Below are 57671 nucleotides of genomic sequence, written 5' to 3'. Positions count from 1 at the left end.
TCATCCGCTTCCGCGGCTACCGCATCCTCCACCGTGGCGGCCGCATCGCCTACGGAGCCACCGTCGGCCTGCCGGAAAATGCACGGCGCACCCGTGCGGCGGGCTCACGGTACTCCCACGACGCCCGCCAGCAGGTGCGGGTTTGGGGCAACACCGTCCGCGAGGACGCCCGCGTCTGGGGGGACAGGGGGCGCGATGTGGCCCGGGCCGTGCGGGAAGGCGACGACGCCGGCGGGATGGGCCCCTTCACCGGCCGGCGCCTGCCCGCCCGTCCGGCACCGGCTCCGCGGCCGGCCGGCTCCTCCGGCAGCCCGGGCCGCGGACGGCCGAACCCGCCGGCACCCACCCCTGCGCCCGGATCCGGCACCCCGCCGCCAGCCCCTCCGGCCCCACCTGCCCCGCCGGCTCCCCCGACGCGGTTCGGCGGTGGTACGCCCCGGCGCCCGGCGGGACCGACCGGGGGCGGGCCCAGGCCGGTCCTGCCGGGAGGCGCAGGCGCCACCAGCAGCACCCGTGGCGAGGCGCGGGCCCGGTTCCAGGAGCTGATGCGCAGGACCCAGGCCGACGCCGACCGGCTTCGCCGCCAGCGTGACCAGCGGCGCGGCGACGGCGGTGAGGGCGAGTGAGATCCAGCCGGCGCCGCCTGGCGCGGTGGGGGTGTGTGGTGGTGCTGTTGCTGTTCACCGCCGTGTGCTGTGCCGTGCCGGTCGGGAACGCGATCAGCGCGTACGTCGCACTGAAGACCGGGCAGCAGGATGACGGCGGGATCGCCGAGGGCGGCAGCGCCGCGGACATCCCTGCCCGGATGCTGACCGCGTACAAGAAGGCGGTCCAGCAGGTCGGGAAGCATGTTCCGAAGTGCCAGGGGATGCGCTGGCCGATCCTGGCCGGGATCGCCAAGGTCGAGTCCAACCATGCCATCGGCCACAGCATCGCCGACAACGGTGACATCCGCCCGCCGATCTACGGAGTGCTCCTCAACGGCTCCGGTGCAGGGGGCAACACGACGGTGGTACCGGACAGCGACGGCGGGAAGTGGGACGGCACCTCACAAGGCGACCGGGCCGTGGGTCCCTTCCAGTTCCTGCCCTCGACCTGGGAGTCCGTCGGCCAGGACGGCAACGGCGATCACACCGCGGACCCGCAGAACGCTGACGACGCCGCGCTCAGCGCAGCGGTCTACCTGTGCGGCAACGGCCGCGACCTGACCCAGCACGCCCAACTCGACGCGGCAATCCTTCAGTACAACCACTCCAGCGAGTACCTCTCGAACGTGCTGGGCTGGATCGACCAGTACACGGCAGCCGCCAAGGACCCGGACCTGAAGAATCTCGCCGGGAAGGTGCGCACCGTGATCGACGCCGCCCTGTCCCAGCGGGGCGTGCCCTACTCGTGGGGCGGCGGCAACGCGAGCGGCCCCTCGTACGGGTCGTGCTGCACCATCAGCGGCAAGAGCGGCACCGGCATCAAGGGCTTCGACTGCTCGGGGCTCACCACCTACGCCTATGCCAAGGCCGGCATCAACCTGCCGCGCACCGCGGCCGAGCAGGCCGGGGCGGGCCGGCGGATCCCCGCCAGCCTCGGCACAAGTGCGCTCAAGGCAGGGGACCTCGTCTTCTACGCCTACGCCCCCGGCCGGGACTCGACGATCTTTCACGTCGGCATCTACCTCGGGGGCGGCCAGATGGTCAATGCCGCCCGCCCCGGCACGGTTGTACGCCTGGACGCGGTGGACGCGATGTCCGGATTTGCGGGAGGTGCCCGGCTGCTATGACAACGCCCACGTGCAGGGCCGCAGATGAAGGCGGCCAGCTGCTGATCTGGAGAGAGGTGAACGAGTGAACTGCGCACGCGTCCTGATGTGGACGCTCACGGTGCTCAGCATGGTCAGCGGCGTGGGCGCGATCGCCGGGCTGAACCTCTTCATCGGGTACCGCCGCATCAACTGGAAGCGAGGCCGTGCAGGGCAACGCCTCGCGATCGGCTGTGGTGCCATCGCTGGCACGTCGGGCTTTGCTCAGCTCTTCGTCGCCGGCTTCCCCGGAGGACCGTGGACACGCTGGATTCCCCCCGCCCTGTTCCTCGCCAGCGCCATCACGCTCGTATGGCTCACGGGACAGTTGCGCGCAGGGCGCGAAGAGCAGCGTCGGTCCCAAGGCTGGACACGCTGATGAGCACCCGCACGGGCAGGTCGGTGGAGGACAGGCCGCGCACGTCGAGCTCCCATCGACCCGACCGGTCAAGAGGGTTGAGCACCTCCGCCTCGCCGCGCTCACCGCGCCTGCTGTTGATCGCCACCGCAATCCTGATCGTTACCGGGGTGGCCCTGCTCGCCCTGCCGACCAGCCCCAGCTCATCGGCGACCTCGTCGGCATCTGTGCCGCACGCCGCGCATGCGGAGCCCTCGTCGCGTTACGCAGGCGAGCACCCTGCGGCAGGCGGCGCGCCCGTTGCAGCGGGGACGTCGGTGACGGTGCCCCGGCCGGCCTCCGCTTCGGCGCTCCCGCCGCACGGCGAGGGCGCGGCCGGTGACCGGGCCATCCAGCAGGCGCTGGAGGCCGCCTGGCCCGCCGACCTTCCCCACACCGACGAGCGGCAATTGGGCACGGCCGGCCGTGCCCTGTTGCGGGCGGACGCCACAGGGATCGGCCGAGCCCGGTGGCCCGGTTACTTCGGCCGTTCCGGGCACGCGGTGGCTCCGGCCTTCGCCGCCGCCCGCTTCCGTATCCAGGCGGCGATCGCGCGCCGCGACGGCGGCCCGGATCGGGCGGTGGTGCACCTGGTGTGGGCGGGATGCGACCGCGGCGGCACCTACACCGACGGCCGCATCACCGACCTGCACTTCACCCGCACCACGCCCATGGACACGACAGAGAAGGGAGGCGGCCTCGCGTGGACGTGGCAGCCCCACATGTAACCGTTCAGGCCGGACAGACAGCAGCCGGTCAGGCGCTCGGCCTGCTCACCGATCTGGTCAGCGCCGCTGACTGGCTCTACGAGCATTGGTACCTGCTCGCCCTGGTCGTCGCCGCGGCCTGGGGTGCGAGCGAGCTGGTCGTACGCCGGCTGGCGGCAAAAGCTTCGGCGCAGCGGATGGCGCTGGAACTCGTCTCCACCCGGCATTTCGACCCGAGTCTGGAGGAGATTTTCCGGCGCGGGGTGCAGCTGGCGCGGGCCTCGACGAGCATGCCCTGGTGGGCGCCTCGCCGGTCGAAAACGGTGCAGATCCGGCTGCGTGCGGACGGCTCGAGCCCGCTGCGCTACCGCATCGAGGGCCCTGCGGGCGGTGAACGGCTGCTGTCGATAACGCCGTTCGGGCCGGACGTCACGGTCAACCGGGCCAGGCCGATCGCCGACAAGCCGCGTGGGCATGTGGTGCGGGCCGAGTTCATCCTCCGGGGCAGGCCCACCTCCCCGCTGCGGGACGTCCCCCTCACGCCCGATCCGCTGCAGCCGCTCGTCGACGCCGTGGCCGACCTGCGCGCCGAGCTCGGTGACCTCGCCGAGCTCCGGCTCGACATACAGCGTGCCCCGAAATGGGCGCTGCGGGCGCGTCGTCTGCAGCTGATGAGCAACGCGCGCCGGTCCGAGCGCCGGGAGGCTCAGCGGGCCGCGCGCTGGCTGCGGCAGGATGCGGCCGGCATCGAGGACTCCGTGGGCTGGCAGTTGCAGCAGCTCCTGAGTGACAGGCCCGGTCCGGGTTCCGGACGCAGGCTGGTGATGCCGCCGGTGCCGCGCCGGGTGGAGCCGGCCGAGGCGCTGGGCAAGCTCGCCGAGGACGACCACCTGGTCAGGGTCCAGCTGCTGGTGATGTGCGCGTCCAACACCGAAGGCCGGGCTCAGGCCCGGCTGGCCCAGCTCCAGGCCGCTCTGGACGTTTTCGGGGGCCGCTCGAGGTGGGCGATGCGCGGCTGGCGTCTGGGGCCGTGGCGGATCGGTGCCGATCACTGGCCGACCCGGCGCGGCTTCGAACGCCGCTGGGAGTTGGGGCACTGCCAGCCGCCCCGCGCGAACTGGGTGCGGCTGGAGGAACTCACCGGCCTACTCAAGCCCCCCACGCGGAACTGTCGTCTGCCGGTGCTCGCCGGTGACCTGCCGACCTTCGAATTCGGCAACCCGGACCTGCTGCTGCAGGGCATCTACCGGGCCCCTGACGGCAGGCAGCGTCTGGTCGCCACCTACGCCAAGGAGACGCTGTTCGAGGTCGGGGTGGGCAAGGCCGGCGGCGGCAAGACCGAGAGAGCCTTGGCGCAGGCGATCGGGTGGGCACACGCGGGCGGCGGACTCGTCTTCGTCGACCCGCACCGTGACTCCTGGCCGCGGGCCACCACGTTCCTCGCCCACGACCACTTGATGCCGCGGATCGCCCTGTTCGACCTCAACGGTCTCGGTCCCAACCCGCGGGTGAGTTCGTGGAATCCACTGGGCATGCACCACGGGCAGGCGGCGCACGAGGTCGTCGAGGCGATCGCCGACGCCTACGCCTCCGCACTGGCCTGGGACGACGCAACCGCCCCGCGCGCCCTCACCATCCTCACCGCAGCACTGACCGTCCTGGTCGCCGTCAACGAGCTGGCATGCCAGGCCCGTCGGCCCCGGGACCAGGCTACCATCTTCCACGTGAGGGCCCTGCTCACCGACGCCGCCTTCCGCAGAGCGGCACTCGCCGCGGTGGCAGGCCGACTGGATCAGGAGACCCGCGCGTGGTGGCAGGCGGTGTTCCCCTCCCTGCCGGCCGACGCGTTCGCTGTCGTCCTCAACCCGATCGCCCGCCTCGCCGCCAACCCCGTCACCCGCGCCTTCCTCGGCCAGCCCGTCGGGGCCTACAACATCCGCGCCGCGATGGACTCACGGATGATCGTGTGGGTGTGCCCGGGCGGCAACGGACCCACCGACCGCCTCCTGACCGCACTCCTCGCCCGCGACCTGCTGCGCGCCGCACGCTCACGCCGTGACACGCCCGAGGACAGGAGGATCCCGTTCCGTCCGTACTTCGACGAGCTGATCACCCTGACCGGCGCGGCCCCCGAGACCATCGCCTCCATGTTCGAGGACCTGCGCAAGTACAAGTGCCACGTCCACGGCATGACACAACTGCTGGCCCGCCTGCCCCAGGCGGTGCGGCTGTCCCTGGTACAGAACGCCTCCACCCTGGCCACCACCGCAGGATCACGGTCGGCGATCGCACCCATCACGGCCGAGTGGGGCGATGACCCCAGCCCCGACCGGGTCGCCACCATGCAACGGTTCGAGCACTACGTCTCCATGAGCGTGCACGGCCGACGCATCGGACCCATCCAGCTGCGCGGACCCCACCTCGACGACGTCTTCACCGACCAGGCCCGTGCACGGGACATCCCCGCGTTGGAGCAGGCCGCCTGCGCGAACGCCGGAGCGCTCCCCCTGCACCAGCTCACCGACCGCGCAGCCCGCCAACTCGCCCGCGTCACCGCATTCCTCACCGAGCACTCCCCCGCCGTCACCACAGCTGTCCGCCTTTCGAAGGAAAACGAATGGACCTGACCACCGCCCAGCCCAAGGACCGTACGGCAGCGGGCGTCACGCCCAGCCCCACCGAGCCCCTCAAGCATCAACTGCTAGCCACGCTCGCCCAGCACCGCATGCTCTCCACCCACCAGTTGCACGTTCTGCCGCGACCCGGCCGCTCCCGCCAGTCGGTCTCGCAACAGCGCAGCAGCCGGGTGCCGGTGGGATGGCACATCCCCGCCCTCCCGTCCCGCGACAGCGAGCCGGAGGAGTGCACCTGGTGCAGCTGCTCGCGGGCGGGCACGGGAATTTCGGCAAGGAGGTGATCTTCATGTGGCCTTTGACGGGAGGGGCTTGAAAGGTGATCTGAGATCTCACTGTCGCGGACCGGAAATGACACAAAACGACAGAGGCAGCCTGGCAGCGTTCAATCACCGACGAGATGAGCAAGTGCACACGACTACAAGTCGACACCCAGTTCCGGAAGTGACCGGATACATCCCCAGTTGGGCGAGTGAACTTGAAAACGAAGCTGGGAAGTTGACTGGCATATGCGTAACCTGACGACTACGCCATGCGCATCAGTGCAGCTTGACCAGGTTCCACAGGCGTATGCCGGGCGGGCGCCCGCTGCCCGCACCAGGCGCGCCGCACGGGGAGGCAACGTGAACCGCCGCACACACCGGATTCCTCATCCTGCCCTTCGCGTTCGAAATGTCGTAGCAGCGTCTCTCTCGCTGAGCGTGCTCGCCCTGTCCGCGTGCAGTTCCTCCAGCGGTGACAGCAAGCCTGCCGCGAAGACGTCGGGCCCCGCCTCGTCGCCGGCAGCGTCGACCTCGGCGAGCCCGGACGCAGCCGAGAAGGAAGCCGTTCTGACGACCTACACCAACATGTGGGCTGCGCAGATGAAGGCGTACCAGAAGGCGGACGCCGCGGGCACCGATCTGACGAAGTACGCGTCGCTCGATGCGCTGGCCAAGTTCCGTCTCGACCTGGCCCATATGAAGCAGTCCGGGACCGTCGGCGGGGGCGAGGTCGGCCACTCCCCCACGGTGTCCTCGATCGACCTCACCGCCAAGCTTCCCAAAGCCTCCGTGACCGACTGCATCGACCTGACCAACTGGAAGGCGAAGCAGGTCAAGACCGGACAGGTCATTCCGCTGCCGGCCAATCAGCCCAAGCGCTACATCGCCACCGCCAAGGCGGAGCGATGGAGCGGCCGGTGGATGATCGTCGACTACACCCCGGATGGGGGGCGGACATGCTGAAACACGTCGCTGCCGCCGGAAGCGCTGCCTTCCTGATCACCGGGTTCGTACCCGCAGTTGCACATGCTGCCGACGGGCCGTCGGCCAACCCGCAGTGCGGCAACTCCCAGATCCTTGTCACGGTGTGCGCGAGCGACACCAACAGCACGCCGGGCTCGTCCGGCAGCCCCGACGACTCCAAGCAGGGTTCCAGTACCGCAAGCTCAAGCAGCAACACCCCGGATGACTGCACCTACACCAAGCTCGTCCCGCAGCCGCCGCCGGACAACCTGGCCATGCAGCAGGGCAAGCGTCAAGGCGGCAAGGGAGCGGCCTACCAGGTCATCTGCCCGTCGACGGGCCGCTTCGGCGTGGTGTGGATCCCTGATGGGCAGAACCAGCCGGCCGCGCCCCAGATCGACCCCGAGGTCCTCGCCCGGCGCGCAGTGGACTCGATGAAGCTGGTCGGCCCGAAGGTGGCCAACCCCAAGGCCGGCGGCAGGTACGTGGTGGGTATGCCTATGTGGATGTGGGTGGACCAGACGCCGACCACATACGGGCCCAACAGCGCCACCGCGGCCGCGGGCGGGGTGAGTGTCACGGCAACCGCGGAGGTCTCCTCGATCAGCTGGAAGATGGGCGACGGCACCGCGGCCGTGGTGTGCAACGGGCCCGGCACCAAGTACACGCCGTCCATGGGCAAGGCCCAGTCCCCGGACTGCGGCCACCTCTACGACAAGGCCTCCAGCGACGAAACGGGTGGGAAGTTCCGCGGTACCGCAACGGCCACCTGGACCGTCAACTGGCAGGTGACCGGGGGGCCCGCAGACGCCGGGCAGTTCACCGAAGTACGCCAGACCCAGTTCGCGGTCGACGTACGCGAGGTGCAGGTCCTCAACTGAAGTCGCGCAACGCGCACGCTCGAACCTCGAAAGGTCCCTGACCGTCATGGAATCCCCAGCGTCGGCTGTACCACGCCCGACCAGCCCGGACCGCTCCGAACTGCCGATCACCACGACGGCGCCCGTCAAGCGGGAACGCCGCTGGTCGGTGGCGGCTTTGTCCATCGTGCTCGCGGTGCTCTGTGCCTTGGGTGCGGTTTGGGCCGTCAACTCCGCCAGCAGCCGTACGAAGGTGCTGGCTGTTGCCCGCGATGTCCCGGCCGGCCAGGTGCTCACGGCATCGGACGTCACGGTTGCCGAGGTCTCCGCCGATGCGGCGCTCTCCCCGATGCCGGCGTCCGAGAAGGCGTCGGTGCTGGGCAGGCGGACCGCGGTCGACCTGCGTCAGGGCGGGCTGCTGCTCGCCTCGCAGCTGGCCGCCGGAACCGGCCTGGGCGACGATCAGCAGCAGGTCGGTGTCCTGGTCAAGCGGGGCCAGGCCCCGGCCGGCACCCTGGCCTCCGGTGACAAGGTCCTCGCCGTCACCGTCCCCGCCCCGGGCACCACGACGGACGTGAAGAACGACACCGCCGATTCGCCGATCGAGGCCGTGGTGGTGTCCGTGTCCCGCCCGGACGCCTCCGGTGCGGTCGTCGTCAACCTCGCCGCCGGCGCGAGCGACGGCCCGGTACTGGCCAGCCGCGCCTCCCAGGGCCGCATCGCCCTGGTGCGGGAACCCCGGAGCAAGTAGCCATGCCGGTCACCGCCCTTGTCTCCGTGAAATCATCCGGCGTCACCGCCTCCTCGCTGGCCCTGACCCTGGCCTCCAAGCGGCCCTCGCTGCTCGCCGAGTGCGACCCGGCCGGCGGCACCATCCGGGCCGGCCTGCTGGCCGGGCAGGCCGACGCCAGCTACGGCCTCTACCACCTGGCCCGCGCCGAACGCACCGGGCTCGAGGCCCTCGCCAACGCTTTCGCCTCGCACCTGTGGCCGCTCGATCCGGGCGGCCACCGCAAGCTGCTGCCCGGCCTCACCGACCCGGCCCAGGCCGCCGCCATGGCCCGCACCTGGGATGCCCTGGCCGACGTGCTGCACATCATGGCCGAACAGGCGGGCTACGACGTCTTCGTCGACGGCGGCCGTCTCGCCCTGGAAGCGGGCCGTCTGCATCCCACCCTCACCCCGGCCGCCTTGCTGTACCGGGCCGACATGGTCCTCCTCGTAGTGCGCGGCACCGAACAGTCCCTGACCCTGGCCCGCCACGTCCTGCCGACGCTGCGCGCCGAACTGCAGGAGCACGGCTCAGGTGCCGACGCGCTGGCCCTGCTCCTGATCGAGGACGGCGACTTCCGCGCCCATCGGGTCGCCGAGGTCCTCGGGGCACCGGTGCTCGCCGCGCTGCCCCACGACCCGGACCCCGCCCACTATCTGACCGCGGGCGGCCGCCAGCCGCGCGGTTACGGGCGCAGTCCTCTGCTGCTGCATGCCCGTACTGCGACCGAGCAGATCGGGGCCGCGGCGGCGCGCCGCCGGATCCACCAGCACTACCCGCGTCCTGCGGCCAGTGACCAGGTGGCCGGGATCCTGCAGCGACTAAATCTGCAGCATCCGCAGCCGGGGGTGAACGATGGCTGACACGCACCAGCGGCCCGGCGCAGGCGGGCACCAGCCGGCCATGGGGCGCGACGACATCGCCGGCCTGCTCGCCGGTCACCTCACCCAGCGCCGATCCCCCCAGGCACCCCCGGTACCGGCGACGCCGGTTCCCGCACCGGTTCCGGCCGCGCGGACCAGTCCGGCCGCGGTGCCGCGGCTGGCTGACCTGCCCGGCGAGCTGCCGGTGCCATGGGAGGTCATCGAGTCTCTGCAGGCCGATGTCTCCAAAGAACTGAGCACACGCGATCCTCAGCGGCTCATGGAGGAGGCGGACCGCCGTGCCCTGGCCCGCTCCCTGGCCACCGCCGCCGCCGCGGACTGGAGCGCCAAGCACGCCGCCGAGGCCACGGTGCCGCTCACCGAGGCCCAGGAACAGGCCGTTGCCAGCGCTGTGTTCAACGCCATGTACCGCGGCGGCCGTCTGCAGACCCTGCTCGACGAGGACGGTGTCGAGGACGTCATGGTCGACGGGGTGCGCGCCGCTGTCGAGTACTTCGACCGGCCGCGCCGCGTCATCGACCGGGTCGCGGACTCGCACGAGGAGCTCATCGCCTGGGTCAACCGGATGGCACGCCTGTCCGGGCACGGCGAGCGGTCTTTGACCCAGGCCACGCCGATGGTGGGCTTCCGGCTGCCCGACGGCTCACGTGTGACGGCGTCCTTGCTCACCAGCCGTCCCTCGGTCGTCATCCGTAAGCACCGACTGCGGGACACAGGCATGGGACAGCTGCAGGCGTGGGGCACCCTCAACCCGATTCTGGACTACTTCCTGCGGGCCTGTATCCAGGCCCGGATGAACGTGCTCGTGGTCGGCGACATGGGCTCGGGCAAGACGTCCATGCTGCGGGCGATGGGCCGGGAAATCCCTGCCGACGAACGGCTCGTCACCCTGGAATCGGACCGCGAGCTCTTCCTCGACGAACCCATGGCCGCCGGGAAACCCGGCCCGGTGACCTTTGCGTTCGAGGCGCGGCAGTCCAACGGCGAGGTCCTCGGCGACCGTATGGCCGGCGAGATCACCATCTCCGACATGTTCCCCGTCGCTCTGCGCTACAACGCCACCCGCGTCGTCGTCGGTGAGGTCCGCTCCACCGAGATTCTGCCCATGCTGCAGGCGATGTCGGCCGGCGGCTCCGGCTCGATGTGCACCATGCACGTGCGCCGTCCGCACGCCATCATCAGCCGTCTGGTGCAGCTGTGCACCGAGGCCGGGATGGCGACTGAGGCGGCCCACCACCTCATCGCCGCCTCGATCGATGTCGTCGTCTACATCGCCTACGACCGCAGCGACCTCAAGTACGGCGGCCACAAGCACCGTTACGTCAGCCACGTCCTGGAGGTCCACGACGTGGTCGGTGAAGGAGGCCGGCCGACCGTCACCGAAATCTTCGGTCCGCACCCGCCAGCGGAGCCGCGTGCGGTGTTCAAGAACATGCCGTCCTTCATCGGCGAGCTGGAGGACATGTCCCGCTTCGACGATCTTGAGGGCAGTCCCTCCTTCCAGCGCCGCTGGCTGACCGACAGGCCGCTCGGCGCGTGGGGCGGGCCCCTTCAGCGAAAGGGCCCCTCATCATGACGCCACACGCCCCTGTCCCTCGGGCACACACCGGGGAGGCACCTTGACCATTTCCGAACTCTCTCTGTTCGCGGCCCTGTTCGCCGTCCTTGCCGCTGTCGCCCTCGTCGGCGTGGTGCGTGAGATCCGCGGCCGAACGCCGGACCCGCTCAAACCGCGACGCCAGGTCGCTGCCCGTATCCAGCGCGCACGGGCCGAACTGCCGGAGAAGTGGCAGGCCCGCTGGCGCTACCTGGTCACCGTAGCCGGTGTCGTCACACTCGGGGTGTGGGCGTACACGGGCTGGCCCGTGCACGGGCTGCTCGCCGGAGCCGCGGTCCTCGGACTGCCGTTCGTCCTCAACCCGGGCGTCTCCGCGCAGGCGCGCATCGAACGTCTCGAGGCGCTCGCCCAGTGGCTCAACGGGCTCGCCGGTGTGCACACCGCCGGGATCGGGCTGCCGGCCACGATCCGTGCCTCGGCGAAGAACGCCCCCGCGCCGATCGCGGCGAACGTCCGCGCCCTGTCCGAGCGGCTGCGGACCGGTATGGAGGCACACGACGCCTACGACCTGTTCGCCTACGAAATGGCCGACGGAGTCTTCGACCACGTGGTACTGCTCTTCCAGTCACATGCCGTCTACAAGGGCCGGGGCCTGGCCGACGCGCTCGAAGCCCTCGCGGTCACCATCCACGAGCAGGCCGCTGACGCCCGCGACGTGGAGGCCGACCGGGCAAAAGTCCGCAAAAGCGCGCGCATGGTGTCCATCGTCGTCCTCGTCGTCGTCCTCGGCTGCATGCTGAACCAGGGCTGGTCGGGCTGGTACGAGACCCCGGCCGGACAGGTCGTCCTCGCCCTCCTGGGCTCCGGTTTCGCCTGGACGCTGGTGCTGCTGCGCCGCATCGCCCGCACCGCACCCGACCCGCGCCTGATCGAGATCGACAAGCACCAGACACGGGAGATCGTTCTCGGCTACGCCTTCGGCGCCGGCGACACCCGTCCGCAGGCCTGGGCCTCGGCGGCCGCCGCACCCGCCCGGAGGGAGGAAGCACGATGATCCCACTGACCGTCATCGCACCCGCAGCAGCAGCCGGCCTCCTGCTCGGAGTCGGCATCCGTGCCGCCTGGCCCGCGAAACCTGATCTCACCAGCGCCCTGGACCGCCTCGACGCGAGCAAGGCGCCCACTCTCTTGCCCACCGAGGCCCCCTCCCGGACCGGATCGCTGCCCGAGCGGGTCGGCAACCGGCTCCCGGCCGACGTCGGTGACCGCATCGCCTTGCCGATGCGTGACCTGAACCTGCTGCGCATCAGCCCAGCCGAACACCTCGGCAAGCGGGTCCTGTTCGCCCTCTACGGGCTGATCATTCCACTACTGCTGCAGGGCATGCTCGCCCTCGGCGGTGCGCCGTTTCCCTACGTCGTCCCGGCGGGCCTCTCCCTTGGTCTGGCGGCGCTGTTCTGGCTGTGGCCGGGCCGCGAGGTCGCCAAGGAGGCCGCCCAGACCCGCCTCGTCGTCCGCCACGCGGCCGCGTCCTATCTTGAGCGCGTGGCGCTGGCCCGGGTCGCCAACTCCGGTGCCGCCCAAGCCCTGACCGAGACCGCCCGGGTCGGCGAGAACTTCATCTTCGAGCGGATGCGGCAGGTCTTCCACCAGGCCGAACTCGCCGGCGTCACCCCGTGGGACGCCCTTCGGCAGCTCGGCGAGGAACTCGACATCCCCGAACTCACACGGCCCGCAGACACCCTCGCCCTGGCCGGAGACGGCGCCCCCGTCTACACCACCTTGCAGGCCCAAGCCCGGCAACTGCGCATCGCCCTGCGGACCGACCAGAAGGCCAAAGCCAACGAGGCCTCCACCGCCATGATCCTGCCGGTGACTTTCGGGGTCATCCTCATGATCACCTTCGTGATGATCCCCCTGACCATCACCATCCTCGGCAGCTGACCCAAAAGGAAGACACGATGGACCTCACCTACCTCACGACCCTGCTGCGGGCCCGCTGGGAGCAGCTGAAGACCGCCGGCGACACCGGCCAGTCCACCACCGAGCTGGCCGTCATGGCAGCCGTCCTGATCGTGGTGGCCGGACTCGTGGTCGCCGCCATCAAGACAAAGGTGATGGAGAAGATCGGCATCATCAACGGAGGCTGAGTACCGGATCCACGACCAGGGAGGGGAGTAACGGTGAAGGCGCACAAGCGCAACGGCCGCTGGCGGGCGCTGGGCGCCCGGCTGCGCGAGGATCGCGGGTACGGCAGCGTGGAGGTCGCCGTCCTGGCTGTGGTGGTGCTGATGCTGGTCTTCACCATCATCCAGGTCGGGTTGTACTACCACGCCCGCAAGGTCGCGCAGTCCGCAGCGCGGCAAGGCGTCGATACCGGGCGCCAGTTCGGCTCCAGCCCGGGCGACGGCGTCGCCCAGGCGCAGGGCTTCCTCGCAAAGTTCGGAGGCAGCGTGCGCGGCGCGTCCGTCTCCTCCGCCGGCAGCACTGCCGAGGAACTCCACATCACCGTCACCGGACACGTCGCGACCCTCGTTCCCGGACTGGAACTGACGGTCACCCAGGACGCCCAAGGCCCCATCGAACGCTGGACGGCGGCGCCATGATCCGCTTCCTTACGTCCGCGCGCCGCGACAAGGGCCGCGACCGGGGCAGCGCCTCACTGGAAGTCGCGGTGATCGCCCCGGCCATCATCGCCCTGCTCGGCCTGATGATCGCCTTCGGCCGTGTCGTCGACGCCTCCGGGTCCGTTGACGCGGCCGCGCACGCCGCGGCCCGGGCCGCCTCCCTCCAGCGGGACGCCGACAGCGCCCAGGCCCAGGCTCGGACAGCTGCCGAGGGTAGCCTCAGCGGCGACGGCGTCACCTGCCAGACCACCGACGTCTCCGTCGACACCTCCGGCTACTCCCTCGACGTCGGCCAGGCGGCCACGGTGACCGCCACGATCTCGTGCACCGCGCGCCTGTCGGACATCGGACTGCCCGGCCTGCCCGGATCCAAGACCCTCACGTCATCATTCACCAGCCCGATTGACACGTACCGAGGGCGCCAGTGATCACCGCCATGCGGAGCCGGCTTGCCCGCTGCCACGCCGAACCGGCCGACCGCGGGTCGATGTCCCTGTTCCTGGCCATGTCCGCACTCGCCATCCTCATGGTCATGGGGCTGCTCGTCGACGGCGGCGGCGCCCTCAACGCGTCCAACCGCGCCACCTCCCTCGCCCAGGAAGCCGCCCGCTCTGCCGGCGAGCAGGTCGACCCCGCCCAGGCGATCCAGGGCACGGCCATCACCATCGATCCCGACGCCGCGCGCGGAGCCGCCCTGGACTATCTCGCTGCCGCGCATGTGCAAGGCGACGTACAAGTCACCGACGGCGGGCAGACCCTGACCGTGACCGTCCACGACAGCTACGCCACGCACTTTGCCGCACTGCTCGGCGTGGGCACGATCCACGTGAGCGGCACGGCGACCGCCCACCTGCAAACTCAAGCCGCTGGAGGGTAACGGGATCCCGGGGCGAAGCCCCGGGCTTTCAGCCGTAGTTGCTGAAAGCCGCCGTTACCAGACCGAGCCATCACCATCAAGGAGGTGACCGACGATGGCTACCTTTCGCGTAGGGGAGAAGACCCACCCACCTGTGCTTCACCAGCAGTTGGCTCTGGAATTCGAGTCAGCAGACACCCCCCGGATCGGGGACGAAACGGGGCTCGAAGACCGCTTCCAGGCGGTGCCCGGCGCGGAAGCTGGTCGAGGTGAGATCCCCGGTGGTTCGTCTGCTGCCGGGGGCGTCACCCCCAACTCTGCGGTTGGGGAGGAGGCACGTGAGTGCCACCCGTTCGTGTTCGTACTCGATAGGCACGGGCATCCATTGCAGCCGTGCACGCCTGCCAGGGCCCGCAAGCTCCTCACGAAGGGACGCGCTGTTGTCCACCGGCACACCCCGTTCGTCATCCGCCTCAAGGACCGCGCCGCATCCGAGTCCGCCGTAGACGGCGTCGAGGTGGGCATCGATCCCGGTAGCAAGCACACCGGCCTCGCAGTGTTCACAGCGGTCGCCGGACAGCGACGCGCCCGGTACGCCCTGCAACTCGGTCACCGGGGCGCCCAGATCCGCAAGAAGCTTCAGCAGCGGGCCGACTACCGCAGGGGGCGGCGGTCCCGGAATCTCCGGTACAGGGCACCGCGTTTCTTCAACCGGCGCCGCCCGGAAGGCTGGCTGGCGCCGTCGCTGCGCCACCGGGTGGAGACCACCGTCTCGTGGGTCGGCCGGATCGCCCGCTGGGCACCGGTCTGTGCCGTCCATGTGGAGCGGGTCGCGTTCGACACCCATGTCATCAGCGCCGGGCGTCCGCTTCAGGGTGCCGAGTACTGCCGCGGTACCCTCCACGGTTACGAGATCCGCGAGTACCTGCTCGCTAAGTGGGGGCGGACGTGCGCCTACTGCGGCTCTAAGGGTGTGCCACTCAACATCGAACACATCCGTCCCCGTTCCCGCGGCGGCTCTGACCGCGTGTCCAACCTGGCCATCGCTTGCATCCGCTGCAACCAGGCGAAGGACAACCAACCGATTGAGGATTTCCTCAAAGGCAAGCCGAAACTGCTGGCCAGGATCCTCGCCCAGGCAAAGGCACCAATGCGGGACGCGGCCGCCGTCCAGTCCACCCGCTGGGCTCTGTGGCGCTCCCTTAGCGCGATGCTGCCCACCTATACCGCGTCGGGTGGCCGCACCAAGTGGAACCGGACCCGCAACAAACTACCCAAGTCCCATACCCTCGACGCCCTGGCCGTGGGCAAGCTCGACACCATCACCGAGACCGTCACCACGGTCCTGGTGGCCGCCTGCACCGGGCGTGGTGTGCATCAGCGCACCAGCCCGGACAAGCATGGCTTCCCCCGCCGAACCAGCCCACGAACCAAACGTGTGCACGGCTTCGCCACTGGCGACCTCGTGACGGCTACGGTGCCAGCCGGCAAGTACGCGGGCACCCACACCGGCCGCGTCATGGTCCGCACCAGCGGACTCTTCGACATCCGCACCCCCCACGGCCTCGCCGCCGCCGTCAAACACACCCATGTGCGGCTCATTCAGCGCAGCGACGGCTACGCCTACACCCGCCATCCAGAAAGTCCGCAGCCCGAAGTGACGCTGCGGCGCTCCGCGCCGCGGGACCAAAGGATCCGCTCCTTCCCAGGGCTGACGCCCTGGGGTTCCGGGAAATGAGAAAGCTGAACGCCATGGCCCCCCGAACCCCGAAACCACTGCGCGCCGCCGGCGCACTGCTGCGTGCCCTGACCGGTCTGATCCTCCTGGTTGCCCTGGTCGGCGGTGTCCCGCTGGCGCTGCTCACGATCGGCCACCAGCCCACCGAGTTGTCCGGCGGCCCTGGCCTGCTGCTCCAGCAGGACGACGGCACCCTGTGGCTGGTCGTGCTCACCCTGATCGGCTGGGCCGCCTGGGCCGCGTTCACTCTCAGTGTCGTCGTCGAGGTCGTCGCCGTCGCCCGCCGCCGCTCCGCACCCCGCATCCGCGGCCTGGGCAGCATGCAGTCCCTGGCCAGCTTCCTGGTCGGCGGCATCGTACTGCTGGCCCCGACCGCCGCATCGGCCGCCACCACCACACCCGCCATCGCCGTCACCCAGACCGTGAACGGCCACACCGCGGGAGCCACCGCCACACCCCGCGCAACGCCCACCACCAAGGCCAGCTACCCCACCCATACCGTCACGTCGGCTACCGAGACCCCGTGGGACCTCGCCGAGACCTACCTCGGCAACGGGCAGCGGTGGAAAGACATCGCCGCTCTCAATCCCGACGTGCCCGGACTGGCCTCTGGTGACCAGTACCTGCCGAAGGCAGCGGTCATCAAGCTGCCTCTCGACGCCCGGACCTCTACTCCCGCCAGCGGCGATGCCGCAGCAGGCGACACCTCTGAGACCACTGCTTCAGCAGGCACGCGCGCACAGCTGAGTGACAGGGCACCAACCGCTGCCGGGACAAGCGCACATGAGGACACCGCGAGGGAGGGCGACTCCCTTTCGCGGATCGCGCAGAAGGAATACGGGGACGGCAACGCGTGGCCGAGGCTTTTCGAGGCCAGCCGCGGCAAGTCCCAACCACACGGCCTGCCCGAGATCACCAACCCGGATGTGATCTACCCGGGGCAGCAGATCACCGTGCCCGGCGCCCCGTCCGAGCGGCACGATCCGGCCCAGGACACAGGCCGCAACGGCGATAGGAACGCCGCCGACTCCGACAGCCGCCCGCACACGCTCCCGGCCACCCCCACTCCTCACCATCAGCAGGACCAAGACCAGGGGCACGGCGAGGGGACAAAGCCGGCACCCGCACCGAGTCAGAGTCAGTCGAGCGCACCCACGTCGGCGGCTCCCAGCGCGCGGCCCGGCCAGCAGCAAGGAGTGCCGCCTGCGGCGTCCCGGCCCCCTGCCAGTGCCTCCCCGACAGCGTCCGCCGCCGCGTCCGCACCCAGCTCCTCCTCCCCTGCTGCTACCGGCTCCCACGCGCCGACAGCGTCGGCGAGCAATCCACTGCAGCTACGCACGGTCCTGGGCGCCGGTGCGCTGCTGGCAGCCGCCATCACCGGGGCACTTGCTGTGCGCAGGCTGCTGCAGCGCCGCCGCCGCACGCCCGGCGAGAGAATCGCGATGGCTCCGGAGATCTCTCCCGCGGAGGCGCAGCTCGCGGCAGCGGCCGAGCTGGCTGGTGCCACCCGCCTGCACCTGGCTGTGCACACCCTCGCGCACCTCGCCGGTCAGGACGGTGCAGAGGTGCCCGTGCTGCGGGCCGCGCGGATCGGTGCCCGCACGGTGGACGTCCTGCCGGAGGACCTCGGCCAGGAGCCCCGGGCGCCGTTCACGGCGGGCGAGGGCGGATGGTGGCGCCTGGCCGCCGACGCCGACCTCCTGGACGAGGACGCGACACGCGAGATGCCGGCCCCGTATCCGGGCCTGGTCACCATCGGCAGCACGGATTCTGGTGAGCTCGTGCTGGTCAACCTCGGGCGTGTGCCTGCCGTGCTGCTGGACGGCGAGGCGTTGCACATCGCGGAGGTGTGCACGTCGCTGGCGCTGGAACTGGGGATGAGCCCGTGGGCGACCGAGATTGAGGTGGTGACCGTGGGGTTCGGCGAGGATCTGCCGCAGTTGCTGCCGACCTGCCGGATCGCGCACATGCGGCAGCCTGCCCATGCGCTGCGGGATCTGTCCGAGCGTCTGCTGGAGGCTCACCAGATGCCCGGCAGCAGCCACCAGCCCTATCTGCTGCTGTGCGCGGCCGAGCTGGACGCCGATACCGCTTGGCAGTTCGCCGACGTGATCGACAGGGCCGGCGGCGTTCCCGTCACGCTCATTGCCCCGGCCGGCTCCGCTGGGGCGCACTTCCCCGAGGCGGAAACCGTCAACGCGTCCCTCAGCACGCCGCAACCCCTCGGCTCCATCGGCTTGGACATCATCGTGCAGCGCCTGGAGCGCGCGGCGTACGAACAGATCGCCACGGCGCTTGCCCTCTCCGGGCAGCCCGCCGAACCTGCCCAGGGCCCGTGGCGGGCCGTTCCCGACGAGCCGGACCTCGCAAGGCAATCCGATCTCGCCGTGGCGGAGGAGTTCGACGGCCTCGGCAGCGGTCCTGGCCGGGACTGCGGCAGCGAGGCCCCCGCGGCGGAACCGGTGTCGGGGAACCTGACCGACAGCGACGTGTTCCCGGCCCTGCTGGCCGCCTCTACCGATCCGGCCGGTCTGCGACTGCTGCCGGCCACGTCGGACGACGGGCAGGACTCACCCCGGCCAGAGCTCGCCGAAGGCCCGGCAGAGAACGAAGAACCGGACGTTCCAGCCTCTGCGATTCCGGAACCGGACAGCGGCGGGGGCACAGCGGACAGCGAAGCGCACGATCTGCATGCGCCGGAGATCCGCGTCCTGGGACCTGTCGAAGTGGAGGGCGTGGCCAGCTCCGGTCACGGCCCGCGCATCGCCCAGCTCGCGACACTGATGTATTTCCGCCCCAACCGCAGCGCCGACGCGCTGTGCTCCGACATGGACCCACTCACCCCCTGGGGAGCAAGCACCCTCAACGCCCGCCTGCGGGGCCTGCGCAGCGCACTCGGCAACGACCCGGCCGGCAACCCGTACGTGCCGCGCCGCCGCACCGGCGAGGACCCCTACCGCCTCTCCCCCGCCGTACGGTGCGACTGGACAAGGTTCCTCCAACTCGCCGAACGCGCGCTGCCCCAGGGCCCTGCCGGCCTGCCGGACCTGGAAAAGGCCCTCGGCCTGGTGCGAGGAAGGCCGTTCGGCTCGCGGCCACTGCCCTGGGCCGAACCGTTCCAGCAGGAGATGATCACGAGGATCATCGATGTCGCGCACACCGTGGCCACCTACCGCACCCCGGCGGGCCCCCACCACAGCCTCAGCGCGGCCCGGCAGGCCATCGCAACCGGCCTCGACGTCGACGACAGCTCCGAACTGCTGTACCGGGCATGGATGAGGGTAGAAAACGCCGCGGGGAACCGCTCCGGACTGCACACCGCCATCGCCCGCATCCAACAGGTCAACAGATCCCTGGAAGCGTCGATGGAAATGGAGACGGAACAGCTGATCAACGAACTCCTCCACGGCCGCGGCCCGGCCATGCCCAAGGCCCTGTAGAAGGCCGGTGCGCAGGATGCGCGGTACGCGCTACCGGCCGGAGGCCACGTCCCGAGCCGCATAGGCAAGGAGTTCGCTGACGGCCGCCTCGCTCGAGGCGGGCGGCCGGGCCTTCCATGCCTTCAGTGTTTGCCGCACGGTCTGCGTCACCGTGCGGGCGTGCTCGGCAAGATCGTCGTCCAGTGCGGCCGCTTCCCCGTCCGACGTGCGGCCCGTGATGACCACGGTTCCGTGCAGTGGGCACTGGGTCATGCGGCGCCAGGCGCTCGCGAGCGCCCATACGGCGAAGGGGACCTGACCCCGCACGCCGTACACGCTCGCCACGCTGGAGGAGTTCAAGCAGGCCACCACCGAGTTCGGTCAGCGCGTGGACCAGGAGGCCCAGCAGTTCGACAGGGGCAGTTCCCGCACCTATAAGAAGACGGCGGGCGGATGGCCGCCGAGGCCCTCACTTGGACCACATTCCACCGCGACGCGCTCCAGTCGCTCGCAGCAAACTCCTACGCCGACTTTCGACGCCGCTCCGAGGAAGCCGAGCGGATGGAAAGCCAGTTCTAGCGCGGCGTGCGAGAAGCAGCGCGCCGCGAAGTGCCGCTGCTGGCCGCAGGAAACATGACCACGAAGCAGGCTGCGAAGAGCCTTGCGGACCGGCTAGCCACCAAGCACGAGCTGACACACGTCATCTACCGCAACGGTGCGCGTGTCCCTTTGCGCGCGTGGGCCGAAACAGCCACGCTCGCGAAGTCGCCCGATACACAATCACCTGGCGACCACTGTGGCGGGTGCCTCCCAACCTGGAGGAGACAGCACGCGCCACAGTGCAAGCCGCAGCGACCGCGACGGCGGCGCGTCTGCGAGCCTCAGACGTGCCCGCCGCCCAGGACGCTGTCAACGCCGCCCTCGGCTGTCTGCCTCGCCATTCCCCGAACTACTGCCTGGTGGACGTCAAGGCGACCCTCGGCCTGCCCAGCGCAGCACAGGAGCTGCTGGCGCAGCGGGCAGCGGACGAGCAACGCGTCCGTCGCCTACGCTTCTTGAAGGAGAACCTCTACGACCACCCGGACCTCGTCGTCCTGGACCAACTCGAACACCACGCTCCCGGCGACCTGGGCGACGAGCACGCGGCCGAACTCCAGCGCCTTGCTCGCCTGATCTGCTCCTGCGACCGGTGGTGGTTCCCGCTGCTGCACAGCAATGGGAGCAGGTCGGCCAAGGGTTCACGAACATCGAGAAGCGGCAGCAAGCCATGGTCGTGCTGTCCGACTCCCTCAAGGCACTGAACGGCGGCAGCCTGCCCAGCAGTATCGAGCCGGTGGACATGCCCGGGCTCGACCGATCGCCTCGCATGGCGGCACGCGACGCGCCCGCAGCACGCGGCTCGGGCCCCAGCCGGATTCGGCCAGGGCCCGAGCGGTTATGGCTGGTTGGCGGTCAGACCTTCACGAGGTCGTAGGTGCCGGTGCCGTCCGGCCTTCCGCTGCTGTACTGGCGCAAGAACTCGCCGTCGGCGTAGCGGTCATGGCCGATCATGTAGCCGGTGTACTTGTTCTGGAGGCCGATCTTCCCGGAGCCGGGGACGTCACGGTAGATGTAGAACCGCTGGAGGTCGTCCTCCGTACAGGGGGCCGTCGTCAGGGCCGCCCCTTCGTCGGCAGCGTTCTGCTCGGCGATGGTCGCGCACCCGCCGTTGCCCCAGTTCCACAGGGACGCCTCGAGGACCCCGTTGTTCTCCGTCACGTTGCAAAGCCGCCAGTTGTCCAGGTGAGCGCTGGTGAAGTTGGATTCGCGCAGACGGATGCCGTCGGTGGCCAGGAGCGGTGCGCTCCAGTTCAGGGGCTTGTCGGGTACGGCGATCTTGTAGGCGTCGGTGCCACAGGTGAGAGCGGCCTGTGCGGTGGACGTGGTGACGCTCTTCGCGTTCTTGGTGGCGTTGGCGGCGCTCCCGGCGGCGTGCCGGGCTGCGGTGGCCTTTGCCGAGGGGACCGGGCCCGCCGCGTGCTTGGCGGTGGCGGTGGCGCTGCCGCAGTCCAGCAGGCCCTGTGCCTTGGCCATGATGCTGTTGGCGGGGACCTTGTCCTCGCAGCGCACCGCGCCTTCTTCGACGGTGGTGTAGGTGGTGTAGCTGCCGGTGTCGGGGCCCTCGACCCACTTCAACGCGTAGCTGCCGTCGCCTTGTTGGACGCGGTTGCAGTTGAGACTGCCGTAGGTGCCGGTGACCTTCTTGGTGCCCTTGTAGAGCCCGTAGTAGCCGGGCTGGAAGAAGTTCCAGGTGATGGAGTTCGACACGCTGCTGGTGGAGGTGTAGTTGACCTGCACATTCAGGCCCAGGCTCGCGCCGACCATGCCGAGAGCGTCGACGGCAAAGCTGCCCTGCACGTTGCCATTGACGCCGACGGAGACCGAGATGGTGGTCTGGGTGTTGGTGGAGATGGTCTGGGAGCCGGTCGTGCCCTCGGTGACGTACCAGCCCTTGAAGTGGGTGATCACCGGGGCGACTTCGGTGCTCTTGATGACCGGGTGCCGCTTGCCGAGATCGGCTGCGGTACAGGTCTGTCCGGGCTCGGCCGTCTGCTGGGCGGCGGCGGGCGCGGCCGGTGCGGCGGCGGCCGGGGTGGCGGCCAGGCCCACGGCCGCCGTCGCGGTGGCTAAGAGCGCCCCGAGCCCTCTGCCAAGGCGGGTTCTTGTGCGGCGCATCGTTGTTTCCCCCCTGCTGTGCGTGGTCTGTGAGGTGAGCGTGAGCGAAAATAGCGCCGCCGGGGGCGGCAGGACGATGCCACAACTGGCCAAATACGATCAAGAACTGTCCCGTTCTCGGTTGGCAGGAACGGGAGTTGCCCGGTTCCATGCCATCGGTGTGCCCGCAAAGGGGCCACCGAAGGAAGGGACCACCTCTTGAAACACCTCAGACGCGGGCTGGCAGCGGTAGCCTCGCTCGCCTTCACCGCAGCCCTGTGCGCCGCGGGCACCTCAACAGCCGCCGCCGCACCGCCCACGAGCCGGACAACCCCCCAGCACCACGGCACCTGCACGCGCACCGCCCCTGGCTCCGCGCTCCAACACCAGGGCGCGGCCTGGACCTGCCTCAGGGCAGAACCCGCCCCCGCCCCTGCCTCCGTCCGCGCCGGCAACCCGGGGGCGGACCTCTGCACCAACGACTCCAGCGACCCTGTCGTCTCCACCCGCAAGGCCTACTGCACACGGCACTTAGTCCTCTACGAGCTCCTCGACGACAAGCAGGCGGTGATCGGCCACGCCGATGTCATGGTCGTGGCCGCGTCATCCATGGCCTCCCTGTCCGGCGCGCGATGGTCGGAAGACGTCAGCGCCTACGTCACCGAGATGACGCCCAACGTCACCGGCGTGACGCTGTCGCTGAGCTCCACCTGCAGCGGCCAGTGCACTGCCGGGCCACCGGCATGGGGCGGTGCACCCGTGCTCCTACACAGTGGCCAGGGCAAGGACGGCGGCACCCTCACCTACACCTCAACCGTCGGCAAGGGGTTCCACTCACAGATCCAGCCCACCTACCGCGTGGACGGGACCATCCTCGGCGCGGCGCCCCGGACTACCCACACCGAGTGGCTCGGCCCCGAGGTGCGCTGTGACGACGAGATCGGCAACAGCCCCGGCTGCATCGTCATGGGCCACCTGGCCAACGTGACCTTCTCGAAATCGGTCTACCACGGGGCGGCCGTCGCCTACGAGTGGGCGCAGAAGAACCTCTCGGGCAAATTCGGCGACGCCGACCACCCACTGGAGCGGTTTGTCGACCCCCTCGACCCGGACAACAGAAACAGGCGTGCCACGACCTGCGACCGCGGGCCATTGCGCTTCGTGCGGGGCGCCACCGGTGTCCCCAACGATTCCTGTGACGAGTACCCCTTCGCAAGTTCCTACCAGGGCGGGAATGACGGTGCCCTGTGTGTGGACATCACCCCACGCCAGATCAGCGGCGTATGGGACGTCACGGGCGTCACCGTCAACCGGGGCAGCCCGCCCAACGCGCCCTGCATACGGGCTCATGTCGACAATGACGACAACAAAGCTGCGGGTGGCGAGCTGGGGCGCGCGGTGCAGTCCGACCGCATCCTCGACAGCGAGTGGTATCAGGTGATCATCGTTGCATGAGGCCCAAAGGAGCCCTCTGTGCTGACGGGGCTGACGGGGCTGACGAACTGAACCTCGCGCTCATCGACAACCTGTATAAACAGGCCGTCGAGCGCCCCGGCCTCCATGGCCACCGCGGTCCCTCCCCGTGCCAGAAGCCCCAGCCCGGCGGAGCCGTCACGGGCATGTCCACCTCCCCACCAGGCCAGGCTCAGCGCAAGGATGTCACCATGCCTTCCCATCCAACTTCCCTTACTTCACTGAAGACTTCGCAGCACATCGACTTGCTCGGTCACTAGACAGCACCAGATAACGATGAGTGGCGGGAGAGTTCAGGCGCTCATCCGCTCATGTCGTGTTCGGCGAGGCAGCTGATGCCGGCGGCGCCCGGCCTGCCAGAGGCCCGGGAGAAGAAGGCCCGTTTCCGAGGTGCCCCGGCTGCGGGAGGAGATCGAGCGGTTCACGACCGCGCTCAGCACGGCCGAAATGCAGCTGGAGCGGCTCGGCCAGGCCCGTGAGACCTCACCGAAGTGCTGGCCGATCCGGATGTCGAGACTACGGAACAGGCCGGGGCCGCTGCGGTGCCGGGGAGGAAGGTGCCGTATCGCGCCGGAGTACCAGCGGATCCTGTCGGTCCTAGCGGCGCCGAAGGCCGACGGCGGAATGCGGGCGACGCAGCTCATTCCACCCCGCAAGGCCGGATGGACTGTCCAATCACCGTGTCGTCCCTGACGCACGCTTCGCCGTATATAGCCGAGGATCCCCGGTGAGCAAAACCCGGGATCCTGCAGACCGTTGCCCTTCCACCGCCGCCCGCGACGCTCGTGGAAGGACTCCCGATATACCCCAAGACACCTGCTCGCCATGCGTGGCAGGCGTCACATAGAGCGGCCACCGATGGCATCCCGCTCAGACGTTCTACTAGTGATCCGCACCCACGAGCAGAGCTCATCGAGCGCGGAAAACGCCATCACTGCAGGAGCCAGTACTCGCGACACTGCGGTCCCTACACGCACGGCCCAGCAGGGGATGCAGGGTGCGCAGTACGAGCTACCGGCCGGAGGTCACGTCCCGAGCCGCGAAGGCGAGCAGTTCACTGACGGCCGTCTCGGTCGAGGCCGGCGGCCGCGACTCCCATGCCTTCTGTGTTTTCCGCACGGTCAGCACAGCCGTGCGGGCATGCTCGGCAGATCGTCGTCCAGGGCGGCCGCTTCCACGTCCGGCGTGCGGCCCGTGATGACAACAGGTCCATGCAACGGGTACAGGGTCATGCGGCGCCAGGCGCTCGCGAGCGCGCATGCGGCGAGGTTCTGGCCGAGCCCGATCCCTGGCCCTCGCCGTGCACATGCAGGAGGGCACGGTGGTGGTACACGGCCTGGTCGACGGCTCCCAATGTTCCGACGTGCTAACGGATCACGGACAGCGCATCAGCTTCGGGGAGGGCGCGTTCCATGACGGTGGTGTCCGAGGCGATGCGCAGAGCTCTCATGGCAATCCTCTTGGCCGGTCAGGGTCCGGTACGCAAGCCTGCGCAATGATCACTGTGGCTACGCATTGGGCAGCTGATCGGGAGTTTTACCGATTGCGCATCGCTGAGCCCTTGATACGCAACGGGTGTGCGGCACGGTCTACTGCTGGGCGTCGGCGTGATAGCGGGTGAGGGCACGCCAGCGCCGCTCGAAATCGCCAGCCTGCTCGGTGACCTGTGCAGGGGTGATGGGCTTGTTGTACTGGGCAGTGAAGCCGCGGGCTGCGCAATCCTGCGCAACGGCGTCCGCCGCAGGGTTCTCGGTGCGCACGCGGTGTTCGGCCCAGACGTTGTAGATACGGAACCAGAGCGGGTAGCGGCGCAGCGTGGATGGGCTGACCGGTTTCCCTCCCCGGCCGTGCATGCCCTTCTCCGCGAGGTAGGTCGACAGCTGCTCGGCGCCGGGTTCGTCGCCGTGCTCGGCCTGGTAGTCCATCCAGGCCAGGAAGTAGCGGTCCACGACGGTGAGGTCGCCTCCCGCCGGGTCGAGGGGGGCGGGTTGTTCGTCGATGGGCGCGTTGACGCTCGGCCCACGCTGCTCCTTGGCAGCGTGCGCACCCGCACTGGCAGTCTCCTGCTGAGTCTCCGGTGCTGGGTGGGGTGCGGTGGCCTGCTGCTCGCCGGGATCGGCGTCCGCCGCTTCATCCTCGACGGCCGGCTCGGGTGCCGGTGCGCTGGTGCCGTACTCGCGTTCCTGGAATGCGGCGACGAAGTTCTCCACGTCGGCTCCGGTGACCGGCCGTCCGTCGGCGCCCGTGATGCCGTCGCGCTGGTGCACGTACTGGGCGAGCGCGTCGGCGTCGGGGTACGCGCCGTACTGCTGCGCGTACATGAGCCAAGAGTTATAGAAGTAGTCACTCCAACCGTCGTCCGCGTCGTGCGAGGTTTGGGGTTGCGTCTCCTCCTCGGCTGGTGGGGTGTGGCGCTGCTTGAGGAGTCGCAGGAGAGGTTCGAGTTGCTCGTCGGACAGTGGCTCGCCGGCCGCGGTGGCCGCGCCGTACTGGTCTTGGAGCCACAGGGCGAACTGCGCCCTGGTGGGCTCGTGTCCGAAGGCTGCCATCCAGTCCTGATAGGCATCGGCGAGGTGCTGAGCGTTCCCTTCGTCTTCTATGTCGTGCGGCTGCTCCAGGTGTGCAGTTCGTACTTGCTCCACCGGCTGGGGTTCCGCGCCGCTGGCTTGCGCCAGTTCTTCTTCCTGGTCGACGGCGGCCTTGAGTTCGGGGCTCTGCCGCTGCGCCGGAACCGGGGTCCGCTCGACGATGAACTGAATCGGCGGCTCATCAATGCCTGCGGCGGCCAGTCCGGCCGGGGCCGTCTGAGCCAAGGGGACGCCGTAGCGGGCCAGGCGGAGCGGCATCAGCGACTCCACCGGGGCCTTCCTGCGCCATGCGCGGCCGAAGCGGGAACGCAAGCTCGCCTGATAGACGAGGCGTTCCTGCTCCAGCTTGATCACCTGGTCGTAGGAGCGCAGCTCCCACAGCTTCATGCGGCGCCAGAGGAGGAACGTCGGGGCCGGGGAGAGCAGCCAGCGGGTGATGCGGACGTCCTCCATGTGCTTGTCGGCCGTGATGTCCGCGATCCGGCCGACCGCGTGCCGGGCCGCCTCGACCGCGACCACGAACAGGATCGGGATCACCGCGTGCATCCCCACGCCCAGCGGATCCGGCCAGGCGGCCGCGCCGTTGAACGCGATCGTCGCCGCCGTCAGCAGCCACGCCGTCTGCCGCAGCAGCGGGAAGGGGATGCGTATCCAGGTCAGCAGCAGATCCAGGGCCAGCAGGACACAGATACCCGCGTCGATGCCGACCGGGAACACGTACGAGAAGTTCCCGAAGCCCTTCTTGACGGCCAGCTCACGGACCGCCGCGTACGAGCCGGCGAAACCGATACCGGCGACGACCAATGCGCCGACCACAACCACGCCGATGAGGGCCCGATGCGCCCGGGTCAGCTGGGGTATCTGAAGCTTCCCCGCAGCCACGTCCCACTCCCCTGTCTACGCCTCACAACTGAGCAACTCTCACACTCCCACGAAGTGGATCGGGTTGTGGCCCTTCGGGATCGGCTCAGCGGGGATCGTCTGCGAAAAGTCGCACCAGCCCTCAGCGTGTTCTTGACGCTCCGTGGCCCTCATACGGCGCAGTCGGAGCTTCGAAGCGAAGGCGCGACTGACTGGTGCCCTGTCGCCGAGCGGCTCGGGCCCGTAGGCTCGGTCCCTCAGCCTGTCCTGCCCGTGCACCCGCGGCGTGCGGAGCCGGTCGTCGTCCACCTGTTGCCCCACGAGGTGTGGCATCCCACCCGGGCAGCCGGACAGCAGTCACAGGCGCCTGGCCCGCCCCAGACACCGGACTGCCCCAGCTCTGTCCGGCCACTGCCTTCACCGGGCCGACGGCATCACGAGCGTCATAAGGGGATTCCCGGATCCCGATTCTGCAGCTCAGAGACCGCGAATGAGCCGGGCCGAGCCCGTAGGAACCACCTTGCGCGGCTAACCCCAGCACGAGGCATCTTGTCCTGGCACCACCCAGAACAGTCCGTTCCACCCACACCGCCCCTGTACTTCGGAGCCCCGTTGATCACGCCCCGCCTCACCGAGTCCTTCATCAACCTGGCGCCCAGCGCATTGACCGCGCTGACCGGCGCTCCCTGGTGGGGCATCGTCTTGCTCATGGTGGTCCACCCAGTCATCCAGAACTTTCCCCAGCACACCCTCACCCTGGTCCAGGCATGCAACGAAGCACGCCGAGGACGCCAGGAAGACCGCCTCCTGGGCCAGATCCCCAGACGGCACGCTTTCCAGGCCCTGGCACACATCGGGCCAGTCCCGATCCGACAATGCGCCTGGTACACCGCCGGAGTCGGCCGACCCGCCGGCCCAGCAGCAGCCGGACACCGGGGCACCAGCAACGCCGACCTGAGCATCGCCTGCGCCGGCCCCCTCGAGTCCCCCACGCTGGCGGCTGCTCGTGCCAGCCCCCAGTCCCGGGGCAGCAGCGTGTTGGCGAAGATCGCTGCCCCGGGGGCCGGCTGGCCGCGGACGGGTCAGGGGCGCCGCCCGCAGCACGCCCGTGACGGCTGTCACCTCCGGCAGCCGTCCCGGGCGCAAGCGCCACGCAGATGCGGATGCTGTCCTCGGTGACGGCGCGCTCAGCGCCGGTTTCTTGCCTCCGCCTGCTGTGCGTCGTTGTACAGGTCGAAGACTGCGTCCGCCAGATCGGGCAAGTCGCTCAGCTCGATGTTCCGGACATTCGCGGCATAGCCGATCAGGCCCAGGAGGCGGTGCACGATGTCGGCTTCCTGCTGCCGGCGCTGCCAGTCGGCATCATTCAGGCCGTCGTCGACAAGGGGCGGCGGCATCCTGCGGAACCGCTCGTCCTCGGCGACGCACTCCCTCAGCGCCTTCGGCCATACGAGCGACTCTGGCTGGGCCTGCTGCGGCGGCGATTCATCGCCATGACGGAGGGCACGGATGATCCGGGCCTCATGGGAACTGTCCACCCGTTCCTGGAGGTCGCTGACAGCAGCCAACTGCGCAGCCACCCGGCGGATCCGCGTGGCGTGGTCCAGGGCCCACTGGCGTTCGGCGCGCCGACGGCGAAGCCCGCGGGCGTACTCGACTCGTTCATGCTGTGTGGCGGGTGCGGTGCCGTCGGGACGAGTTGAGGCGCGTTGCAGCTGCAGATGTCGCCGCTCGGAGGCCTGACGGCCGCTGAGTTCCTGCCACTGCGCGATGCGCGCCCAGGTGATCTTCTTGGTGCGCGCCAGCGTGGTGAGTTTCAACTCGTCGTGCTCGAGCTTTTCCCGGAGCATGCGGATGCCCAGCAGTGCGGCCAGGACCTCGGCCTCCGTGGCGTCGGGATGCAGAAGGCCCTCGGCCCGCCGGCAGATGCGGTCGTAGTTGCGGGCGACGTCCATCAATCGGCCCGGGGAGTCGCTGTCGGGCTGAGGGAGCCGCTGGATTCCCGGTGGGTTCTCGGTCAGGAGGGCCCACGCCTGTGCACGGTTGTGCCGGCGCACGGCGTCGGGAGCGCGGTCTAAGTTCTGTGTCATCTTCAGGACGACACTTTCTGTCGTCCGTCGGACGACGTCCCTTGGTCGTGCGCCGGCACGGTCGCGGTGAGGCTCGGGTTGGGCGGAGCTTGCTGGGCTTGCTCGATATGTGCTCGGTCACGGCGCTGGTTCCTGCGCCGCCAGACTGACCGCCCGGCGCCGGCGGCGAGCACGGTGAGCGCGAAGAGTACGGAAGCCAGGTACTGGGCGCTGACGTCATGGATGAAAGATGGCGACATCGTGGTGTCTGCGCACAACGTTCGTGCGCGGTGCCTCCTTCTTACGTGGCTGGTGCAGGGGCGAGTCCCGCCCGGGCCGGCCTTGCGACGTCACGCAGGTCCGCGGCCGGACAGGGCAGGTAGGACAGCTGTGCTGCGCCGTCCGGTACGGAAGTGTGCCGGGCGTACGCGGTCCGCATATGCACTCTCGCTTCTTCCGCCCGAAGCGCCACCTTGCGCCACCCCTGCGTAAGAGGAGAGAAGGAACAAAACGGCACAGTTGATCATAAGAAGAGTGTCGTCGTCCGGATGCGCACAGGGTGTCCCAGGTGAGGGCAGCTGAAGGTGGGGCAGTCCGTGACGGCCTCCTGGGAGCCCAGGGCCCTCCCTGACGGCGAGGGAATGGGCGGCCCCTGTCCAGGGCGCGGTTCACGGGGCCGCCCGGCCCTGCGGTCCTGTCATGCGCAAGGCACTACCACGCTAAAGCCCAGGATGGAGCCGCGCCCGCCCGGTCCGTCGGTCGCGTGAGCGCCGACGACGTGGTTCTTCTACGCGCTGGCCAGCTCTGGCTCCGGGCGACGGGCCTCGGCCCGTACAGCTGCCTCCACGTCGCAGCAGGGCGTGCCCTCCTTCGAGGCATGCGTGGTGATGGCTTCCTGGACCTTTCGGTCAGGCCCCGCCAGTTCTGCCAGGCCGCCTCGTAGGCTTGGTCCTGCTGTGGCGACCGGTGTCGTCGTGGGCGGGCCGTAGGTGTCCCGCAGCTCCAGTACCCGGCCGCGCGCCTTGTCAGCCGACTTCTGCATCTCCACCAATTCATCGAATATGTGTGCCACGTCGACGGATCCCATGCCTTCCGTGGCGGGACCCCCGGTGCGTGCCGGGCGTCCACTGCTTCACCTCCCGATCACGCCCTCCGCAGGCAGGCCGAAGGCATCTGTCCGCCCCGGGGACCTCGCACGACCGCCCATTCGCTCCCGCCCCCGCAGTCACGGTAGGCATGCTCTCCGTCGCGGCCCACGGCGAGGGAACACGAGATGATGTGATCGCCGGCGTGCAGGTAGCGGACTACCGGACTGTGCACCGTCGCCACGACCTCGTCCGCCGTAGGCCTGCGAAGGGCGACGGTCGCGGTGACCCGCCAGTGGGCCGTGCACGGCTGCCGAGTGGGCACAGCTGAGGCGTGTGGGACGGGCAGGACGGTGATGACGGCGGCCGTAGCCGCCAGGGTCAGTCGCTTCATGGTCGGGCAACTCTCCGCGTGTTGGCGGGCGTTACGGCGTGGAGGTGGAGTTCACCCGCCCGTGACGGCTGATCGGCATTTGCGGCCTGCCAGCAACTCACCTCAGCGGTCATTTCCCGGTTCATGTCTTCGTCTGTCGGCCACGCGCCCTGGGCGGTGGCTGCGGGGATTGCGGTTGTGCGCCCACTGCCTTGGTCAGGTGGCGAAGGCGACGTAGGTGGCGATGGTGAGCCCGGAGAAGGTGAGGAGCTGGCGGGGTTTGAGGCAGGTGAAGGCCACGTGCATAGTGATGCCAGCGGCGACCGCGTACGGCGTCGACTGCGGGATGAGCAGAGCGGGCGGCAGCGCGCTCTCCGCTGTGATGACGGTGACCGCGACCAAGCGCCAGAGGCGAACGTCCCGCTCGGTGAGGTTGCCCGCATGGCGGAGGACGATGCCGGGGACGGCGAATTGGCGACGGTAGGACAGATGTTCCCTGACCTGGCTGTAGGTATGGATCCACTGCGCGAGATAGAGCCCGCTGCGGAACTGAGGCGAGCGGAGCTTCTGCCAGGCGCTGTTCCAGTAGATGTCTGTAGTGATCAGCACGAGGAGGCACTGGGCCCAGGTGTTCGCCGTGCTCAGGCTGTGCTCGATGCGCAGGCCCTGGCCGAGGTCGCCGGCGAGCAGGAGGCACGTGCCGGTCAGCAGGGTGTATCTGATGGCGTTGGGGCTCTTGAGGTACAGCAGTTCCATCGCGGCACCGGCCAAAACCACCAGCAGCGTGACGCGGGGGACGAAGCCGAGCGCCAGGGCGAGGGCGGCGGCCGCACGGACGATCAGCACGGGCCGGTAGACGCCGATCAGGAGGCGGGCACGGGCCGGGCCGAGGCGCTGCTCGGCAAGGTGGGCGCTGAGCGAGCCGGGGCTGAGGCGGTCCCAGCCGCCCTGGCCGAAAGCGAGAGCGAACCGCGCGGTGAGTACGGTGCCGAAGATGATCCGGAACCACTGGAGACATCCAGGGTCGGTGGGCTGCTGGAAGCCGGAGGCGAGGGCGTCAAAGAACCACACGGCTGCCCCTGACTTCCACCCTCTGCTCGCCGCGAGCGGACAGGACGCGGCCGTGTCCGTCGATCCGGTCGTACCGGCCGCTGCCGGTGAGGTGGTCGAGGACTGTCTGGAGCTGCGGCGGGCCGAGGATGAAGGAACCCGGAGAGAGGTAGTTGTAGACGTTCACAGGCGCGGTGCGGCCGTCCTTGGTGCCGGTGAGCGAGGTGATCGTGAAGGTGGCGCGGCAGAACATCTTCCAGCGCAGCCAACGGCCGGGCAGCGGGGTGAAACCGGTGATCATCCACGCCACCAGGGCAACAGTGGCGATGATCTGGACAGCGGACAGCATGGGCAGTGACCTCCGGGCAGGGAGGGTGAAGTAATCGGGGTGCGCCCGCTGACGGGGCGCTGGGGGTCAGCGCTCAGGCTTGGGGGGCCGCTGCATCAGCGCGGCCGCGGCCTGGGTGAGAGTGACCTTCTCGTGCAGCAGGGCGGAGACCACAGACGTGATCGGCATCTCGACGTCGTGAGCGTGAGCCAGGGCGAGGACCGCCTCCGCACTCTTGACACCCTCGGTGGTCTGCCGAGTGGCAGCCGTCGCCTCGTGGACGCTCAAACCCCGGCCGAGGTGGGTGCCGAAAGTGCGGTTCCGAGACAGCGGCGAGGAGCAGGTGGCCACCAGGTCACCGAGGCCGGCCAGACCGGCGAGGGTGGCCGGGTGGGCGCCCATCGCCACACCCAGCCGGGTGGTCTCCGCCAGCCCGCGGGTGATGAGCATGGCCGTCGCGTTGTCGCCCAGGCCCATGCCGGAGGCGATGCCGACGGCGAGGGCGATGACGTTCTTCACCGCGCCGCCCAGCTCGCAACCGGTCACATCGATGCTGGTGTAGGGCCGGAAGTACGGGGTATGGCAGGCCTGTTGGAAACGGCGGGCGGCGTCCTCGTCCGGGCAAGCGACGGTGGCAGCGGCGGGCCGACCGTCCATGATCTCGCGTGCCAGGTTCGGGCCGGACAGCACCGCGACCTGGTCCGCGCTCACGCCGGTCACGTCGGTGATGATCTGACTCGCCCGCAGATGGCTGCTCTGCTCGATGCCTTTCATCAGCGACACGATCACGGTGCCGTCTGCGATGTGCGGCGCCCACGCGGCGAGGTTGGTCCGCAGATTCTGCGCGGGGATGGACAGCACCAGGAAGTCCGCGCCGTTCAGTGCGACGGACGGGTCGGTGGTCGCGGTCAGCGAGGCGGGCAGCTCGATGTCCGGGAAGTAGCCGACGTTGCGATGCAACGTGTTGATGCCGTCGGCAATCTCGTCCCGGCGGGCGTGCACGACCACGCTGGTGCCGGCGTCGGCCAGGATCTTGGCGACGGCCGTGCCCCAGGACCCGGCCGAGAACACCGCCGCACGGGCGAGGTGGCTCTGGGTCACTCCGGGGTCCTCTCCGTGGACGGGGATCCACCGCCGTGGGGGCGGCTGGGCTGGGCCATCGTATCGGCCGCATCAGGCATGGCTGGTGATGTGCCGGCGCGCCGCAGGGCCAGCAGGACCGCGCGACGGCCGGGCAGGACAGGGAGCATCCGGTGCGCCTCGGCCAGCATGTTCCGTGCCGGGAAGTCGCCCAAGTCGCGGCGCAGCTCGTCGGCGTGGTCGATCCACAGCCGGTAGAGGCGCTCCCACATGGCGGGCTCGGTGGGACGCTCGTGCACGCACTCCAGGATGAGTCCGGCGGCGCGCGCCTGTTCCTCCCATGCCGGTGTCACGCCGGGTCTCAGGCCGCGGGTGAGAAGGAGTCGGCCGCCGGGTGCCAGGAGACGGCCGAGTTCGCGCAGTGCGGATGCCCGGTCGTCGGCGCGTCCGAAGGCGTCGACGCACACCGCGCCGTGGACGCAGCTGTCGGGCAGGCCGGTGGCTTCCATGCGGGCGATGTGGAAGGCCGCTTGGCCGGCGGGGACGAAGTCGGTAATGCGGGCGGTGGCTTGTGCGACGGCGTTGGGAGAGATGTCGAAGCCGATCAGGCGGACGGCCAGGGCGCGGGCCAGCCACAGCCCGATGCCGCCGTTGCCGCAGCCGGCGTCCATCAGGAGCTGCCCGGGCCGCATCCGTAGCCGGGCAGTCATCAGCCCCAGCAGGGGCCAGTCGCATGAGCTGGAGGCGTTGACCTCGATGGGATAGTCCTCGCCCATGGCCTCGGCGTACAGGCGGGCAACCAGCGAGGTGCGTGCCCGGGCGGCGTGCAGCGCGTCGTACTGGGAGGCGAGTCGCCGGGGCTGTGGGCCGGCTGGGGTGACGGGGTGGAGTGTCATCGCGGCATCGCCGTCCTGATCCGTGATCGGGTACCGGGGCAGATGACCTGGACCGCGCAGACGGGAGCTCCGGCGTCCGAAAGGTCCAGGGCCATCGGCTCATATCCGGTGATGAGTTCGACCCGCCGCGCAACGTCACGTACCTGGTCGGCGAAGCCGCCCGAGCCTGAGGTGAACTGGGCGGTTGCCTGCGGCCACACGGCAAGCCCTGTGCGCTGGGCCGGGCCAAGGGGCAGAGTGTCGGACCACGCGAGATCGCTCGGGAGGTCATCGCGCGTTCCGGCGATGGCCGTCAGCCGGGATTGCGCGGCCTCGGTCACCGCCCGGGTCAGGGCGATAGCCGAGCAGCTGTGGCACCCGCCGCCGGCGAAGACGACCGGGACGTCCTCGGACCACAGGTAGGCCAGGCACACCGGGATCCCGTACGGGCCGTCCACGAGGGACAGTTCCAACGCCATCCCGGCCCCACGCACCCGGTCGATCACCTCCCGGCCGTAGGGATCATCGACCGTCGCCGGGTCGATCAGCGTGCGCTGCCGGCCACTGCACTGTGCGTCGTGGAAGAGCACGTCCCGTTCAACGACCTCGAACAAGGCGTGCAGCAGCGCCTCGTCGCGGGTGTTCCCGCACGCCAGGCCGGTGCTGGTCGCACGCAGCAGATCCGGGCTCCACTCAGGCCGCTGAGCCCGGCGGCGGACCAGGTCGACCGGCACGAGCACCTTCTGGCCGCTCATCAGGCCGGTGCCCGTGGTCCACTCCCACACCACCCGGGCAAGGGTGTCCTCGGGATACGGGACAGTGAGCGGCAGCGCGGAGACGGGAAAGTCAGGGACGACCTCCACGGCCGACCCACGCGCCGCGATCGGCAGCGGCTGCTCAACATGCCACAGTTCGATCGCCTCCATCACCGCCGACAGCTTCGCCAACAGGGCGGTGACGCCCTTGCCCTGGGACGTGCTCAGAGTCCGCGACGTGGGCCGGATCGCCGTGAAGACCGGCAGCCCGATACAGTCCAGGCCCCTCAGGTCGGCAACCCGGGTGATCCCGAAGTCCTCCTCGAGGCGGCCGGCCACCGCCTCCCACGTCTCCTCCGGCGTCCTGGCCCGTACCGTGCCCGGCAGCGCCACCAGGCTGTCACCGCGAAACACCTTCCGCCTCCTTCCGCTCACGCGTCTCGTTCCTCTCCTGCAGCAGCCCAGGGAGGAGCCGCTTGGCCGCGGCGACGGCGCGTGCCCCGCAAACCAGCCCGCGCGCGGACGCCTGAGCGTCGAACTCCGTCTCAGGGCACTTCCACACCCGCATCAGGAGCCGGCGGGTCAGGTCGTCGCGTACTGCCGCGACCGTGAAACCCGGCCGGGTGCGGCGCTCGGCCGCGAGAGCGTCGGCGTACCGGGCGACCGCCTGGCGGTCCTGCTCGCTCTCCCCTGCCAGCAGCACGGCCACTGCCTGCTCGTCCCGCAGGTCGACCGGCGGGTGGAACACGCGGTCGGCGGGCAGATCGCCACCGGTGACCTGGGCCAGCCGCTTCGCCAGCGGCAGGCCCGGCCCTCCGCCGGCGGGGTGGAGGGAGCGGTGTTCAAGGTAGGCGGCCCACGTCATGGCGAACTCCGGGTCGAACACCTGCTGGTAGACGAGGCGGTCCTCGGTGGACAGATCCAGTCCGTCCATACGCGCGCGTGCGAAGGCGTTGGACCAGCGGCGGAAGTACGTCGTCTCCCACATCGCAGGAGGCAGCAGGACGTTGGCCTGTGGCGCTTCGCTGCCGTTCAGCGCGATGCGTATGGCCGCAAGGGCATCGGCGCGCTTGAGGTCGCCGAAGTGCTGATCCTGTTCGAGCTGTTCAGCCAGCCAGTCGGCGAACTTCGTCTCGCCCTGGCAGCGGCAGACGACTCGTACGGCGGCCCAGGTGCGGTGCGGGTAGTAGACCGCGCGCCACGCCTCCAGAAGCCTGGCGGCCCGATCACCGTTGAGGACCCCGGCCCACTTGGCGAGCTGGAGGACGTGCCGGAGATTGACCACTGGCCAGGTCAGCGCGCCGCACTCCCCATCCGGAGCCTGCCCGACAGCCACCTCGTCATCGCCGTCGATCTCCCCGCGGGCGTAGGAGGCGTAGATGTGGCCGACGCCGAGCATCCCGTACGGCGACAGTTCGGCGGCCCGCAGCGCGCCGATGCTCGCCGCGCCGATCAACCGGACGCCTTGGCCCATACAGGCCAGGATCTCCTTGTGGCGCAGCGCCGGAGCCTGGTGGTAGACCCCGTCGATGATCACGACCGTGTCGCCGCTGCCGATTTCGGCGGCGAACAGGTCCCCATGCTGTACCGGCGGCCAGACCTGAACCCCCGGCACATCAAGTAACGGTTCGGACCGGCTCAGCGTCGGCCCGACGAACACGTGAATCACTGGCACCTCATCTGTGTGGAGGAGGGATGTCCCTCCCCGGACCGGTGTGGCCGGTATGAAGGGAAGGGACACCCCACTTACAGGACGGTCAGGTCACGACGGATTCGGGTCGTCGCCCTTGACACCGAAGGCGACCACGAGGTCGTCGGAGAGCTGGGCCTCGGGCCTACTCCTCGTCCTCGACGTCGACGGCGATCACGACGGCCCCGGTGATCTCCTCGGTCTGCTCCGCCGGGGTACTGGTGGCGGCGATCTGGGACTTCGACTCCATGAGTTCTCCCTATTTCCTGCTGTTTTGTAGGGCGGGCGCGAGCGGGTACCTGCGCCCGGTGGTGCCGCGGGTCCGGCACCAGCCGGACCCGTCCGCCCGTCCCTGCAGACGGGAGGTCTTGGTGTGCCGCTGCCCGCCAATGCCGGAAAGTCCGGTGCTGGGCAGCGGGGGACTCGTGGATCCGTGATCCGTCGGCGCCTGGCGGGTCGGCGAGTGGGGGCGCGCGTCGTGTGGCTTCATCGGGCGCTCTCCCCTATCAGGGCCAGGACTTCGCCTAAATCCGTGGAGTCGGCCGTCATCGTGTGTTGCTCCCCTCTACCTCAGTGAGTCCGAAGCATGTGGACCAGTGCGACCCCGAAGGCGAGGACCGCGAGGCCGGCCAGCAGAATCGTGATGACCGCCTCCGTGATCCGCGTCCGCAACGGCGGCTTCGGTGAGGTCATGGGAGGCCGCCTCTTTGGTCGCTGGTGACGAAGCCGGCGGTGTGGCGCGGCTGCCGGGGCACGACGGGGGCCGTGGTGATCGCCAGGTCCCCCGTCACGAGGAGCGTCGGATCGACGCTCCTCGTGATCAGGGCGGAGAGTTCAGGGAGACGATGGGGACGCCGTTGCATCAGGGCGTAGCGCTGTCCCTGGGCGTTACAAGTGACGCGGACCTGATGCCAGCCCAGTTCCTCACGGACGTACCGCGCCAGCCGGTTGTCCGGGACAGAGCAACGCACCCACTCAAGTTCGGGACTGGTGCGCCGGGCGGTGTAGTCAAGCACCCACAGGGTCATCAAGTTGGCCAGTCTCGCGCCGTGCTGATCGGGATGGGTGTGCATCATGGACAGGCTCATGGACGGCTCGGCGCGCTCGCTGGCGGTCCATGTCCACCCCGGTGTGGTGGCGTAGAGGACGAAGCAGCCCACGACGGTGTTGTCCTCCGTGAGCAGCATCAGCGCCATGTCGTCGCCGGTGCCTCCGATCAGCAGACGCAGGGCGATGCTCTCTGGTGGTAACTGGCCAAGCCGGCGGGCCCAGTCGTTGCGTGCTCGGAGGAGCCCGTGGACCACCGGGCCGTCCTCGTTAGTGGCCGGGCGCATCTCGTACACCAAGTTCTCGCTTCTTGTGAGGGCCAGTCGGTGCCAGGTCTCGGGCCAGCCTCGGCCGGTATGCCGCTCCCCAACGCGTCCTGCCGACCGTGACTTCACCATCCCCAAGCCGGGCGGGTGTCTGGGCGGGTTAGGTCACTAGGTGGGTCACGACGGTGACGGCGAGGCTGCCGGCCACCAGTGCGTAGGCGGTGGTGACGGCCCACATCAGGCGCGGGTGCCGGTGGCGCAGCATCTGCCAGGCTTCCCGGCCTGTCCGGCCATGGGCCTGTGCCCGGATACCAACTCCGGTGAAGGCGATCGACACGTACTGAGCACGCTCGGGCGGTTCCATCAGGCTCCTCGTCAAGATGATGGGCGTGGTGGGGGGTTCGTGGTCGCGTACGGTGACCGAAGGCCCGCCCTCGAACGAGCGGTGCGCGAGGTGCACCAAGGCCTTGCGTTCGATCGCGGTCAGGCATGGTTCACACAGGCGGAACGGGGCGTGCTCGCCGTCCCACTGGACCGGGCCCACCCACGTCACGGGCACGCCCTGGGCATCGCAGCGCCAGCACTCGTCAGCGATCCACTCGACCAGCAACTGGGCTCCTTGAATCGGCGAGACGGGTAGCGTCCGCAGCGGCCCGGACCGCCGCCAGGTAGGGCCGGTGCAGGCTGCTGCCGCAGGGCAGCCCCTCCCCCGGCGGGCTGCTCACCCCGCGGTGGGCGGGACGTATGAGCCAACCGCGGGCGGCCACCGTCTGCGGCAGCAGGACGGTCGGGGGCGGCAGGAGAGCCAGGGCACCGTGCCGGAGAAGCAGGGAGTCCGGCGCGCACCAGCCGGGTGCGGAGCCCAGGGCGACGATGAACTCCGCTCCCGACGGGCCGAGGATGACCGGGCCGGGCTGGATGCCCACCGCTGCCATGCGAGCGACGACGTCTCGGGCCAGTGCGCCGGGTATGAGCAGGGCGTCGAAGGTGAGGCCCACGGGGACCTCGGCGAGTTGTCCACGGTCCCACGCGGTCAGCACCTGGTCTCGGCGCCCGGTGGGCGAGAGCCAGTTGTAGGGCACCGGCCCGACGGCGGCCGCCGTCAGCTCGCGGCACAGGGCACGGCGCAGCCTCGGGACCGCCGGCACGTCCATCACCGCGCGGGTGGTCATCGGGTGGTCCCTTCCGTCACACCGGTGTGGTGTTGGCTCTGGTCGCTACGGACGATGCCGAACACCAGCACGCCCATCACCACCAACAGCGCGAGGAGATAGAGGGCCTGCGCATGGTGGGTGCGCACTATGCGCACCTCATCGGGCTGCCGCTGCGGCTGATCCTCCTCAGATGGCTCGGGCGCTCGCAGATCGGCCCAGACGCGCTTTCCCCAAGGAAGGGGGTCGGTCCCCCACTGCTGCGAGAGGGCATCGACCAGAGCAAGGCCTCGGCCGGTGATGTCTTCAGCGCTCGCTGACCTCGGCGTCGGTGGTGTCCGGCTCTTGTCCGTCACAGATACCCGTACGCCCCTGTCGGCGCGACGCCGGAGGGTGAGTCTGAGCGTTCCATGGCGCGCGTGTCTGACTGCATTCGAGGCCAGTTCGGATGTCACGAGCTCGGCCGCGTCCGCGAGGTCCGGCAGGTCCCAGTCCGCCAGGGCCTCGCGGACCAGCTGCCGGGCAACAGGTACCGATGCGTCTGCTCGGGGCAGGGAGATGGACAGCACGGGCTCCCCGTCCTCGGCCACCAGCACGCGCCATCGCGGGTACGTGTCCTGGAGCAACGCGTCAGTCACGGCCTCGCCTCTCGCCTTGTCCACGCTGCCCTTTCGTAGATCCCGCTGAGCGCCCGGCAGGACAGCGCCAGATCTTCGGCCTGCTCGGCGGCTTTCCGAGGGCTGGAGGGCGGCTCGGACAGCAGCAGCTGTCGCACCCGGCCGAGAAGCCATCGCGCCGTTGGCCGGATAGCGGGGTCCTCCTCGTCGAGTGCCGGCTCGACCGAGCGGACCAGGTCCTCGAGGTAGTCCCGCATCGTCGCGATCGACGGGTCCATTTGGGCTCGTGACGGCACCGTGGCCGGCAGATCTCGCGTGAGGTGGAGAATGTGGTCCCACAGTCGGCGTGCCCCGGCCAGGTCGACGCGCGCCGACTCGACCGGCGTGTGCGGCGGGTCCACGGCCATCTGCGCGAGCCGTCGCCGGCCGTGGGAGATGAGCCTGGACAGTGTCGCGCCGTTGCCCACGACGCCCGGCCCGGACATGGGCACCGCCCAGTAGGCGCCGGTGCCGCCTGGGTGCCGGACGATGTCGGGGTGTGGCACGCCCAGTTGGTGGCCATCGCCGAGGTACTCCGTGCCCGGCGCGGTCCAGGCGGTGACGGTGCTCGGTTCGCACAGCACGAACAGCCACTTGCCGAGTTGGCTCCGTATGACCGGCGCGCCGGGAAGCGCCCCGGAGAGGTAGGCGTCCACCTCTGCGGGAACGGCGCACCCAGCGGCGGCCTCAGCCACGTCCACCGGCACACGGATCGCGCAGAACCGGCCGCCGCATCGCAGGAGGGCCATGCCTTGCGCGTCCCACGCGCTGCGGGCCTGGTCTGTGCCGAACGCCGCAGCTGCCAGCAGCCAGCACTCGACAGCGAGCCTCCGCTCGGCAGTTGTCACCACGCGCTGCCCTAGCGGGCTATTCGGAAGATCAGGGAATGTCGTCATTTCACTGGCCATCGTCGCGCCTCAATCGGGGGTGGATGGTGAGCGGACCGGGGGGGAGCCGGAGCAACAACCGCCGTGAGCCACAGAGGGGTTGGTGCTGACACCCAGTCAACGATCACTGTGCGCTGTGAGACCATCACGCATGCGGCACCCGCATACGGATATGCACTCAGCGGGTACAGGCAGGCGCCGGATGCCGTGTGGACTCGTACCGTGGGGGTAGCCGTGGACTGGCAGTCGGGACCGATCCGGGACGCCTCCCGGGAAGGCGACTACGGGCGGGTTGTCGCGCTTGCCCGCGAGGACCAGCGAATGACCCAGACCCAGCTAGGCGAGTCGATCGGACTGTCTCAGTCCGCCGTCTCCCGTCTGGAAAAACGCGGCTCAGGTACCTACAGCACGGACGTCCTGGCTGCGGCGGCTGCACATCTTCGGATCCCGCCAGCACTGGTGGGTCTCGCAGATGGGCGCATGCCGCAGGCACAGGCGAGAGACGACGATCCCATGCACCGACGAACCATCCTCGGCGGCGCAGTCGCCGCAATGGCAGCCCCCATCCTGGCCGCCGCGCCCGACCCACACGACCCGACCGGCGGCCAGGCCGCCGCGCTGCGACTGAGCACGTCGGCATACAGGCGGCTGGACGGCTCGACGCCGTCCCGGGACCTGTCCGAGCCCGTTCACACCCACCTGCGGCTGATCCAGACCATCACCCACCACGCCTCGGAAAGCGACCGACCACGCCTCGCCGCAGTGGCAAGCGAGGCCGCGAGCCTCGCCGGATGGCTCTCATGGGACATGGACGACAACGGCTCCGCCCGCACCTGGTACGGAACAGCGATCAAAGCGGCCCGTTCCGCCGGTGACCCGCTACTCACCGCCTACCAGGCCGGAAGTCTCGCCCAGTTCGAGGCCTACTCTGGGAATGGTGTCCAGGCCCTCAACCTGACAACCCGGGCACGGCGAGCACTCGGCGACCGGCGCCCCGCTGTCGCCAACGCGTGGCTGTCCAGTGTGGAGGCCCTTGCCCATGCGGCAGCCGGTGACCGGCGCCGCGCCGACCACGCCCTGACCGCATCACGTGCGGCTGTAGCCACCCGCCCCACCGAGGAACCACCGCCGTGGCCGTGGGTGTTCACCTTCACCGAAGCCAAGGTCTCCGCCGCCCGCGTCGCCTGCGGCGCGCGCTTGGGCCTGCCCGACTGGGTACTCAGCGAGGACACGGAAGCCCTGACCACCGGACATGCGAAACAGCGTGCGCTGATCGTCCTGGACATCGCGGCCGGACACCTTGCCGGCGGACGGGTAGAAGCGGCGTTCGCACACGCCAGTCGCGCTCTGGATACCGGACTCAAGTACCGGTCGGGGCGGATCGTGGAGCGCGCCCGGCAAGTGCGCCGTACCCTCACCACGAACACGCCGCCCAAGGTGGTGCGGGACTTTGACGAGCGCCTACACGGCGTCTACCTGTAGGAGGACAAACATGCGGGTGGGTATCACCGGTCACCGCGGGCTCAGCACGGAGGTCGAAGAACGCGTCCGCACCTTGCTCGACGAGGCCGTAAGCAGCTTCAACGCCACCGAGCTGGTCGCCGTGTCGTGCATCGCTGACGGCCCCGACTCCTGGTTCGCCGAAGCCGTCTTGAAGCGCGGCGGCCGTCTTGAAGTGGTCATCCCGGCAGCCAAGTACCGCGAAAGCCTGCCAGACTGGCACCACCCTACCTACGACAAGCTTCTGTCCCACGCCTCTGACATCCATGAGACGGGCATGACCGAGTCGACATCAGAGGCACACCAGGCGGGGAGCGAAATCCTCGTGGGCCTGGCGGAAGAGCTACTAGCCGTGTGGGACGGCAAACCGGCATGGGGCTACGGCGGAACGGCGGACGTCGTCGCGTACGCAGAACGCACGGGCATCCCGGTACGGGTGCTATGGCCGAAGAATGCCAGCCGCTGACCGCCTCCGGGCGGGCACGCTCGACCCCGAGAGGTCCGCTACGCTCGTGATCCCCAGAGACAGAACAGAACTGACGCCAGCGCGCCGCCTGGGAACGCGGGGCGCCCCGCCCCCGGATCGTTGAGGAGCAGGGCGCAATGCTGTGTGCGGGTCCCCGACACCAGCGCGCGGCTCTGTGCCGCGGCAAGCGGCTCAGTCGCAGGTGCTGAGCATCTCGACGAGCTTGTGCTTCTCAGCGGCCGTGATGCTCAGCCCGTACCCGTACTTCACGTCCGTCCAGGCCCGCGAGTACGTGCACCAGTAGTCCTTGTTCGGCGGCGCCCACTGATCCGGGCTCTGGTCCCCCTTGGACCGGTTCGAACCGGCCGAGACGGCAATCAGCTGCGAGTGGTCGAGGTCGTTCGCGAACGCCCGCCGCTTCTCGGTGGTCCAGGTGTCCGCGCCGGAGCGCCAGGCGTTGGCCAACGGGACCATGTGGTCAATGTCGATCTTGGAGGCGGAATCGAGCGTCTTGTCGTCGTACGGGCTGTACCAGGTGCCGGAGACGGCCCGGCACATCGAGTCCTGCGTGACGCCCTTTCCGTCGCGGGCGAGGACGACCTCGCGGGTGTCGCACTCCCCGTACTGCTTGATCCAGTGGGGGAACTTGGCGCGGCTGTAGCCGGCCATCGAGTGGGGGGCCTCGACGACGAGTTCGTCGAGTTCTTTGCGGGTGACGTCGGCGCCCGGCGGCTCGGGAAGGTCGCGCCGCACGACCTGCGCGGCCGCTGTGGTTGCGGAATTGGCGGCTGCAGCGGGGACGGCGCTGACTGTGACGAGGAGGGACAGACACGTCACGGCGAGGGTGGCGGCGCGGCGCCGCACAGAAGAGATGATCACGGAGGTACCAACTAGCGGACCGGCCGCCACGGTGCTGCTTCGTCCCTCGAACGCAGTGTGCCGCTTTGGCGAGTTGACGCAGTGGGCCGTCCTGCTGCCCGTGCCGCTGTCCCGCGACTGGGTGACGTGGCGCTGGATATGCCCAGGTGGTCAGCCTCGGGTGGCTAGGCTTTGCGAGCGCACGATCACTGGTTTGAGGGAAGCGGCTGTACTCCATGACCTGGACCCCGCAGCAACTGGTCGACGATGTGAAGGCCGGGCCGGGTGGCGCCATGACCGACGACGTCGGCGTCATCACCGGCGACCTCACCGTCCGCACCGTCCTCGGCGCCGACGGGCGCACCGCACACGTCACCGTCCAGTACACCGGGGCCGAGGAGTGGTACGCCCTCACCGGCAGCCCCGCCCTCCTCCCTGACGGGGACCTCACGGCCTACCACCAGGCCCTGCTCGACCGCATCCGCCACGGCCAGGCTGCGCAGGCCTGTTTGTAAGCACTTCTTTGGGCTCCATGGCACGGATCGGAAGTGGCCCCACGACGTACGAAGTTGATCTGGCTCCACCCGGCAGTCGGAGAGCCGTGAAAGGGTCGACGGATGGACTACGTGTTCGATGCCCCTCCCGTTGATCGGGAGCTTCTGGACTTCGCCGTTCGCCTGGCCGCTCGTGCCGGGCAGATGTCCGCGCAAGGCTTCTTCAGCAATGACTGGCACAGCCGTCTCAAGGAGGACGGCACCGAGGTCACCGAGATCGACGTGGCGGTTGAAGAGCTGATCAGGGATGAGCTGAGCCGACGGGTGCCGGATGACGGGATCTTCGGAGAGGAGGGAGGTGCGACCGGCGGGTCATCGGGACGGCGTTGGATCATCGACCCGATCAACGGCACGAAGTACTTCACGCACCGGGTGCCGCTGTTCGCGAACGATCTCGCCTACGAGGACGAGCACGGGCCTGCTATCGGCGTGATCAACATGCCTATGAGCCAGCAGATGATTGTGGCGGGTCGCGGTCTGGGCTGCTGGGTGCTGCCTGGCCCGGAGCCGGACTTGCAGTCGGGCCGCCGTGCCCGGGTCACGGAGCGGACCGCTCTGGGAGGCGCGAGGACGCTGATGCACAATCCGGCCGGATGGCCGGAGGAACTCCTCTGCGCTCTTCACCGCCGGGTCCTCCTGGTGCCCTCAACAGGCATGATCGTGGCCCTGGTGACGGGCCGGGCCGATGCCGGCGTCATCGCCGGTCCGCCGATGGGCTACGAGGACGTCGCTTCGATGCCGGTCATCGTCACCGAGGCGGGTGGCCGGGTGACCGACCTGAGCGGAACGTCCGTACTGGAAGGTGACATGTCGGTGCTGGTCACCAACGGTCGGCTGCATGAGGGGTTCTTGCAGTTGGTGAAGGGCTTGCCGCGCAGTCGCGACTATCGGGCCCTCGACGAGAGTGAGTAGTTCGGCGGACCGCGCGACAGGCTGGCGACGTTCGCGCGAGTAGGCCGACATGCAGGTCCGCGACGTGCCCTCTTTGGAGTGAATGCACTGGTCCGTCCGCCCGGCGACGGCAGGGTTTGTGCGTCGATCACGGTCCTGTCGGAGGCCGTGTTGCTTGATCACGGTCCTGTCGGGAGGCCGGGATGGGTTTGTCGCGGGCGGAACTATTCGCTGCGATCCGGAGAGACAAGCGTCTCGATCCGGAACTGTCGCAGCGGGCTCTGGCGGAGAAGTACGGAGTGCACCGCCGGACGGTGCGGCAGGCTTTGCTGTCTGCGGTTCCGCCGCCGCGGAAGAAACCGGCGCCGCGGGCCACGGTCCTCGATCCGGCCAAGCCGTGGATCGACGACATGCTGCGGGAAGACGCGAGTGCGCCGCGCAAGCAGAAGCACACCGCGCGCCGGATCCATCAGCGTCTCGCCCAGGAGTACGACTTCGACCTGGTGTCGTACTCCACGGTCTGCGACTACGTGCTGGCCAGGCGCCCGCAGATCGAGGCCGAGGTGCTGGAAGGCCGTCGGCACCTGACGGGCATGGTCCCGCAGGTCCACCTGCCCGGTGAGGAAGCCGAGGTCGATTTCGCCGACGTCTGGGTCCGCCTGGCGGGCCAGGTCGTCAAGTGCCACCTGTTCACGCTGCGACTGTCGTACTCCGGCAAGGCTGTCCACCGACCCGTTGACCGCACTATCGGCGTGTCCTCCTCGGTGATGGCTGGGTAGGCGAGAAGTCTCCGTCCGGAACGCTGCCGAGTGGACGGAGATGTGATGGATCAGGATGCTCCCCGACCGGGAGAGCTCTCGGCCGGCCTCGTGGTGGCCCGGATCGGAAGGGTGGCGTCGACCGGTGACACCTCGCTGCCCTGGAAAGTGCTTGATGGCTCCGGCCTTCCGGTTGAGCCGGTGAGTGAGTTCCTGCGTGAGCTTGTGGCGTGTGGGAACACAGCGGCCTCGTGCCGCTCCTACGCCTACGACCTGCTGCGCTGGTTCCGGTTTCTGGACGCGATTCAGGTGCCCTGGAGCCGGGTCGTGTCCCGCTTCGTGGTGTAAGCGACCTTGCTCGACGAGTTCCGGTAACCGCGCGTCGGGCACCCCATGAGGCACGGCTCCCGGGTCGCGCAGCGGCTGTCCTGCCGTCAGCGCCATGCGCGGCCCCGAACCACGCCGATGCGGCGAAGACCTGCCGATTCCGGCGCCTTGATCCGTTACACCACCTGGCGGGACGCCACCTGGAGCCGCGCCCAACGTGCCGACGTGCGCGACTTCGTGTTGTGGCTGCGCGCCAGCCACAACCCGGCTCGCGACCGGCGTCGCGAGGGTGGGCCTGCCCCGGGGTCGGTGAACTCGCGCACGGGCAAGCCCTATCTGCGGGAGGGGTACGCTCCGGCGACGGTCAACCATGCGCTGTCGGTGATCTCTGCGTTCTATGACCACCACCTGCACACAGGGCAGGGGCCGGTCGTTTCGCCGGTGCCTCCGCAAGGGCGCCGTGGTCAGCGAGTTGAGGCTCATCACAACCCGCTGGAGCCGTTTCGGCTGCACCGCCGGGGTGCCTATCGCCAAAAGCAGAGCGTCCCGGAGCCCCGGGCCGTCCCGGAGGACGTGATCGACGACCTTTTCCGGGCATTGGGCTGCAACCGGGACCGCGCCCTGTTCTCGATGTTCTTGTCCAGCGGGGCGAGGGCAGCGGAGATGCTGGGGATGACGATCGACGACGTTCACCCCGGTGAGGGGCGGATCTACGTGCAGTCCAAGGGGCTGGGCGGAGTCAAGCAGGCATGCCCGGCTTCGCCGGAGGCTTTCTCCTGGCTGACCCTCTACCTGGGTGAGCTGGCCCAGGAAGGTCACCGGCCCGAGCCGGACGAGCCGGTGTGGTGGACCCGGCGTGGACCGTTGCGCCCGCTGACCTACACCGCGCTGCGGGCGGTCCTGAACCGGATCAACGCCCGGATCGGGGCGAATGTCTGCCTGCACGACTTGCGGCACACCCTGTGTCTGCGGCTGGTCGACGACCCCGGCCTGAGCCTGGCCGATGCCCAGCAGGTGATGCGGCATCGGCGGATCACCACCACCAGCGGCTACCTACGGCCCCGAATCGACGAGGTCGTCGCGAAGGTGCACGAGCACTACACGCGGCCCAAGCCGCAGCCGCGCCCGTTGGCGGGCTGGAACTACGACCCGGACGACCTCGCCGATGTTTTCGGGACCGCGTGATGGCCGCCCGCCACGGACGCACCGCCCGCACTCCCGCCAGCGTCCGCGATCCTGCGGTCCTGGTCGGCCCGCGCCCGTCCGAACAGCTCGGCGGGAGGCCAACTCCGGGCCGGGAGAAGGCATCCCGGGCCGCACTGGTCGAGCTCGCCCGCGGGCTGCTGGTGGAGCCAACTGCCCAGCAGCGGTCCCGCCAGGACCGGGCGATGACCCGCGTTCTGGACTGGCTCGGCGAGCTTCCCGGCGAGGACTGGCAGGACCGCTGGCTGCTGAGCGGCTCGGATACCCTCGGCAAGCAGTGGGGCCCACCGGGGCTCAGCCCGTCCCAGCGGTGCCGGCTCACCGCCGGGCTCGGCGTGTTGATCGTGCTTCGCGCGGTCCGGCCGTCCTACGCCTGGCTGTGCGGCAGCCGTCTGCTCGGGGTCTACGACGCCTACCGACGGCACAACCAGGCCGAGGTGTTCGCCCAGCTGCAGGATCGGGCCGACGGGCGGGAAGGTTGCGACGAGCACGCCGCCGAGGCGCTCAACCTGCTCACACGCATGGTCATCGTGACCGGCAAAGACCTGCTGGACCTGCAGGTCGAGGACTTCGAAGAGTACGCGGCGGCCCGCCGGGCCTCAGGCCGCACGGTGGCCTCGCTGCCGTTTGCCTACGAGATCCTGCACGCCGTCGGCGGCCTGAAGGACGCGCCGCCGACCCTGCGGCATGCTCGTGCCCCGGGGCAGCTCACCCCCGCCGAGCTTATCGACCGTTACCCGATCGCCCATCGCGAGATCCGCGATGTCCTGGTGCACTACGTTGCCGAGCGGGCTGCGGTCCTCGACTACGGTTCCCTGGTCAACCAGGCCCACACGCTCGCCGGGCTGTTCTGGACCGACCTGGAACGCCACCACCGCGGTATTTCCTCGCTCCACCTGCCCGACACGGTCGCCCAGGCATGGAAACAGCGTGCCCGCGTGCTGCCCGACGGTCGCCCTCGCCGCAACAGCCACAACGTGTTCCTGACCGTCCGCTCCTTCTACCTGGATCTGCTGCAGTGGTCATTGGAGGACCCGGCCCGCTGGTCTCGCTGGGCTGCCCCTTGCCCGATCAGCGAGGCGGATATCCGCGGCTACCTCAAGGAGACCCGGCACCGCCAGGCCCGCATGCAGCAGCGCACGCGCACCCTGATCCCCGTCGTCCCGCGATTGGTAGCCGCCGCCGAGGAACGTCTGCGACACGCCGAACTCATCCTGGTCGCCGCGCGGGCGACCCCGCCCGGGCAGGAGTTCACCGCCGATGGCCTGCAGTATCGCCGCACTGGACGGGCACGCAGTCACTGGCGCCCCACCGCGTTGTTCGTCACCCCGGCCGCGGAGCCGGAGACGCGCTTCGATGCCGAGTGCGAGGAGTCCAACGCCTTCTGGACCTGGGCCGTGATCGAGGTGCTGCGGCGGACCGGGGCCCGCGTCGAAGAGCTCCTGGAGCTGACGCATTTGAGTCTGCGTCAATATCAAGCGCCGACAGGTGAGCTGGTGCCGCTGCTGCAGATCAGTCCATCCAAGACTGACCGGGAGCCGGTCATTCCCGCTGACCCGGACCTGGTGGCCGTCCTCGCCCGGATCATTCGCCGGATCAAGGGTGCTGACGGACGGGTGCCGTTGCTGAGTCGGTACGACGGCTACGAGCGGGTCTTCGGCCCGCCGCTGCCCCACCTGTTTCAACGCATCTCCCAGCACCGTCTCCAGGTGATCTCGCCCAACCGGGTACGGGAGATGCTCACCGAACTCGCGGAACGGGCCGACATCGTCGATGTCGACGGCACCGGGTTGCGATTCACCCCGCATGACTTCCGAAGAATCTTCTCGACGGAGACGGTGAACGGCGGCCTGCCGATCCACATCGCCGCCAAGGTGCTCGGGCACCTCGATTTGAACACCACTCAGGGGTATGTGGCGGTCTATCCAGAGGAAGTCATCCGCCACTACCGGCACTTCGTCGACCAGCGGCGAACCACGCGTCCCAGCGAGGAGTACCGGGATCCGACCGCCGCCGAGTGGGCGGACTTCCGCGACCACTTCGGCCTCCGCAAGGTCGCCCTGGGCACCTGCGACCGACCTTACGGCACCCCGTGTCAGCACGAGCACGCCTGTGTCCGCTGCCCGATGCTCCGCCTCGACCTCGCCCAGGTCCCCCGGCTGCTGGAGATCGAGGCCAACACCAGCGAACGGCTCGAAGAGGCCCATCGCATGGAGTGGCTGGGCGAGGTCGCCGCCCTGAAGGAGAGCCTGCGGCACATCGCCGAGAAGAAGAAGCAGGCCGACCGCTTGCGCTGGCAAGCCGAACAGGGCGAGGGAGGGGCCGGCGCCCTCAGCTGAGACAGGCGATCAGGATCCTTGCGCGCTCTACAGTTGAATAAGTAGAGTCTACTTCATCAAGACAAGCGGGAGTCGAGACGGACACCGGGGCCAACCAACGCCGTCTCGACTCCCTCCACAGAAGGATTCTCCCATGTCGCAGGGCTACAACGCAGCCCCGCGAGAGCTGATCACGGTCGACGTGACCGGCTACTCGCCGCACCAGAAACAGGTCATTCTTCAGGCGATCTCGGAAGCTCAGGCCAACCTCGACGCGGCCATTCCCGAGGATGTCGAGGCAAGCGGGTGGACAAAGAACGCTTATGACCAAGCCATTGTCATGATGGCCGGCAGCAGGGCCGAGGTGCAGATCAAGGTCGTGAAACGCGCCATCGCAAACGGTGGCTCCATCACGCGTTCCGAGGTCTACGAACTCGGCGGCTATCCGGCTGACCGGCAACTGAAGGGGTTCACGCGCCCGGCCAACCGCGCCACGCAGACACTTCGCGACCGCGGTGAACTCCCTGATGAGGCAGACGAGTTGCTTGAGCCGATCTACGACATGGCCATCAAGGGCTACCAGCCCGCCAAAGGCTTCCGGGTTCCGGAAGAGCTTGTGACGCTCGGGGTCGAGTAGGAGCCCGGCGAGATGACCGCCCGCACCGGGCGGTCATCTCGCCGGGGAAGAGTCTGCACGCCGACACCTACGTCCGCGATCTCCTTGTCCGCTGGCGATGCGAGTAGTGCAGAGAAGCGTCTATGCCTCGCAAGCCCAGGAGTCCTTCATGGAAGGGCACGTCGAGGCGTTCAACGTCCTGGGCGGAGTGCCGACCAAGCACATCCGCTACGACAATCTGAAACCAGCGGTCAATCGCATCTGCACCGGCCGCAGCCGCATCGAGTCCGAGCGATGGGTGTCCTTCCGGGCCCACTATGTCCATGTTTCCGTGAGTTCCCTGAGCCTCCCGACCTCGGCGATGGCCTCGGCAGCTGCCTGATCTGGTGCTTCCCCTCGTCTGACCACGATCGGGTGATTACTGCTCGTTCCTCGGAAATCCCGAAGTCTCCTCGGCTGTCATGGCGGAGTCGCCCGATAGCTGAAGGGGAGGAACGGCATGGCTCTGGCTGTCGTGCGGGATCTGCGGCCGGAGCTTCGGCTGGAGACCGCCGAGGAGATCGCCGCCTTCGAGCAGGACCTGCTGGCAGAGTTTGTCCTCGCCCGCGCTTCGGCCGGTGTCCTCGATGACACGATCCGCGGCGACGTCGGGCCCGTGATGGCCCTGCGCGAGTGGTTCGGCCGACCGTTGTGGGAGATGGAGCCTCAGGACCTCGACCGGTACTTCGGCCGATACCGCCGCGACTCGGCTGCGGGCACCAAGGTCCGCCAGGCCATCGCCTTCTCGGTGTTCTTCGAGTTCCTCGAACTGCGGCACAAGGCCGCCATTCACGCGGCCACCGGATTCGTCGTCGAGTCCCCGCTGGACGAGGTGAACCGGCCCCGCGGTGGCACCTCCGCGAGGCTGCGGATCCCGCCGCCGGAAGGTGAGATCGCCGCGCTGTTCGGCGGCTGGCGGTGCGACATGGAGGAGGCCCGCAAGTACGCTCCGGCCGCCCGGAACTACACCGCCTCGCGGCTGACCAGCCTGATCGGACCCCGGATCTCGGAGTTGTGCCTGTTACGGATCGGGGACGTCCGCTGGGACCTGGGCCGGTTCGGCAAGGTATTGCTGAAGGGCAAGGGCAGCCAGGGCCGCGGCAAGAAGGAACGGCTCGTCCCGCTGATCAATGGCTCGCGCGACCTGCTGGAATGGTGGGTCACTGGGCCTCGCTGGGAGTTCGATGACCGTGTCAACGACCCACGGGCCCCGCTGTTTCCCTCCGAACGCCGACACAGTGACGGCTCCAGTCGGCCAGTGACCGATGACGCCCTGCGGACCGGGCTGGCCGAGGCGGTCGCACGGCATCTGCCGCACCAGGCCGGACAGTTGACCCCGCACGTGTTGCGGCACTTCGCCGCCTCAGACCTTTACCGCAACGGCATGGACGTCGTTGCCATCCAGGAAATCCTCGGACATGAATGGCTCAACACGACCATGATCTACGTGCATGTCGAGAAGTCCCACGTCGAAGACGCCTGGATCCGCGCGGGACAGCGGGCGGCAGCTCGATTCGGAGGGGCCCGCTGATGAAGTGGAACCTGCGGATGGTCGCCGCCCAGCGTGACGTCTGGAAAGCGTCTGAACTGCAACGGATGCTCGCGGATGCCGGACTGGTGATCTCTGCGGGCAAGATGTCTCACCTGTGGTCGGGCCGTCCGCTGACCGTTCGTCTCGACGACCTCGACATCATCTGCGAGGTGCTGGACTGCACACCTGCCGACCTGCTCGTCCCGGAGAAGCGGGCCGATCGTCAGCCCACCCCGGCGATGGAGACGGAGAAGCAGGTCGTCGGTGGAACCCCGATCAGTCACCAGCGGCGGACCGGCCGCTCGGGGCCGCCGCTATGAGACGGCCTGTTCGACGCTTACGGCCGTGGGCCACCCGCAGCTGCCGGGACTGCCTGGGATGGGGCTGGTTCGACCGCCCCCGCTGCAAGGCATGCTGGGGCTTCGTCGCGAAGGCGACGAGCCAGCACTGCGACATCTGCCACCGCGACGTCGCGGCCATCGAAGGCGTCTGCCGGCTCTGCCGCCGACAGGCCGGTCTGATCGCCGGCCCGCACAACAAGACGAGCGTCGACCTGACGGCCGCCGCCCGCACGGGGCACCAGCTGTTCATCATCGGCACCCTGCGGCCTCGCGGCGGACCTCCGCCCCGGCAGGACCCGCCGGAGCCGACCAGGGTGACTTTGCACTCCGTCCCGCCCCGCTGGACGGAGCTCATGCTGTTCGACATGCCCCGCAACCTGCGCGGTGTCAGTAGCAAACAGCCACTGCTGGACCCGGAGTTGGCCGCCTTCTTGACCATCCGTGCCGCACGGATTGCGGAACTGCGGGGCTGGCCGTCTCGCACCGTCGGCTCGGTGGGACGCGGCATCCGCATCCTCTGCGCGGTCCACCGACCAGGCGAGCGAATCAGGGCCTCGACCATCTCCCAGCTCACCCACACCGCAGTGCCCGCCAATCACGTCTTGGAGGTGTTCGAGGACCTGGAGATCTTCCTCGACGACCGGCCCGACTCGCTCGACCGGTGGTGCCAGAAGCACTTCGCCTTCCTGGCCCCGGACATCCGGGCGGAACTGGACACGTGGATCGGGCTCCTGCGGCACGGGACTTCCCGCCGCAGGCCACGGGCCCGATCCACGGTCGTCACTCTGCTCAGGCTCGTCCTGCCGTTCCTCACCGAGTACGGCGGAAAGTACGCAACCCTGAGGCAGGTTAAGCGAGATGACCTCGCTACCTGGCTGACCAATCGGCCGCACCGGGCCTATGAGGCCAGTGCCCTGCGGTCGCTGTTCGGGACGCTCAAGGCCGAGCGGCTGATCTTCAGCAACCCGATGCGCGGCATCAAGGGCGGCAGGCTCACCACCACGATTCCCGCGTCGCTCACCACGGAGGAGGTGGAGTCGGTCGCTCAGGCTGCCCAGCGGGATCCGGCTTTGAGAGTGGTCGTCGCCCTGTCCGGGATCCATGCATTGGCGGCTCACCAGATCCGCACGCTGCTGCTGGACCAGGTGGACCTGGCCGGGTGCCGTCTGGACCCTGAAAACCTCAACCGTCCCCTGGACGAGTACACCGCCGAGGCGATCACCGACTACCTCGACTACCGGCGCGGCCGTTGGCCGAACAGCACCAACCCCTACCTGCTGATCAGCCGGAACACGGCCACCACCACGACAGCAGTCGGCACATTCTGGATGGACAAGCTCGTCCGGCCGCTGCCCGTGGGCCTCGACCGGCTGCGGCAGGACCGCATCCTGGAAGAAGCCCTCGCCAGCGGCGCGGACCCCCTCCACCTCGCACACGTCTTCTCCCTCGGCGCCAAGACCAGCCTCCGCTACACGACCGCGGTCGCCGTCTCGGCTGCCGAACACGAGTCGCGCACCTGCTGAGCTGGAACTTTACGGGCGGCGTGCCCAGAACAGGGCATGTCCGCCGTCGCCCTCAGGGACGAACTCCTCCCGTTCGACCGTCAAGCCGGCCTGTTCGATCCACTCACGGTTGGTGGCAGCATCCGCATGGCTCCACCACATCGGGGCGCCGCCCCCAAGCCAGTTCTCCTCGGTTCCGGTCCACTCGCCGTGTCCCGTGGTGGCCACGAAACAGCCTCCCGGGCGGAGCCACCCAGCAATCTTCCGCAGCAGGGGCGGCTGCTCAGACAGTGGAATATGGATCAGGGCGAAGAAGGAGACGATGGCGTCGAAAGACGCGGCGCCGAAGGAGACAGCCGTGGCATCAGCGTGGATGAACTCTGCCTGAGGCACCCGCTCGCGGGCCCGGCGGATCTGCACCTCGCTGATGTCTATGCCGATGACCCGGTAGCCGGCGGCGGCCAGAGTGCGTGCGACCGGCACCCCGCTGCCGCAGCCCAGGTCCAGCACTGTCCCACCGGCCGGGATCCGCTGGCAGAGGTCGCCAAGCAGTGACTGGTACTTCGTCTCGGCGCCGTACGCCTCGTCGTAACGCAAGGAGACGGCGTCATACCCACGTCGGACCAGGTCCTTCGGATCTGTGATGTCCACGGTCGAGACGTTAGCCAGTGGTCCCAGCCAAGGCGAACAAATATCTCGACACAAGCTGAACCGAAGTGCCCATACACGCCGCCTGCCAGCCTGGACCCGTGGGTTCGCCACGAAGACCTCTCAGAATTCGCGAACTCGCGGAGGTTCGGCTTCGACGCCTTCTACTGCATTCCTGGCGAGGACGGCGCCCACGAGAAGGGCGGGGTCGAGCACGAGGGCGGCCGCTTTCGTCGCACCCACCTGGTCCCGGTTCCCGAGGTCACCACGCTGGAAGAGCTGAACACGAAGATCGCCGAGATCGACGCGGGCGAGGACGAACGGATCCTCGCGGGCAGGCTCACCACCGTCGGCTTCAATTTCTACACCGAGGCGGACCAGCTGGCGCCGCTGCCGCTGGAGGAGTTCGAGTGCGGCATCACCATGACGCCGAAGGTCGACCGCAGCAGCCGGATCACCGTTCGGCAGTGCCACTACTCGGTGCCGGCCCGCTTCATCGGCCAGAACGTGCGGGTGCTGCTGCGGGGCAATGAACTCCTCGTCTTCGAACGGCGAGAGGTCGTCGCCCGGCACCCGCGGCTGACCCGCCGGGGCGACTTCCGGGACGAACTCGACCACTACCTGGAGATCCTGCTGGTCAAGCCCGGGGCGATGGCCGGCTCGACCGCGCTGGTCACCGCCCGCCAGAACGGCTCGTTCACCGAGGTCCACGAAGCGTTCTGGGCCGCCGCCCGGGCCGCCCACGGCGACGCGGCCGGGACGAGGGCACTGATCGAGGTCCTGCTGCTGCACCGGCGGATGCCCGCGCCGGCCGTCGAGCAGGGCATGGCCGCCGCGATCCGAGCGGGCGCCATCACCGCCGACGTGGTGGCCGTCGAGGCCCGCAGAGCCGCCGCGGCTGCCCCGCCACCGCCTGAGGACCTGGACGACGAGGGCGAGCCGCCGCCCTGGGCCGAACCCAGCGGGGTGGTCTCTCTCACTGCCCGCCGGGCCCAGCTGCCCGAGGACAACCGACCTCTGCCGACCGTCGCCCACTACGACCAGCTCCTGACACGTCGACCGAAAGGCACCGCATGAGCACGACCGACACCACGGCCACCCAGATCCCTTCACCCCGCCGGGACATGGGGCCGGAGGAGGCCGTGGACACTGCCATCGACGAGGCCTGCCGGGCCCTGCACCTGCCCACGATCCGCAGCAGGGTCCAGGAGATGGCCGCCGACGCCATGCGGCAACGGTCCAGCTACAAAGACTTCCTCGCCGACCTGCTGGAAGCCGAGTGCGGCGAGCGGGAGGAACGGCGCAAGCAACGGCTGGTCAGGGACGCCAACTTCCCCCGGCCCAAACGGCTGGAGGACTTCGACTACACGGAGAACCCCAACGTCACCCCCGAGATCGTCGGCACTCTGTCGGACCCGTCCTGGGTCAAGGCCGGTCAGCCGCTCTGCCTGATCGGCGACTCCGGAACCGGCAAGTCCCACCTGCTGATCGGGATCGGCACGGCCATGGCCGAGGCCGGTCTCCGCGTCCGCTACACGACCACGGTCAACCTGGTCAACGAACTCGCAGAAGATGCGGACGAGAAGAAACTGACCCGCACCATCGCCCGCTACGGACGCGTCGACCTGCTCTGCCTGGACGAATTCGGCTACCTCGACCTGGACAAGGCCGGAGCCAAACTGCTGTTCCAGATCTTCACCGAGCGGGAGGAACGGCGGGCCATCGCGATCGCTTCCAACGCCCCGTTCTCGGAGTGGAAGCAGACCTTCACCGATCCCCGTCTCTGCACGGCGATCGTCGACCGCGTCACCTTCAACGCGCACATCGTTGAGACCGGCACCCAGTCCTACCGGTTCGCGCAGAGCCAGAAGAAGCGCCGTCGCTGACCTGCACCGACAACCGCGGCCGACCTCCCTTACGGGAGGCCGGCCGCAGCCGTTTCGGGCCCGGCCGTCGTGTCCCAGTGCCGGCCGCACCATCGCCCGTTCTCGTCCAGTCGCCGCGGTCACTGGGCGGTCCGCGACCTGAGTCGAGCCGGGTCGGCAACCCTCCACGCACCTGTCGGGGGCGCGCTGACGGAGGTCCACCGAGGCTTCAAAACTACCGTCAACACCCCCCACCCCGGCCAGCGGAACCACCCGATCGAAGTGGGGCCAAATCACCTTGCTACAGGGGCGTGAATCACACCGTCACACGCCCCCTGCGAACCGCCACTGGGGCCAAAACAACTCCGTGCACTGGAGCCAAAACAAGTGCTTACAGACAGCAGGCCACCTGACGGCTGCGGGTGCCTGTGCCACAACCCGCGTTGGGGCACAGGCACCCGCAGCCCCACTGCGCTACAGGCGCCGACCAGTCCTCCTGCACCAAGGGGAATTTTCGATGATCCGGGCCGAATCGTTCCTCGGCCCCCTCGTCAGGGCCCTCGCCGCCGAACGGCTCGACCACACCGGGCCACGAGCCTGGCCTCACGCGACGCTTCATCGACGCCCTCGCCTGCCATCCGCACTGCCCCTCCCCCTGAAGTGCAGGACCCTGCACCGCAAAGGCGCTCCGTAGCTCTGTGCCCGGGCCTGCACACGGTCGGCACCGCCTCTCAACGGCCGCTCCAGGCACCCGGCGCTCGGCACAGCCAAAACCCGCACTACCCGGCTGACGGTCCGACAACGATGCCTGCACATGGGCCCTTCGAAGACCACGATCACGGGGCCCGTTCACAGACGATGCGACTTTCGGGTTCTTCCGCCGCCCGACCATGAGCGCAATACATCGATTTATGCGTAATTGCTAATAAATTCCCTGAAAATGTGAAAAGTCGATCTACCGTAGATCGCATCCGCTCACTCCACGGAGATGACATGCGCAAGCTTCGCAACGTTGCCGTCCTGGTCGCTGCACTCGGCAGCATCGGCCTCGTGAACGGCACCGCCTACGCCGGCGAGGGCGGCGGTCACGGGGACAACTTCAACATCACGCAGAGCGCACGGTGCAAGTCGCACGACCTGAACCTCGACGTCCTCGGTGAAGTCGGTCTGCTCAACGGCCTGCTGGGCAACGCCCTGAACGGCGAGGGCAACCCGGGCGCCCAGGCCACGCGCATGGGCTCGACCATGGGCTGCAACAGCAAAGCATTCTGAGACTTCACCCGGCGCTGAGCCGCCGGTGAGGTAGATGGTCCCGGCACCGGCCCCCAGGCCAAGTACCGGGACCATATGTGCGCGCCGGCGGATCTCCGACGCTGCGAACAGCATTCGGTCCCGGCTCACCATCACGCAGAGCAGCACTTGCAGGTCACACCACGACGCCCGGTCGACAGGGAAGGGGGCAGGTAAGAGGACCGGCAGCAGGAGTCACTCAGGGCATATCGGCAAGCCGTGGGCGGTCGCCCACGACAACACCCCGCATCCCGCCCTGCGGCAGCTGTACATGACGGCCACGCCAAGGCTGTGGCAGCTGGACGACGAACCAGGAGCCCGGCAGGCCCCGTGAGCCGGCGGCGTCGACGCAGGACGATCCGGACGCACCGTTCAGGACGCGCTGTTACACGCTACGTCTACCACCTCAACATCACCGAACCGGAGAAGAACGAGCTGTTCGAGATGCTCGAGAATGCGACGCATGACCGGCTGGCGTTGTGATGATGTTCCAGGACTACTTCCTTGCCGCCTTGTCATCAGGATTCGCCTGTCTTAGAGCTTGTCTCACGTGGCGTGAGATGGATG

The 57671-nt window shown here is 69.1% G+C and carries 57 protein-coding genes and 1 pseudogene (1 of these 58 running past the window's edge); 38 read left to right on the top strand and 20 right to left on the bottom strand.

All coding sequences use genetic code 11. From position 1 onward, the window contains the following. From BIV25_RS37335 to BIV25_RS37245, 19 genes are all read left to right on the top strand, one after another. Positions 1-626, top strand: the final stretch of a protein-coding gene (locus BIV25_RS37335) for a hypothetical protein (protein ID WP_071376977.1). Its footprint begins 2137 nt before the window's first position; the window shows 626 of its 2763 coding nt (coding positions 2138-2763); its start codon lies off the left edge, out of view; its stop codon occupies positions 624-626. 35 nt (positions 627-661) lie between these two features. After that, complete coding sequence (locus tag BIV25_RS37330; RefSeq protein ID WP_256257062.1) at positions 662-1774, top strand: bifunctional lytic transglycosylase/C40 family peptidase; 1113 nt, start codon at positions 662-664, stop codon at positions 1772-1774. 64 nt (positions 1775-1838) lie between these two features. After that, entirely contained in the window at positions 1839-2171 is a 333-nt protein-coding gene (locus tag BIV25_RS37325; protein ID WP_143076767.1) for a hypothetical protein, read from the top strand. A gap of 296 nt (positions 2172-2467) precedes the next feature. After that, the gene (locus BIV25_RS49800) at positions 2468-2917 is read left to right on the top strand and encodes a hypothetical protein (protein ID WP_256257060.1); all 450 of its coding nucleotides are present in this window, start codon (positions 2468-2470) and stop codon (positions 2915-2917) included. Then, positions 2893-5523: an ATP/GTP-binding protein gene (locus BIV25_RS37315; protein ID WP_071376974.1), complete on the top strand. Its 2631-nt coding sequence runs from the start codon at positions 2893-2895 to the stop codon at positions 5521-5523. Before BIV25_RS49800 ends, BIV25_RS37315 begins: the two co-directional genes overlap by 25 nt. Continuing rightward, positions 5514-5813 (top strand): hypothetical protein, encoded by a 300-nt coding sequence (locus BIV25_RS37310; RefSeq protein ID WP_071376973.1) that lies wholly within the window; start codon positions 5514-5516, stop codon positions 5811-5813. The genes BIV25_RS37315 and BIV25_RS37310 overlap by 10 nt, the downstream gene beginning before the upstream one ends. 339 nt (positions 5814-6152) lie before the next feature. Further along, entirely contained in the window at positions 6153-6755 is a 603-nt protein-coding gene (locus tag BIV25_RS37305; protein ID WP_143076766.1) for a hypothetical protein, read from the top strand. Next, positions 6749-7636 (top strand): ATP/GTP-binding protein, encoded by an 888-nt coding sequence (locus BIV25_RS51600; protein WP_107486553.1) that lies wholly within the window; start codon positions 6749-6751, stop codon positions 7634-7636. The genes BIV25_RS37305 and BIV25_RS51600 overlap by 7 nt, the downstream gene beginning before the upstream one ends. Before the next feature lie 46 nt (positions 7637-7682). After that, a complete protein-coding gene (locus BIV25_RS37295) occupies positions 7683-8366 on the top strand; it encodes an SAF domain-containing protein (protein ID WP_079177120.1) in 684 nt (227 codons plus the stop codon). A gap of 26 nt (positions 8367-8392) precedes the next feature. Continuing rightward, positions 8393-9250: a MinD/ParA family protein gene (locus BIV25_RS37290; protein WP_371273114.1), complete on the top strand. Its 858-nt coding sequence runs from the start codon at positions 8393-8395 to the stop codon at positions 9248-9250. Next, positions 9243-10847 (top strand): CpaF family protein, encoded by a 1605-nt coding sequence (locus BIV25_RS37285; protein ID WP_071376971.1) that lies wholly within the window; start codon positions 9243-9245, stop codon positions 10845-10847. The genes BIV25_RS37290 and BIV25_RS37285 overlap by 8 nt, the downstream gene beginning before the upstream one ends. A 43-nt stretch (positions 10848-10890) precedes the next feature. Further along, a complete protein-coding gene (locus BIV25_RS37280) occupies positions 10891-11883 on the top strand; it encodes a type II secretion system F family protein (RefSeq protein ID WP_071376970.1) in 993 nt (330 codons plus the stop codon). Continuing rightward, entirely contained in the window at positions 11880-12773 is an 894-nt protein-coding gene (locus BIV25_RS37275) for a type II secretion system F family protein (RefSeq protein ID WP_071376969.1), read from the top strand. Before BIV25_RS37280 ends, BIV25_RS37275 begins: the two co-directional genes overlap by 4 nt. Before the next feature lie 17 nt (positions 12774-12790). Beyond that, positions 12791-12979 (top strand): hypothetical protein, encoded by a 189-nt coding sequence (locus BIV25_RS37270; protein WP_071376968.1) that lies wholly within the window; start codon positions 12791-12793, stop codon positions 12977-12979. Positions 12980-13012: 33 nt separating this feature from the next. Beyond that, the gene (locus BIV25_RS37265) at positions 13013-13435 is read left to right on the top strand and encodes a TadE/TadG family type IV pilus assembly protein (protein ID WP_071376967.1); all 423 of its coding nucleotides are present in this window, start codon (positions 13013-13015) and stop codon (positions 13433-13435) included. Further along, positions 13432-13884, top strand: coding sequence for a TadE/TadG family type IV pilus assembly protein (locus tag BIV25_RS37260; protein ID WP_071376966.1), 453 nt, complete (start codon positions 13432-13434; stop codon positions 13882-13884). Before BIV25_RS37265 ends, BIV25_RS37260 begins: the two co-directional genes overlap by 4 nt. An 8-nt stretch (positions 13885-13892) precedes the next feature. After that, the gene (locus BIV25_RS37255; protein WP_071376999.1) at positions 13893-14333 is read left to right on the top strand and encodes a pilus assembly protein TadG-related protein; all 441 of its coding nucleotides are present in this window, start codon (positions 13893-13895) and stop codon (positions 14331-14333) included. A 94-nt stretch (positions 14334-14427) separates the two neighbouring features. Beyond that, positions 14428-16050 (top strand): RNA-guided endonuclease IscB, encoded by a 1623-nt coding sequence (gene iscB / locus BIV25_RS37250; RefSeq protein ID WP_218158503.1) that lies wholly within the window; start codon positions 14428-14430, stop codon positions 16048-16050. A gap of 14 nt (positions 16051-16064) precedes the next feature. Next, positions 16065-19490 (top strand): LysM peptidoglycan-binding domain-containing protein, encoded by a 3426-nt coding sequence (locus BIV25_RS37245; protein ID WP_107486552.1) that lies wholly within the window; start codon positions 16065-16067, stop codon positions 19488-19490. Between the two features lie 30 nt (positions 19491-19520). Here the strand turns inward: BIV25_RS37245 and BIV25_RS37240 are convergent, their stop codons facing one another. Beyond that, positions 19521-19829 (bottom strand): amidohydrolase, encoded by a 309-nt coding sequence (locus BIV25_RS37240; RefSeq protein WP_143076763.1) that lies wholly within the window; start codon positions 19827-19829, stop codon positions 19521-19523. Positions 19830-20356: 527 nt separating this feature from the next. On the opposite strand from BIV25_RS37240, the gene BIV25_RS48225 reads away from it, so the two are divergent. Beyond that, a complete protein-coding gene (locus tag BIV25_RS48225) occupies positions 20357-20770 on the top strand; it encodes a hypothetical protein (protein WP_256257055.1) in 414 nt (137 codons plus the stop codon). A 151-nt stretch (positions 20771-20921) separates the two neighbouring features. On the opposite strand, the gene BIV25_RS37235 is transcribed toward BIV25_RS48225, so the two are convergent. Further along, positions 20922-22184 carry a hypothetical protein gene (locus BIV25_RS37235; RefSeq protein WP_079177118.1) on the bottom strand — a complete coding sequence of 421 codons (1263 nt, stop codon included), beginning with the start codon at positions 22182-22184 and terminating at the stop codon, positions 20922-20924. Between the two features lie 198 nt (positions 22185-22382). Here BIV25_RS37235 and BIV25_RS37230 point away from each other — a divergent pair, with 198 nt between their 5' ends. Continuing rightward, positions 22383-23618 (top strand): hypothetical protein, encoded by a 1236-nt coding sequence (locus BIV25_RS37230; protein WP_071376962.1) that lies wholly within the window; start codon positions 22383-22385, stop codon positions 23616-23618. Positions 23619-25225: 1607 nt separating this feature from the next. Here BIV25_RS37230 and BIV25_RS53550 read toward each other — a convergent pair. The 15 genes from BIV25_RS53550 to BIV25_RS53540 form a co-directional block, all read right to left on the bottom strand. Then, the gene (locus BIV25_RS53550) at positions 25226-27106 is read right to left on the bottom strand and encodes a DUF2637 domain-containing protein (RefSeq protein ID WP_256257054.1); all 1881 of its coding nucleotides are present in this window, start codon (positions 27104-27106) and stop codon (positions 25226-25228) included. Between the two features lie 1166 nt (positions 27107-28272). Next, entirely contained in the window at positions 28273-29040 is a 768-nt protein-coding gene (locus BIV25_RS37210; protein ID WP_143076762.1) for a hypothetical protein, read from the bottom strand. 901 nt (positions 29041-29941) lie between these two features. After that, complete coding sequence (locus BIV25_RS48220; protein WP_256257052.1) at positions 29942-30226, bottom strand: hypothetical protein; 285 nt, start codon at positions 30224-30226, stop codon at positions 29942-29944. A gap of 602 nt (positions 30227-30828) precedes the next feature. Beyond that, entirely contained in the window at positions 30829-31683 is an 855-nt protein-coding gene (locus BIV25_RS37200) for a hypothetical protein (protein ID WP_071376957.1), read from the bottom strand. Further along, positions 31670-32011: a hypothetical protein gene (locus tag BIV25_RS37195; protein ID WP_256257051.1), complete on the bottom strand. Its 342-nt coding sequence runs from the start codon at positions 32009-32011 to the stop codon at positions 31670-31672. Before BIV25_RS37195 ends, BIV25_RS37200 begins: the two co-directional genes overlap by 14 nt. A gap of 66 nt (positions 32012-32077) precedes the next feature. Next, on the bottom strand, positions 32078-33091 hold the full coding sequence (locus BIV25_RS37190; RefSeq protein WP_071376955.1) for an NAD(P)H-dependent glycerol-3-phosphate dehydrogenase: 1014 nt from the start codon (positions 33089-33091) through the stop codon (positions 32078-32080). Then, a complete protein-coding gene (locus BIV25_RS37185; protein ID WP_071376954.1) occupies positions 33088-33966 on the bottom strand; it encodes a class I SAM-dependent methyltransferase in 879 nt (292 codons plus the stop codon). Before BIV25_RS37185 ends, BIV25_RS37190 begins: the two co-directional genes overlap by 4 nt. After that, entirely contained in the window at positions 33963-35114 is a 1152-nt protein-coding gene (locus tag BIV25_RS37180) for a YcaO-like family protein (protein ID WP_071376953.1), read from the bottom strand. Before BIV25_RS37180 ends, BIV25_RS37185 begins: the two co-directional genes overlap by 4 nt. Then, on the bottom strand, positions 35101-36315 hold the full coding sequence (locus tag BIV25_RS37175) for a TfuA-like protein (RefSeq protein ID WP_071376998.1): 1215 nt from the start codon (positions 36313-36315) through the stop codon (positions 35101-35103). The genes BIV25_RS37180 and BIV25_RS37175 overlap by 14 nt, the downstream gene beginning before the upstream one ends. 645 nt (positions 36316-36960) lie before the next feature. Continuing rightward, positions 36961-37083 carry a hypothetical protein gene (locus tag BIV25_RS53545; protein ID WP_256257049.1) on the bottom strand — a complete coding sequence of 41 codons (123 nt, stop codon included), beginning with the start codon at positions 37081-37083 and terminating at the stop codon, positions 36961-36963. After that, positions 37080-37733 carry a hypothetical protein gene (locus BIV25_RS37170; RefSeq protein ID WP_071376952.1) on the bottom strand — a complete coding sequence of 218 codons (654 nt, stop codon included), beginning with the start codon at positions 37731-37733 and terminating at the stop codon, positions 37080-37082. The genes BIV25_RS53545 and BIV25_RS37170 overlap by 4 nt, the downstream gene beginning before the upstream one ends. Before the next feature lie 130 nt (positions 37734-37863). After that, a complete protein-coding gene (locus tag BIV25_RS37165) occupies positions 37864-38313 on the bottom strand; it encodes a hypothetical protein (RefSeq protein WP_071376951.1) in 450 nt (149 codons plus the stop codon). Beyond that, positions 38291-38875 (bottom strand): hypothetical protein, encoded by a 585-nt coding sequence (locus tag BIV25_RS37160; RefSeq protein ID WP_071376950.1) that lies wholly within the window; start codon positions 38873-38875, stop codon positions 38291-38293. Before BIV25_RS37160 ends, BIV25_RS37165 begins: the two co-directional genes overlap by 23 nt. Beyond that, entirely contained in the window at positions 38872-39492 is a 621-nt protein-coding gene (locus BIV25_RS37155) for an ATP-binding protein (protein ID WP_256257047.1), read from the bottom strand. Before BIV25_RS37155 ends, BIV25_RS37160 begins: the two co-directional genes overlap by 4 nt. Then, a complete protein-coding gene (locus BIV25_RS53540) occupies positions 39489-40418 on the bottom strand; it encodes a DUF6415 family natural product biosynthesis protein (protein ID WP_071376948.1) in 930 nt (309 codons plus the stop codon). The genes BIV25_RS37155 and BIV25_RS53540 overlap by 4 nt, the downstream gene beginning before the upstream one ends. A gap of 213 nt (positions 40419-40631) precedes the next feature. On the opposite strand from BIV25_RS53540, the gene BIV25_RS37145 reads away from it, so the two are divergent. Next, positions 40632-41879 (top strand): helix-turn-helix domain-containing protein, encoded by a 1248-nt coding sequence (locus tag BIV25_RS37145; RefSeq protein WP_079177115.1) that lies wholly within the window; start codon positions 40632-40634, stop codon positions 41877-41879. A gap of 10 nt (positions 41880-41889) precedes the next feature. Then, positions 41890-42363, top strand: coding sequence for a hypothetical protein (locus BIV25_RS37140; protein ID WP_107486551.1), 474 nt, complete (start codon positions 41890-41892; stop codon positions 42361-42363). 192 nt (positions 42364-42555) lie between these two features. On the opposite strand, the gene BIV25_RS37135 is transcribed toward BIV25_RS37140, so the two are convergent. Beyond that, a complete protein-coding gene (locus BIV25_RS37135; protein ID WP_371273115.1) occupies positions 42556-43239 on the bottom strand; it encodes an HNH endonuclease family protein in 684 nt (227 codons plus the stop codon). Positions 43240-43457: 218 nt separating this feature from the next. Here BIV25_RS37135 and BIV25_RS37130 point away from each other — a divergent pair, with 218 nt between their 5' ends. From BIV25_RS37130 to BIV25_RS37080, 11 genes are all read left to right on the top strand, one after another. After that, positions 43458-43736: a hypothetical protein gene (locus BIV25_RS37130; protein ID WP_071376946.1), complete on the top strand. Its 279-nt coding sequence runs from the start codon at positions 43458-43460 to the stop codon at positions 43734-43736. 102 nt (positions 43737-43838) lie between these two features. After that, positions 43839-44687 (top strand): inositol monophosphatase family protein, encoded by an 849-nt coding sequence (locus tag BIV25_RS37125; RefSeq protein ID WP_071376945.1) that lies wholly within the window; start codon positions 43839-43841, stop codon positions 44685-44687. Between the two features lie 182 nt (positions 44688-44869). Next, positions 44870-45445, top strand: coding sequence for a hypothetical protein (locus tag BIV25_RS51595; protein WP_177235544.1), 576 nt, complete (start codon positions 44870-44872; stop codon positions 45443-45445). A gap of 45 nt (positions 45446-45490) precedes the next feature. Then, positions 45491-45772, top strand: a complete 282-nt coding sequence (locus tag BIV25_RS37115) for a hypothetical protein (RefSeq protein WP_071376943.1) — start codon at positions 45491-45493, stop codon at positions 45770-45772. A 204-nt stretch (positions 45773-45976) separates the two neighbouring features. Then, positions 45977-46936 (top strand): site-specific integrase, encoded by a 960-nt coding sequence (locus BIV25_RS37110; RefSeq protein ID WP_071376995.1) that lies wholly within the window; start codon positions 45977-45979, stop codon positions 46934-46936. Then, on the top strand, positions 46936-49293 hold the full coding sequence (locus tag BIV25_RS37105; RefSeq protein WP_071376942.1) for a tyrosine-type recombinase/integrase: 2358 nt from the start codon (positions 46936-46938) through the stop codon (positions 49291-49293). The genes BIV25_RS37110 and BIV25_RS37105 overlap by 1 nt, the downstream gene beginning before the upstream one ends. Positions 49294-49426: 133 nt before the next feature. Continuing rightward, the gene (locus BIV25_RS37100) at positions 49427-49909 is read left to right on the top strand and encodes a hypothetical protein (RefSeq protein ID WP_071376941.1); all 483 of its coding nucleotides are present in this window, start codon (positions 49427-49429) and stop codon (positions 49907-49909) included. A 148-nt stretch (positions 49910-50057) separates the two neighbouring features. Further along, complete coding sequence (locus BIV25_RS37095) at positions 50058-50270, top strand: hypothetical protein (RefSeq protein ID WP_071376940.1); 213 nt, start codon at positions 50058-50060, stop codon at positions 50268-50270. A 117-nt stretch (positions 50271-50387) separates the two neighbouring features. Then, on the top strand, positions 50388-51458 hold the full coding sequence (locus BIV25_RS37090; protein ID WP_071376939.1) for a tyrosine-type recombinase/integrase: 1071 nt from the start codon (positions 50388-50390) through the stop codon (positions 51456-51458). Beyond that, positions 51458-51778 carry a helix-turn-helix transcriptional regulator gene (locus BIV25_RS37085; RefSeq protein ID WP_071376938.1) on the top strand — a complete coding sequence of 107 codons (321 nt, stop codon included), beginning with the start codon at positions 51458-51460 and terminating at the stop codon, positions 51776-51778. Before BIV25_RS37090 ends, BIV25_RS37085 begins: the two co-directional genes overlap by 1 nt. Then, complete coding sequence (locus BIV25_RS37080; protein WP_071376937.1) at positions 51775-53322, top strand: hypothetical protein; 1548 nt, start codon at positions 51775-51777, stop codon at positions 53320-53322. The genes BIV25_RS37085 and BIV25_RS37080 overlap by 4 nt, the downstream gene beginning before the upstream one ends. 9 nt (positions 53323-53331) lie before the next feature. Here BIV25_RS37080 and BIV25_RS37075 read toward each other — a convergent pair whose 3' ends face one another. After that, complete coding sequence (locus tag BIV25_RS37075; protein WP_071376936.1) at positions 53332-53952, bottom strand: bifunctional 2-polyprenyl-6-hydroxyphenol methylase/3-demethylubiquinol 3-O-methyltransferase UbiG; 621 nt, start codon at positions 53950-53952, stop codon at positions 53332-53334. A 120-nt stretch (positions 53953-54072) separates the two neighbouring features. Continuing rightward, positions 54073-54423 (bottom strand): hypothetical protein, encoded by a 351-nt coding sequence (locus BIV25_RS50550; protein WP_143076760.1) that lies wholly within the window; start codon positions 54421-54423, stop codon positions 54073-54075. On the opposite strand from BIV25_RS50550, the gene BIV25_RS37070 reads away from it, so the two are divergent. The 4 genes and pseudogenes from BIV25_RS37070 to BIV25_RS53535 form a co-directional block, all read left to right on the top strand. Next, positions 54373-55026, top strand: a complete 654-nt coding sequence (locus BIV25_RS37070; RefSeq protein ID WP_071376935.1) for a hypothetical protein — start codon at positions 54373-54375, stop codon at positions 55024-55026. The two genes, BIV25_RS50550 and BIV25_RS37070, sit on opposite strands and share 51 nt — an antisense overlap. Next, positions 55023-55835, top strand: coding sequence for an IS21-like element helper ATPase IstB (gene istB / locus BIV25_RS37065; protein ID WP_071376934.1), 813 nt, complete (start codon positions 55023-55025; stop codon positions 55833-55835). The genes BIV25_RS37070 and istB overlap by 4 nt, the downstream gene beginning before the upstream one ends. A 972-nt stretch (positions 55836-56807) precedes the next feature. Further along, positions 56808-57086 (top strand): hypothetical protein, encoded by a 279-nt coding sequence (locus tag BIV25_RS37060; RefSeq protein WP_071376933.1) that lies wholly within the window; start codon positions 56808-56810, stop codon positions 57084-57086. A gap of 217 nt (positions 57087-57303) precedes the next feature. Next, positions 57304-57505 (top strand): annotated as a pseudogene (locus tag BIV25_RS53535) (hypothetical protein); the annotation flags it as partial. Positions 57506-57671: the final 166 nt, after the last annotated feature.

The sequence above is a fragment of the Streptomyces sp. MUSC 14 genome, from assembly GCF_001866675.1.
In the GTDB taxonomy this organism is placed as follows: Bacteria; Actinomycetota; Actinomycetes; order Streptomycetales; family Streptomycetaceae; genus Streptomyces.
Note: the sequence above shows the minus strand (reverse complement) of the source record. Positions and strands in the feature narration are given on the sequence as shown.

What these genes read in the sequence shown, in the direction of transcription:
- BIV25_RS37310 (WP_071376973.1), top strand. Translation starts at nt 5,514, where the DNA reads ATGGACCTGACCACCGCCCAGCCCAAGGACCGTACGGCAGCGGGCGTC.
- BIV25_RS51600 (WP_107486553.1), top strand. Translation starts at nt 6,749, where the DNA reads ATGCTGAAACACGTCGCTGCCGCCGGAAGCGCTGCCTTCCTGATCACC.
- BIV25_RS37295 (WP_079177120.1), top strand. Translation starts at nt 7,683, where the DNA reads ATGGAATCCCCAGCGTCGGCTGTACCACGCCCGACCAGCCCGGACCGC.
- BIV25_RS37285 (WP_071376971.1), top strand. Translation starts at nt 9,243, where the DNA reads ATGGCTGACACGCACCAGCGGCCCGGCGCAGGCGGGCACCAGCCGGCC.
- BIV25_RS37275 (WP_071376969.1), top strand. Translation starts at nt 11,880, where the DNA reads ATGATCCCACTGACCGTCATCGCACCCGCAGCAGCAGCCGGCCTCCTG.
- BIV25_RS37270 (WP_071376968.1), top strand. Translation starts at nt 12,791, where the DNA reads ATGGACCTCACCTACCTCACGACCCTGCTGCGGGCCCGCTGGGAGCAG.
- BIV25_RS37260 (WP_071376966.1), top strand. Translation starts at nt 13,432, where the DNA reads ATGATCCGCTTCCTTACGTCCGCGCGCCGCGACAAGGGCCGCGACCGG.
- BIV25_RS37255 (WP_071376999.1), top strand. Translation starts at nt 13,893, where the DNA reads ATGCGGAGCCGGCTTGCCCGCTGCCACGCCGAACCGGCCGACCGCGGG.
- iscB (WP_218158503.1), top strand. Translation starts at nt 14,428, where the DNA reads ATGGCTACCTTTCGCGTAGGGGAGAAGACCCACCCACCTGTGCTTCAC.
- BIV25_RS37245 (WP_107486552.1), top strand. Translation starts at nt 16,065, where the DNA reads ATGGCCCCCCGAACCCCGAAACCACTGCGCGCCGCCGGCGCACTGCTG.
- BIV25_RS37235 (WP_079177118.1), bottom strand. Translation starts at nt 22,184, where the DNA reads ATGCGCCGCACAAGAACCCGCCTTGGCAGAGGGCTCGGGGCGCTCTTA.
- BIV25_RS37210 (WP_143076762.1), bottom strand. Translation starts at nt 29,040, where the DNA reads ATGGACGTCGCCCGCAACTACGACCGCATCTGCCGGCGGGCCGAGGGC.
- BIV25_RS37195 (WP_256257051.1), bottom strand. Translation starts at nt 32,011, where the DNA reads ATGCTGTCCGCTGTCCAGATCATCGCCACTGTTGCCCTGGTGGCGTGG.
- BIV25_RS37185 (WP_071376954.1), bottom strand. Translation starts at nt 33,966, where the DNA reads ATGACACTCCACCCCGTCACCCCAGCCGGCCCACAGCCCCGGCGACTC.
- BIV25_RS53545 (WP_256257049.1), bottom strand. Translation starts at nt 37,083, where the DNA reads ATGACCTCACCGAAGCCGCCGTTGCGGACGCGGATCACGGAGGCGGTC.
- BIV25_RS37160 (WP_071376950.1), bottom strand. Translation starts at nt 38,875, where the DNA reads ATGACCACCCGCGCGGTGATGGACGTGCCGGCGGTCCCGAGGCTGCGC.
- BIV25_RS53540 (WP_071376948.1), bottom strand. Translation starts at nt 40,418, where the DNA reads ATGGCCAGTGAAATGACGACATTCCCTGATCTTCCGAATAGCCCGCTA.
- BIV25_RS37140 (WP_107486551.1), top strand. Translation starts at nt 41,890, where the DNA reads ATGCGGGTGGGTATCACCGGTCACCGCGGGCTCAGCACGGAGGTCGAA.
- BIV25_RS37130 (WP_071376946.1), top strand. Translation starts at nt 43,458, where the DNA reads ATGACCTGGACCCCGCAGCAACTGGTCGACGATGTGAAGGCCGGGCCG.
- BIV25_RS37125 (WP_071376945.1), top strand. Translation starts at nt 43,839, where the DNA reads ATGGACTACGTGTTCGATGCCCCTCCCGTTGATCGGGAGCTTCTGGAC.
- BIV25_RS51595 (WP_177235544.1), top strand. Translation starts at nt 44,870, where the DNA reads ATGGGTTTGTCGCGGGCGGAACTATTCGCTGCGATCCGGAGAGACAAG.
- BIV25_RS37115 (WP_071376943.1), top strand. Translation starts at nt 45,491, where the DNA reads ATGGATCAGGATGCTCCCCGACCGGGAGAGCTCTCGGCCGGCCTCGTG.
- BIV25_RS37105 (WP_071376942.1), top strand. Translation starts at nt 46,936, where the DNA reads ATGGCCGCCCGCCACGGACGCACCGCCCGCACTCCCGCCAGCGTCCGC.
- BIV25_RS37100 (WP_071376941.1), top strand. Translation starts at nt 49,427, where the DNA reads ATGTCGCAGGGCTACAACGCAGCCCCGCGAGAGCTGATCACGGTCGAC.
- BIV25_RS37095 (WP_071376940.1), top strand. Translation starts at nt 50,058, where the DNA reads ATGGAAGGGCACGTCGAGGCGTTCAACGTCCTGGGCGGAGTGCCGACC.
- BIV25_RS37090 (WP_071376939.1), top strand. Translation starts at nt 50,388, where the DNA reads ATGGCTCTGGCTGTCGTGCGGGATCTGCGGCCGGAGCTTCGGCTGGAG.
- BIV25_RS37085 (WP_071376938.1), top strand. Translation starts at nt 51,458, where the DNA reads ATGAAGTGGAACCTGCGGATGGTCGCCGCCCAGCGTGACGTCTGGAAA.
- BIV25_RS37080 (WP_071376937.1), top strand. Translation starts at nt 51,775, where the DNA reads ATGAGACGGCCTGTTCGACGCTTACGGCCGTGGGCCACCCGCAGCTGC.
- BIV25_RS37070 (WP_071376935.1), top strand. Translation starts at nt 54,373, where the DNA reads ATGACGCCGAAGGTCGACCGCAGCAGCCGGATCACCGTTCGGCAGTGC.
- istB (WP_071376934.1), top strand. Translation starts at nt 55,023, where the DNA reads ATGAGCACGACCGACACCACGGCCACCCAGATCCCTTCACCCCGCCGG.
- BIV25_RS37060 (WP_071376933.1), top strand. Translation starts at nt 56,808, where the DNA reads ATGCGCAAGCTTCGCAACGTTGCCGTCCTGGTCGCTGCACTCGGCAGC.